At 41.4% G+C, this 45,995-nt stretch carries 37 protein-coding genes and 2 pseudogenes; 25 read left to right on the top strand and 14 right to left on the bottom strand.

The window, feature by feature from the left end:
* Both AC59IL_RS38095 and AC59IL_RS38090 read right to left on the bottom strand, forming a co-directional pair.
* A partial coding sequence (locus tag AC59IL_RS38095) for a transposase family protein (RefSeq protein ID WP_496557504.1) occupies positions 1-575 on the bottom strand: 575 nt, incomplete at its 3' end.
* A gap of 113 nt (positions 576-688) precedes the next feature.
* Entirely contained in the window at positions 689-1,117 is a 429-nt protein-coding gene (locus AC59IL_RS38090; protein ID WP_496557503.1) for a hypothetical protein, read from the bottom strand.
* Between the two features lie 22 nt (positions 1,118-1,139).
* Between AC59IL_RS38090 and AC59IL_RS38085 the strand changes: the two genes are divergently transcribed.
* The 18 genes and pseudogenes from AC59IL_RS38085 to AC59IL_RS38000 all read left to right on the top strand — a co-directional run.
* On the top strand, positions 1,140-2,495 hold the full coding sequence (locus AC59IL_RS38085; RefSeq protein WP_496557502.1) for a hypothetical protein: 1,356 nt from the start codon (positions 1,140-1,142) through the stop codon (positions 2,493-2,495).
* A gap of 3 nt (positions 2,496-2,498) precedes the next feature.
* A complete protein-coding gene (locus tag AC59IL_RS38080) occupies positions 2,499-3,365 on the top strand; it encodes a hypothetical protein (protein ID WP_496557501.1) in 867 nt (288 codons plus the stop codon).
* Positions 3,366-3,367: 2 nt separating this feature from the next.
* Positions 3,368-3,811, top strand: a complete 444-nt coding sequence (locus AC59IL_RS38075) for a hypothetical protein (RefSeq protein WP_496557500.1) — start codon at positions 3,368-3,370, stop codon at positions 3,809-3,811.
* Positions 3,812-5,138: 1,327 nt separating this feature from the next.
* Positions 5,139-5,384 (top strand): hypothetical protein, encoded by a 246-nt coding sequence (locus AC59IL_RS38070; RefSeq protein WP_496557499.1) that lies wholly within the window; start codon positions 5,139-5,141, stop codon positions 5,382-5,384.
* Positions 5,381-5,662, top strand: a complete 282-nt coding sequence (locus AC59IL_RS38065) for a type II toxin-antitoxin system RelE/ParE family toxin (protein ID WP_496557498.1) — start codon at positions 5,381-5,383, stop codon at positions 5,660-5,662. The genes AC59IL_RS38070 and AC59IL_RS38065 overlap by 4 nt, the downstream gene beginning before the upstream one ends.
* 250 nt (positions 5,663-5,912) lie before the next feature.
* Entirely contained in the window at positions 5,913-7,286 is a 1,374-nt protein-coding gene (locus AC59IL_RS38060; protein ID WP_496557497.1) for a hypothetical protein, read from the top strand.
* Positions 7,287-7,293: 7 nt separating this feature from the next.
* Complete coding sequence (locus AC59IL_RS38055; protein ID WP_496557496.1) at positions 7,294-8,529, top strand: OmpA family protein; 1,236 nt, start codon at positions 7,294-7,296, stop codon at positions 8,527-8,529.
* 305 nt (positions 8,530-8,834) lie between these two features.
* A complete protein-coding gene (locus AC59IL_RS38050) occupies positions 8,835-9,404 on the top strand; it encodes a hypothetical protein (protein WP_496557495.1) in 570 nt (189 codons plus the stop codon).
* 459 nt (positions 9,405-9,863) lie between these two features.
* Positions 9,864-10,145: a hypothetical protein gene (locus AC59IL_RS38045; protein WP_496557494.1), complete on the top strand. Its 282-nt coding sequence runs from the start codon at positions 9,864-9,866 to the stop codon at positions 10,143-10,145.
* A gap of 447 nt (positions 10,146-10,592) precedes the next feature.
* Positions 10,593-11,756 (top strand): alpha-hydroxy acid oxidase, encoded by a 1,164-nt coding sequence (locus AC59IL_RS38040; protein ID WP_496557493.1) that lies wholly within the window; start codon positions 10,593-10,595, stop codon positions 11,754-11,756.
* Positions 11,757-11,838: 82 nt separating this feature from the next.
* Positions 11,839-12,687: an NAD(P)-dependent oxidoreductase gene (locus tag AC59IL_RS38035; RefSeq protein ID WP_496557492.1), complete on the top strand. Its 849-nt coding sequence runs from the start codon at positions 11,839-11,841 to the stop codon at positions 12,685-12,687.
* 209 nt (positions 12,688-12,896) lie between these two features.
* On the top strand, positions 12,897-13,823 hold the full coding sequence (locus AC59IL_RS38030) for an alpha/beta fold hydrolase (RefSeq protein WP_496557491.1): 927 nt from the start codon (positions 12,897-12,899) through the stop codon (positions 13,821-13,823).
* Between the two features lie 148 nt (positions 13,824-13,971).
* Positions 13,972-14,880 (top strand): dioxygenase family protein, encoded by a 909-nt coding sequence (locus AC59IL_RS38025; protein WP_496557490.1) that lies wholly within the window; start codon positions 13,972-13,974, stop codon positions 14,878-14,880.
* Between the two features lie 204 nt (positions 14,881-15,084).
* The gene (locus AC59IL_RS38020; protein ID WP_496557489.1) at positions 15,085-16,302 is read left to right on the top strand and encodes a tetratricopeptide repeat protein; all 1,218 of its coding nucleotides are present in this window, start codon (positions 15,085-15,087) and stop codon (positions 16,300-16,302) included.
* A 1,281-nt stretch (positions 16,303-17,583) separates the two neighbouring features.
* A complete protein-coding gene (locus tag AC59IL_RS38015) occupies positions 17,584-17,979 on the top strand; it encodes a hypothetical protein (RefSeq protein WP_496557488.1) in 396 nt (131 codons plus the stop codon).
* 9 nt (positions 17,980-17,988) lie between these two features.
* Positions 17,989-18,999 (top strand): hypothetical protein, encoded by a 1,011-nt coding sequence (locus tag AC59IL_RS38010; RefSeq protein ID WP_496557487.1) that lies wholly within the window; start codon positions 17,989-17,991, stop codon positions 18,997-18,999.
* 40 nt (positions 19,000-19,039) lie between these two features.
* On the top strand, positions 19,040-20,164 hold the full coding sequence (locus AC59IL_RS38005; protein ID WP_496557486.1) for a hypothetical protein: 1,125 nt from the start codon (positions 19,040-19,042) through the stop codon (positions 20,162-20,164).
* A 70-nt stretch (positions 20,165-20,234) separates the two neighbouring features.
* Positions 20,235-20,306 (top strand): annotated as a pseudogene (locus AC59IL_RS38000) (AraC family transcriptional regulator); the annotation flags it as partial.
* A 120-nt stretch (positions 20,307-20,426) separates the two neighbouring features.
* Here AC59IL_RS38000 and AC59IL_RS37995 read toward each other — a convergent pair.
* Complete coding sequence (locus AC59IL_RS37995; RefSeq protein ID WP_496557485.1) at positions 20,427-21,734, bottom strand: FAD-dependent oxidoreductase; 1,308 nt, start codon at positions 21,732-21,734, stop codon at positions 20,427-20,429.
* 4 nt (positions 21,735-21,738) lie between these two features.
* Here AC59IL_RS37995 and AC59IL_RS37990 point away from each other — a divergent pair, with 4 nt between their 5' ends.
* Positions 21,739-22,659: an AraC family transcriptional regulator gene (locus AC59IL_RS37990; RefSeq protein WP_496557484.1), complete on the top strand. Its 921-nt coding sequence runs from the start codon at positions 21,739-21,741 to the stop codon at positions 22,657-22,659.
* 214 nt (positions 22,660-22,873) lie between these two features.
* On the opposite strand, the gene AC59IL_RS37985 is transcribed toward AC59IL_RS37990, so the two are convergent.
* From AC59IL_RS37985 to AC59IL_RS37965, 5 genes are all read right to left on the bottom strand, one after another.
* The gene (locus tag AC59IL_RS37985) at positions 22,874-23,332 is read right to left on the bottom strand and encodes an acyl-CoA thioesterase (RefSeq protein ID WP_496557483.1); all 459 of its coding nucleotides are present in this window, start codon (positions 23,330-23,332) and stop codon (positions 22,874-22,876) included.
* Between the two features lie 19 nt (positions 23,333-23,351).
* Positions 23,352-23,582: a hypothetical protein gene (locus tag AC59IL_RS37980; RefSeq protein WP_496557482.1), complete on the bottom strand. Its 231-nt coding sequence runs from the start codon at positions 23,580-23,582 to the stop codon at positions 23,352-23,354.
* A 78-nt stretch (positions 23,583-23,660) separates the two neighbouring features.
* Positions 23,661-29,939 carry an SDR family NAD(P)-dependent oxidoreductase gene (locus AC59IL_RS37975; protein WP_496557481.1) on the bottom strand — a complete coding sequence of 2,093 codons (6,279 nt, stop codon included), beginning with the start codon at positions 29,937-29,939 and terminating at the stop codon, positions 23,661-23,663.
* A gap of 590 nt (positions 29,940-30,529) precedes the next feature.
* Entirely contained in the window at positions 30,530-30,880 is a 351-nt protein-coding gene (locus tag AC59IL_RS37970) for a DUF2200 domain-containing protein (RefSeq protein ID WP_496557480.1), read from the bottom strand.
* A gap of 328 nt (positions 30,881-31,208) precedes the next feature.
* Complete coding sequence (locus tag AC59IL_RS37965) at positions 31,209-31,607, bottom strand: VOC family protein (RefSeq protein WP_496557479.1); 399 nt, start codon at positions 31,605-31,607, stop codon at positions 31,209-31,211.
* A 508-nt stretch (positions 31,608-32,115) separates the two neighbouring features.
* On the opposite strand from AC59IL_RS37965, the gene AC59IL_RS37960 reads away from it, so the two are divergent.
* Positions 32,116-32,436: a hypothetical protein gene (locus AC59IL_RS37960; protein ID WP_496557478.1), complete on the top strand. Its 321-nt coding sequence runs from the start codon at positions 32,116-32,118 to the stop codon at positions 32,434-32,436.
* Positions 32,437-32,578: 142 nt separating this feature from the next.
* On the opposite strand, the gene AC59IL_RS37955 is transcribed toward AC59IL_RS37960, so the two are convergent.
* Both AC59IL_RS37955 and AC59IL_RS37950 read right to left on the bottom strand, forming a co-directional pair.
* A complete protein-coding gene (locus AC59IL_RS37955) occupies positions 32,579-34,636 on the bottom strand; it encodes a glucosidase family protein (protein WP_496557477.1) in 2,058 nt (685 codons plus the stop codon).
* 51 nt (positions 34,637-34,687) lie between these two features.
* Complete coding sequence (locus AC59IL_RS37950; RefSeq protein ID WP_496557476.1) at positions 34,688-35,578, bottom strand: phytanoyl-CoA dioxygenase family protein; 891 nt, start codon at positions 35,576-35,578, stop codon at positions 34,688-34,690.
* A 194-nt stretch (positions 35,579-35,772) separates the two neighbouring features.
* Here AC59IL_RS37950 and AC59IL_RS37945 point away from each other — a divergent pair, with 194 nt between their 5' ends.
* The gene (locus AC59IL_RS37945; RefSeq protein ID WP_496557475.1) at positions 35,773-36,831 is read left to right on the top strand and encodes a substrate-binding domain-containing protein; all 1,059 of its coding nucleotides are present in this window, start codon (positions 35,773-35,775) and stop codon (positions 36,829-36,831) included.
* A gap of 44 nt (positions 36,832-36,875) precedes the next feature.
* On the opposite strand, the gene AC59IL_RS37940 is transcribed toward AC59IL_RS37945, so the two are convergent.
* Both AC59IL_RS37940 and AC59IL_RS37935 read right to left on the bottom strand, forming a co-directional pair.
* The gene (locus AC59IL_RS37940) at positions 36,876-37,409 is read right to left on the bottom strand and encodes a hypothetical protein (protein ID WP_496557474.1); all 534 of its coding nucleotides are present in this window, start codon (positions 37,407-37,409) and stop codon (positions 36,876-36,878) included.
* A 39-nt stretch (positions 37,410-37,448) separates the two neighbouring features.
* Positions 37,449-39,080 (bottom strand): hypothetical protein, encoded by a 1,632-nt coding sequence (locus tag AC59IL_RS37935; protein ID WP_496557473.1) that lies wholly within the window; start codon positions 39,078-39,080, stop codon positions 37,449-37,451.
* Here AC59IL_RS37935 and AC59IL_RS37930 point away from each other — a divergent pair, their 5' ends adjacent.
* The 3 genes from AC59IL_RS37930 (at position 39,081) to AC59IL_RS37920 (ending at position 42,835) form a co-directional block, all read left to right on the top strand.
* Positions 39,081-39,365 (top strand): hypothetical protein, encoded by a 285-nt coding sequence (locus AC59IL_RS37930; RefSeq protein WP_496557472.1) that lies wholly within the window; start codon positions 39,081-39,083, stop codon positions 39,363-39,365.
* A gap of 93 nt (positions 39,366-39,458) precedes the next feature.
* Positions 39,459-39,833: a hypothetical protein gene (locus AC59IL_RS37925; RefSeq protein WP_496557471.1), complete on the top strand. Its 375-nt coding sequence runs from the start codon at positions 39,459-39,461 to the stop codon at positions 39,831-39,833.
* An 821-nt stretch (positions 39,834-40,654) separates the two neighbouring features.
* On the top strand, positions 40,655-42,835 hold the full coding sequence (locus AC59IL_RS37920) for a glycoside hydrolase family 44 protein (RefSeq protein ID WP_496557470.1): 2,181 nt from the start codon (positions 40,655-40,657) through the stop codon (positions 42,833-42,835).
* A gap of 214 nt (positions 42,836-43,049) precedes the next feature.
* Here AC59IL_RS37920 and AC59IL_RS37915 read toward each other — a convergent pair whose 3' ends face one another.
* A complete protein-coding gene (locus AC59IL_RS37915; protein WP_496557469.1) occupies positions 43,050-43,730 on the bottom strand; it encodes a YiiX family permuted papain-like enzyme in 681 nt (226 codons plus the stop codon).
* A 205-nt stretch (positions 43,731-43,935) separates the two neighbouring features.
* Positions 43,936-44,160 (bottom strand): hypothetical protein, encoded by a 225-nt coding sequence (locus AC59IL_RS37910; protein ID WP_496557468.1) that lies wholly within the window; start codon positions 44,158-44,160, stop codon positions 43,936-43,938.
* 220 nt (positions 44,161-44,380) lie between these two features.
* On the opposite strand from AC59IL_RS37910, the pseudogene AC59IL_RS37905 reads away from it, so the two are divergent.
* Positions 44,381-45,995 (top strand): annotated as a pseudogene (locus tag AC59IL_RS37905) (gliding motility-associated C-terminal domain-containing protein); the annotation flags it as partial.

Here is a 45,995-nt window from a genome sequence, read left to right as displayed (position 1 = left end):
TGCGGGCGGTTATTGTAATCCTCCACCGCCTGCGCAACATATTTAACCAATGCATCGTAATCGGAAATATGGTGATGATATAAGAATCGATACTTTAATTGTTTATTAGCGGCTTCAATCATTGAGTTTGAAAATTCAATATCTCTCTGTGCAATCAGATGTTGAATGATTGGATTTTGACTGCTTCCAATGAATGCTTTCACCGGGCCATAATTTTCTGAACCATCATCACTGAGTAGCTGACAGCTTTGTATTCCTGCCGGAAGCAAATATTCTTCATGCACACTTTCCAGATTCTCAAAAGTAGTTTGTGCTGTACAGATAGTTCGAACGGCAAACCGCAGAATGGTTCTTGAAAAATTATCCTGTATCAGGTGAATAAAGTTTTTGTGATTATCAGCTGTTCTAAATACGGTAACATCGGCATGAATGATTTGTAAAGGAGCCTGAGCCCTAATGCCTGTATCGTGATGCTTTCTTCTGTGAGCAGGCCCGGACCGTTTTAGTTTTAACAGGTTGACATATTTATAAAAGGTGCTGATGCTGAAAAAGCCGGCTCCTTCTTTTTTAATCATTTCATAAACTGATGGCAGAGGCCAGTGAAGAAATCTGGGATCGCTGCAATAATGCTTAATAATTGTTATTTCTTTTTTGAGTAACTGAGCCGGATGTTTAACGATGCACAAATTCAGTGGCGACAAATTGCAGCAGGGAGTTTTTTAAGCTTCAGATAAGCAGAATAGGGTAGTTGTAAAAAGCGAAGTGTTTTGATGAGTCCAAATACGGTGTTGACTTTGTAAATGTTGCCTATAATAGTTTGGGTAGTGTTAAATAATTTATCCTTGATACATACTGCATGATTTGTAATAAACCGTTTGATGGCAATGATACGGATCAACGCTTTATTAATCTGCAACAATTTTTTATTGGAAGAAACCTGCCGGAGGGTTTGAAATAATAGCTGGTTTTGACAGAACCAATCGTAGCCAAAGCAGGCAGCTTTGTCTTTGTGCTGCCAGTCAAAGCGTGTAGAGCGTGGAATATATTGTAATAACTCATTGGGCAGGCAGTTGAGGTAAAACGCTACGGTAATAGCAGGGTGATAGGATGCTTTCATGAAGGGTTAGATAATAGTATTGTTGAATAAAGTTACTGAACGTACAAGAGTGCGACGCAACAGCAGCAAAATAGTACTACAAAAGCCTGGTTCAAAAAAGGATACATTCAGTCATGAGTTAAGCAGCATTACTGGCAATACCAATAACATCAACCGGTACACTGCAAAAGATGCCATAGGATTAACGCTGAATTACTTTGCCAATGATTATGCGGCCATCAATGGACAGCCCTTCCCCGGTTATAGCGGTTATTTAAGTAATTACAGGCCGTTATATAATGGTAACATAAGCAGCAGCAGTGTTTACCAGAAGAAGTTCGATTCGGATGATGTTCCGGGTGGCCCGCTGATCTTTTATAATTACAAATACGACCAGTTGAACCGGCTCACAGCCCAGGACGCCTATAAAGGATTTAATACGGCGACCAATAGCTGGAGCGGCATGACCGGAATGGGCGAAAACCTGAAGGAGCGCATAGCCTACGATGCCAATGGCAATATTTTAAAGTACCTGCGAAAAAGCATAAGCGGTACAACGGGCAATATGGATAGTCTAAACTACTATTACTATGCGGGTACCAATCGGCTGAAACGCATTACCGATAGTATTGAGGCCAATGCATTTGAAGATCCGGAGGGTCGGATAGTTGATATTGATGGCCAGGCCGACAGTAATTATGTATATGATTCAATAGGTAATTTAATAAAAGACAATAAGGAGAATATCACCAGCATCAAATGGAATGTGTATGGCAAAATTCAGGAGATAAACAGAACGGCCACTACGGCAGTACCAGCCACAAAGATTCAATACACGTATGACGCGCTGGGTAATCGCATCAGTCAGATAGTGACCGCCAGCGGCACCAAATATTACACCTGGTATGTACGCGATGCGCAGGGAAATTTACTAAGCACGTATACGTTGGAAGGCAGCAGCACTGATTTGGCCAGTTTGGATTTACTTCAAACTGAGCAATACATATACGGCAGCAGCCGGCTGGGCGTACTCACCGGCAGCGAATCGGTACACGGCGGTCCCGATGGAATGGATTATTATTCCGGCAAATCGTTTGACCGCGGCTGGAAGCAATATGAACTCACCAACCATTTAGGAAATGTACTGGCTACTATCAGCGACAGGAAATTTGGTGTACCTTCGGACACCAGTTCTTTGATAGATCACTATGAGCCGGATATACTCACTGCACAGGACTATTATCCGTTTGGGATGCTGAGTAGGGTAGCAGTTCCGGGTAATGGGCAGACGTATAAGTTTGGGTTTAATGGACAAATGATGAATAATGAGGTGAAAGGATTGGGAAATAGTAATACTGCTATGTACTGGGAGTATGATACAAGGATTGGAAAACGGTAGAATATGGACCCTGTTACAAGAGCAGGGGAAAGTCCTTATGCAGCTTTTCACAACGGTCCCATTATGTTTAATGATCCATTTGGAGATGACCCTCCGAAAAAGCCGGGAATTTGGACAAGATTATGGCGAAGCCTTAATCTTGAATCGTATATGACTCGAGCAGAGAATTACGCCAATGAACATAATATAGATGAGGAAAATATTGTAAAGTTGGAAAATTCCTGGGTATTAATTAATGAGAGTAATACCAATGATGTTCGATTTAGTGTCTTTCGAAAAGCACATCCCGATAGATTCATTTATAATTCTGAATCTAGTCAAAATGATGACCTTAATTTAACTAGAGAGCAGTTGTTAAAAACAAAAGTTTCTGGGAATGATGTACTATTAGTTTCTCTTCCTCAGGCTTCAGTCGCATCTGGCTTGGGTGATGTGATTCAAATGGGGAATAAAAGTAAATCAGTAATAGTTGGAGTACTTGAAAAAACTACAAAGACTTTAGTAGCATACGGCAGACAAATTCGTTTTGGGGTAGTGGGCCATGAAGATGTATTAGTCAAGGGGGTTCACTTGCATTTTGATGATGTTGTTATGAAATTGGAATTGGCTTTGAGGCCGATGCAAAAGGGCGGGATAGGGTTAGTGCAAGTTGGTAAGTTAGTAGGTACTGCAGACGATATTAAGAAAGCTGTTTCTTTATTCAATGAAGCTATGAATAGTGCCAAGTTCAGATCACAGTTATTGATAAGAGTAAAGAAAGCACAAGAGTATGTTCAAGAAGCTTTTAAGTTCACTCAAAACTCACAACTTGCAATTGACAAGGCTCATGAGTTTAATTATCTTATAAAAGCGTTGGAAAAACTACAATAATTATGGAACTGATTGATTTTAAATCTTTTTTTTTGGAAGGTAAGTTTTTGGATTTCGGTTTTGGTACTTCGGAAGCAGAAATTATTAGGAGATTAGGAGTTTCATCTGAGGTTGAAGATTATGGGAAAGGAAGAAAGTTTTTGCATTACAATGATTTAAGACTATTTGTATCAAATGATGGCCTTGAATACATTGATTTCTTTTTTTTGAATACCGAGCTTAGTTTTGCAATGGAAGTAAGCGAAGAAAATTTTGTAATTAATAAGGATTTAAGTATGGCTAAAATGTTGCAGCTTTTAAATTTTAGTGGTCTTAAGTGGACTATACCTTATGAAGGTTCTAAGTTGGACTATATGGTTATTGAAGTAATAAACGGGTTACGTATTTATTACTATTATGAGAGTGGTAAATTAGAAAGAATAACGAAGGTGTTTGGTAATGGGTAATTGGTAATGTGTCAAAGTAGTTGGTGGAAGAAAAAAGTGAGTAAAATCAATACATAGTCTTAGAGCCAGATGTAACAGTCTGGCTTTATTCTCTTTTTAAGCGGTATTATATGGCAATAGCGATCAGCTTTGAAAGTAGGAGATGTGTTGTGTCAAGCAATGAGAATAATTGATTTTTGAACTTTTAAGCGGCGTATTGTAAACATGTAATGTTTGGGCTATGGCCTGAAAGATAATTCCGTGCAACGTCTATGAACTTTACACTATAAGGCGTTCGGATATCCGGACGGTAGTAAAAGCAAGTTGTAAAGATTGAAAGTTGAGAAAGCTGCAAGTCTAAAAGTAGAAAGGGAAGAAAAAATAAAAACGAATCGGATTCTTTTATAGAAGAATGCTTTTGATTAGAAACTATGATAGCAGCACTTTGTTTTCCTGTTTTCCGTGAACCTTGCCGCTTTGGCAAGTTGAATTTGTGAGGCAAACGCCTGCCGATTAGGTAGTTGGCCATCCAATACTTCCCAAGGTGTAACCCGTGTAATATGTGGTGCGGGCGGTTATTGTAATCCTCCACCGCCTGCGCAACATATTTAACCTGCGCATAATAATCTGGAATATGGTGATGATATAAAAAGCGCTACTTTGTTAGCTGCTTCAATCATTGAGTTTGAAAATTCAATATCCCTCTGTGCAATCAGATGTAAATGATTGGTTTTTTACTGCTTCCAATGAATGTTTTAAACGGGCCATTTTCTGAACTATCATCGCTGGAGGCTGACAGCTTTGTAAGCTTGCGGGATGCAAATAATTTTCATATACGATTTTGAGGTTGTCAAAAGTGGTTTGTGCGGAACAATTAGCTTGTACAGCCTGCTGCAGGTAGCTCTTGAAAAATTATCCTGAATGAGATGGATATAATTTTTACGATTATCTGCTGTTCTAAAAACAGTAACATCAATATGGATAATTTGAAACGGGGCGCTGGCTTTGATGCCTGTATGATGTTGTTTTCTTCTGTGAGCGGACCCGGAACGTTTTAGTTTTAATAGGTTGACATATTTATAAAAGGTGCTTTGATAAAACCAATCGTAGCCAAAGCAGGCAGCTTAGTCTTTGTGCTGCCAGTCGAAGCGTGTAGCGTGGAATATATTGTAATAACTCATTGGGCAGGCAGTTGAGGTAAAACGCTACGGTAATAGCAGGGTGGTAGGATGCTTTCCTGAACAGGTTAGATGAATGGCATTAAGCAATGTAAAAAACACAAACAACAGGGATTACCCGTTTGGATAATAGTTAAAAATTAGTAAATTTGTTGAAAATCAATGTGTTTATGACAGCAGCTAATATTCGTCAAAAATTGCATCAGTACATAGATAAAGGCGATGAAAAACTGTTGAAGCTGATGTATGCAGTAGCTAAAGAGTATAATGAAGAAGATGATTTTGAATATGAATTCAGTGAAGAAGAAATAAAACTTTTTGAGGAACGAAGGGCTAAACGTTTAAGTGGGGAAAGTAAAACCTTTAGTTGGCAGGAAGCTAAAGATATGATTACTGGTAAAAAGAAGTTGGAATGAGTTATGAAATAGTATTACAGTCAGAAGCCATCGTCGATATACAAGAAGCATTTGAATGGTACGAAAAACAGGAATCAGGATTAGGGTTTGAATTTATTGAAGAGATTGAGAGCGGTTATCTGAAGATCAGCAAACATCCTTTACATTATACTTCAATTAATGAACGGTTCAGAAGGTTACGAATAAACCGTTTTCCTTACCTGGTTGTATATGAAATCGAAGACAATAATATAATTATTAACTCGGTAAGGCACATAAGCAGAAAATCAAAATACTGAGCTGGAAATTTAAGGCTGTATCAATTCGGTACAGCTTTTTTATTTGAAAGTTTGGGAATTCAGGAAGTGAATCAGTTTGGAAAGTCATTGCAAATTGAAGTGGCTTTTTTATGCTCTAAAACACCCCATATCCTTCAAATTCCACGCTTCCTTTTTTGACTTCACAGAAATATTGTTTATTTATGCATTTCCGGTATCACGGAAGTTTCGTTAACCAAATAATTAACCTTTATCAACCTTCATTAGCATTATGCAAATTCAACTTTTCAGACTCCTTATTGGGATTCTTATTGTCGTTTCTTTTTCAACAAATGTAAAAGCGCAGGATTTTCCCGGAAAAGGGCAAATCAGTGGTATGATCACTATTGATGACAACACCGCGTTTGGACATATTGATATTGGCCCTTTAAATGAAGCATTAATTATTATGAATCAAAAAGGCCAGGTGCTGTGGAATGAACCCATCAGGGGCTATATAAAAGGCGAGGGCAAATGGAACGGCAATGTTATTTTTTTCTATGCTGAAAAATCCAATGGTGGTCCTTTACATGCAGCAATCGTTGACATAAAAGAAAAGAAGATTGTCAAAGACAAGATTATTTATGATATTCCTAAGAAACCTGGCGGTGACATATATGTTGAAAATGACCCCGGTTATAATTTTAGCCACCTCTTGTTTCGAAGTAATGATAATAGTCCGCTGATCACAATGATAACATTGTCTGCAGATCTGGAAATTTACACAAAAGTATTATTACCGGCTGATAGCAGAACATTTATTGGCATTCATACATCAAAACAAGGCGACATCTTTCTTACCAGTATGGTTGATAGTAAGCTGATCGCTGAGCAATTCGACCGGGAAGGCGAGTTAAAGAACAAACTGCAGGTTGAACTTGATATAAGAAATAAAAGCTATTTTACGGCTATAAGCAGGCTCGATACATTTGCTAATAATACACTGGTTGCCATACAATATGTGAATACCAATAAAGACAAAGCAATCAGTTTGTACCGGTTTGATTTCGACGCCGCAAAGACGAAAGCAGCATCTCCCGTAATGCTCGATAAAGCGTATTTTGAGGCATTGGAAGAAAAGGAGCCGGAGGCTAAAAAAAGATTGAAGCCCATTGATGAAATGGTGCCGGTTGATATATTGACTACCCCGGATAAGGTTATACTGGTAAAGGAAATCCGGACTTTATATAGCACCCCCAGATCTGTGGCAGCGCTTAATACCGCAGCCATTGTTTCTGTATTTAATAAAGAGTTGAAGCCTTTACATGAAACCGTTCTGAATAAATATTACGAGGCTTATGCATCCTTTAATTCGCATTTAATCAGCTTTATTCATAATGAAAAGTTATACGTTCTTTCCCCGGAATCGGCAGGTATAGCAACCTTTTACGATTATTGTTATATTATTGATTTATCAGCTGATAAAAAAGTGAAGAAGAAACTTCCCAATGTATCAGGCCTGATTGACGCTGCCTCCACTATTTTGTTTAAAAATAGTTGCATTCTTGGATATGTGTCTAAAGATTTCGCTATGTCGAAAGGGAAAACGAATTTACAGGCAATGAAGTACGAAGAAATTGAAAAACTGGTGAATGCTGACCGGTAAAGTACTTATGAAATCCGCTGTTCTGTTCATTATATTTTTATGTATTGTAAGCGAAAGCATGCACGCCCAGCCGAAAAGTTTTACCAAAACATCGGCTTTTGGCGTGCATGTGTCGTTTACCGATTTTACAGGCGCAGATAGTTTATCTGCATTTGGCAGGTATGCGAAAACCGGCCTGGCGTTAAATTTTCAGAATACAATTACTGAACATTGGAGCTACAGTGTAACATTGACCGGTTCGTTCCCTGATTTCAGAGATAAGAAAAACAGCAGCAGCGCCGGTGTAAAGCAATTGCTGCTTGAAGCAGATGGCTCCCTGCAAAGAAAATTGCTGTCGTCAAACAGCCGCTTTCAGCCCTATATACAGGCTGGTGTTGGCATATCTGCTTATAACAGTTATTATGGAATTTTTATCCCTGCCGGCTTGGGTTGTCAGGTAAATATTACCCGGGATGTTTTTTTGCTTATCAATTCACAATACCGGTTGCCGGTTACCAACACGCAATCGCAGCATTTTTACCATGCCATCGGTATTGCAGGTACTATAAGCCGCAAAAAAGTAACAACAATACAACCGTTAGTGGTACAACCGCTCCCTGTAAAAATACCTCCACCCATCGACTCTGATGGCGATGGCATTGTTGATACCGCCGATGCATGTCCGCAAATCGTTGGCGTAATTCGTTATCATGGCTGTCCGGTGCCCGATCGGGATGCAGATGGAATAAATGACGATAATGATCTGTGTCCTGATATTAAGGGTGTTGCTGAGCATAAGGGTTGCCCCATTCCCGATAAAGACCAGGATGGGGTAGAAGATGCACTGGATAAATGTCCCGACATGGCAGGAAGTGCTGCCAATGAAGGTTGTCCTGAAATAAAAGAAGAAATCAAAACCCGTATAAATCGGGCTGCCACACAAATTTTCTTTCAAACCGGCAGTTACCGGTTGTTGCCAAAGTCGTACCAACCTTTAAATGAAGTTATTCAGATGTTGAAAGAAAATCCTTCCCTACGACTTACTATTGAAGGTCATACCGACAACACAGGCACGCTTTCGGGTAACCAGCTACTCAGCGAATACCGCGCCCGTACTGTAATGCAATATTTGTTAATTGGGGGGATTAATGGAAAGCGATTAAAAGCAATTGGGTACGGACAAACCCAACCAATTACAGAAAATACAACACCTGAGGGCAGAACTAAAAACAGAAGAGTGGAATTTAAGCCCGCATTGCAATAAAAACAGCTAATCAAAAATCCATTCACCCCAACTTCTGCCAAAGCCCACCACATAATTAGGTAGCCACCACCACATTTTCCATCCGCCGATTCATGCGGTTATTATTTTTGTGTTGTTAATCGTTGCTGATGAAGCTTCGCTTAATGCCAAACGGGAGAAGCGACTTGTGTGGCATTTCTTCTGAAGCAATGGTTAACAAACGAAGGCAAGGGTTTCGGGTTGTACTAAAAAAATCAAAAAGCAATCCGCATAACTTAACCCTTCGGGTCCGAAACAATATTCGTTCACTCTCAAAAGCCAAATGTATGGCAAACATCGACTATAACCTGCTCGTGCGTGGAGCAAGGGGTAATATGGGTAAGCAATTCGTTTACCGTAAACGCGGAAACAAAACTTTTATCGGGCGCATGCCTGTAACCAAAGATGATGCGGTTCCTACAGACAAACAGGAAAAAGTACGTGATCTGTTTGCAGCTGCATCGTCGTATGCCCAGGGCGCAGTTGCCAATCCGGAACTGAAAAAGTTATACGGTAAAAAAGCAAAAGCCGGCAAAACAGCCCTTAACATCGCATTCAGAGATTATCTGAAAGCGCCGGTAGTGAAGGAAATCGATACCGAAAAATACAACGGTACACCCGGATCGACGATCGACATCGTTGCGAAAGACGATTTCATGGTGGCCGAAGTAACAGTAAGTATTGTCACTGCCACAGGCACACTGATAGAAGAAGGCAATGCCGTTTTGAATTCCATCGACAGAAATAAATGGACCTACACGGCCAGGCAAAGTAATGCCTCGCCGCCAGGTACTGTAATCAACGCCATCGCCCGCGATTTACCGGGCAATAAAGGGGCGCTTTCGATTACTATTTAGTTGTGTTGATGTTTTTTGTAAAACCAATCCCTCTGCATATTCGCAGGGGGATTTTTTAATGTGATACCGCAACGCTTTTTTGCACCCGAAAATAAATTTTACAATCCGGTAGCCTTCTTTTTTTAGTTGTGTGTCTTAATATATAGTGGGGCGCAAATAATACAATTAGCAATAAACAATTGACAATTGATAAATCGAAAAGCAGCATCACGAAAAGAAAAAAGAAAAATTCTTTTTAAATCCTTAGGAATTTTTGCCAATGATGTGTTTTAATATATCGAAGAGGGGAACATAATCAATAGGCAACAAGCAACAAGCAATAAGCAATAGACAATAAGCGACAGGCTCTTCTGACAACAGACTTTAAATATTTTTTTCAAAACCACATAGTACTTGCGTTTTATTCATTCGTATTCATGAAACATAGTGCAGTGTCTTTAACCTTTTAAAATCAATGTTATGAAAAACTATTCTTTACATCTTCAATGCTTACAGCTATACAAACAAATGTTGCATGAAACCGCCGGTTGTGAAAGTAAACCTTCAGGTGAAGCTAAATGGATAGAGTGGGGGTGTGGCGATGTTGTTCAGTCGTGGTTCAGGGTCGAAAGAATGGCCGATGGATATCAGTTTGTGAGCGACGAAGAAGAAACATGTTTTTTGAAGATCTGGATGTCCAAATATGCAGGCTGGGTTAACTTCTTACATTATTATACCGATCCTTTGGTAGCAGCCGGATGAATCTCAGTCAATAGGCAATGGGCAATAAGCAATAGTCAATAGTCAATAGTCAATAGGCAATAGGCAATAGGCAATACCCAATACCCAACACAATTAGCACCCGTACCCTTTAACCCCGTACCTTTTATCACCCTTGCCCCTTTGTTTTGTTTTAGTGAAAGTCCGCCTTTGTGAACGATTGAATGCCGGGGTTTGTATTTACTTACCCTTTCTTTTTAGCGTAGTTACATTTTTACAGGTTTGGGTCTGATTTCTTTTCCGAAAGTCTCACGCAAAAGCGTCCCGCCATTGCGGGACGCCTTTGCGACCCATAAAAAAATATAAGCAATATATACAGGATAGTAAGTTGAATTATCCTTTTGGGTATAGAGTCCCGGGAAACATATAGAGCAGGATGCATTGCTTCAACAAAAGAACTAATTTTGCGCATTTGAAATCTTATAGTCAATGAGTAAACAAGTTCCCAAATTGAAGTATAACACCAGTTATCCTTCTATCGATGACCTGCGCAACAAAGCCAGAAGAAAAATCCCAAAATTTGCCTTTGAATACCTCGATGGTGGATGCAATGAAGATGTAAACCTGCATAAAAACACGGCAGAGATCAGAGAGGTTGAATTAGCCCCTTACTATCTCAGCAAGCACAAAGGGTCGTACCTGCAAACCGAATTGTTCGGTCATGTTTACGATGCGCCCTTTGGCATTGCACCTGTTGGGCTACAGGGGCTCATATGGCCCAATTCGCCGCAGATCCTTGCCAAAGCTGCCCTGCAGCATAATATCCCTTTTATACTGAGCACGGTTACTACTGCCGACATTGAAACGATCAGCAAAATCACCGAAGGCAAGGCCTGGTACCAGCTGTACCATCCTGCCGAAGATGCGGTTCGCGATGATATATTAAAGCGGCTCGAAGCCGCTCAATACCCCGTGCTGGTACTGCTGAGCGATGTGCCTTCATTTGGGTTCAGGCCAAAAGACATTCGCAATGGACTGGCCATGCCGCCCCGGATGACGCTGAACAATATTCTTCAGATCATGACGCGGCCCGAGTGGGCATTTAAAACTTTGGTTCATGGTACGCCCGGTTTTGCCACGCTGAAGCCTTATATGCCAAAAGGATTAAATATGAAACAGCTGGGGCTGTTTATGAACCGCACCTTTGCCGGCAGACTGAATGCCGATAAAATTGCGCCCATTCGTGATAAATGGAAAGGGAAAATTGTAGTGAAAGGAATCGCCACCGAAGCCGATACGGAGATGTGCATCAAACTGGGGGTTGATGGTATCATTGTTTCGAACCATGGCGGCCGTCAGCTCGATGCTGGTCAGTCGGCCATCAAATCAATGCACCCGATCCTCGATCGCTATAAAGGAAAAATAAAGATAATGATGGATAGCGGCCTGCGTTCGGGGCCCGATGTTGCCAGAGTAATGGCTTCGGGCGCCGACTTTACGTTCATGGGCCGCTCGTTTATGTACAGTGTGGCCGCCCTGGGCGATGAAGGTGGCGATCATATTATATCTATGCTGAAAGTTCAATTGCAACAGGTAATGGAACAGGTTTGTTGCGAGCAGATATATGATTTGACGAAGCATATTATCAAATAAATCATTCCGGTTGATCAAACATTTCCAGGTGCGTTGCACTTTGGAAATGTTTGCTTTTTTTTGAACATCAAATTGAAATAACATGAAGGCATTCTTAGGCATGGGCCTGCTGGGCTCAAACTTTGTAAAGGCAATGTTGAAAAGAGGCGAACAGGTACAGGTATGGAACCGTACTGCATCGAAAGCTTTTGAACTGGAGGCTTTTGGTGCGAAAGCATTTTCGAATGTTAAGGACGCCGTGAAAGGTGCATCGGTCATTCATTGTACGTTGAAAGATGATGCTTCGGTTGACGAAGTGTTGCAGGCCGCCGCTGAGGCTCTTGAGCCGGGTGCCATCATCATTGATCATACTACCACTTCAAAAGAAGGCGCCATAAAAAGAACAAAGGAGTGGAAGGAGAAAGGTTTTATCTACCAGCATGCACCGGTATTTATGGGTCCTGTAAATGCATTGGAGAGCACCGGATTCATTCTGTTGTCGGGCGATCAGGATATGATCAGCAAACTGGAACCCGAATTATCAAAGATGACCGGTAAACTGCTTCATTTTGGTTCAGAGGTGGGCAAGGCTGCTGCCATGAAACTGGCCGGTAATTCTTTTCTGATATGTTTAACGGCCGGTTTAAAAGATACCCTGTTTTTATCAAAAGCACTGGGTGTTTCGGTCGAAGATCTTATTACCCTGTTCAACTCATGGAACCCTGGCACACTGGTAGAAGCCCGGTTAAAAAGAATGACCGGTGATGATCATGCGCAACCATCATGGGAGCTGGCAATGGCGCGTAAAGACACGCAACTGTTTATTGAAGCTGCGCAACAGGGCGGCATACATCTTACCTTATTGCCTGCTATTGCCGCGCTGATGGATGAATGGATAGCGAAAGGATTTGCAAACCACGACTGGACCATTATCGGCAGGGAACCGCTGTAAAATTTTAACCTGTTAAAATAGAAAAATGATACGGCCTCTTGCAAAATAATACAGGAGCCGCTCTGATTAAGGGCAGCTCTTTTTCTTTTTAGAAACTATCACATGCCGCGGGAAAAAAGTGCAATAAATGAAGACATTGATACATTGACCCGGGGGCTGCCCACAAGTAGTTTTGTGCTATCAAATTGAATCACAAAAAATAACACAAAATGAAAAGTTGGGTAAAAAGAAAGAGTTTGCTGGTTGTGCTAACAATGGTAACAGGCATGCTTGCTTCAAATTTAGCTAATGCACAAACAAAAAAACAAAACGCTGCTGCCGGCAGGGAGGAATTTATTGAAGTAGAAAAGAATGTAAAATTGCATGTAACCGATTTGGGCGAAGGAAAATCGGTAGTGTTAATACATGGATGGCCGTTAAGCGATGCTATGTATGAATATCAATACCAGGAGCTGGTTGAAAAAGGTTTCAGAGTGATAGGTATTACGTTAAGAGGTTTTGGCAAATCGGATAAGCCTTACGGTAAATACAATTATGATGTGTATGCCGATGATATTAAAGTGGTGTTGGATAAACTGAACATTCAAAACGCTACACTCGGCGGTTTTTCTATGGGAGGCGCTATTTCAATTCATTATGTAGCCAAATATAATAGCGCCCATGTTGCAAAGCTGGCTTTATTTGGCGCTGCCGCGCCTGTTTGGACAAACCGCCCCGACTACCCGTATGGCTTTTCAAAAGATGCAGTAAATGGTTTGATTGCATTGAGCAAAACCAACCGCCCCGAATTGCTGCAGAACTTCGGAAAAATATTTGCAGCATCTGAAACTGCTGTGCCAGCAGGTATTGGCAATTGGCTGGGCGCGATTAACCTCGAAGCTTCGCCTTATGCTACCACACAAAGTTTGATAGCGCTCAGAGATACTGATCTTCGGCCCGAATTGAGCAGTATTAAAATTCCCACCGTTATTTTTCATGGTGTAAAAGATAAGATCTGTGAATTTGCACTGGCAGAGCAAATGCAAAAGGGAATTAAAAATGCTACCATAGTTCGTTTTGAAAATAGCGGACATGGATTGTTTGTTGAAGAAAGAGAGAAATTTAATAATGAGCTGATGAAGTTTGCAGAACAGTAATTAGTTGCCAGTTACCAGTTACCAGTTACCGGTTACCAGTTACCGGTTACCAGGTACCCGGTAACTGGCAACTTATTTATCGCACTAACCTTTAGGTAACTGCCGTGCAAAAACTTATAAACTATTTTTGCGTTAGTAATAAGCAATTATGGAGCGCAAAGAATTTTTACAATCAATATTAGCAGTTACAACTATGGGGAGCCTGAGTAGTTTTAAAAAATTTACCGATACGCTTTCAGTACAGGGCACGCGGATGCCCGTGCTTTTTACATCGCATGGTAATCCGATGGATATACCATTGTCGAAGGAAGAACGGCCGTTTTGGAATTCGTTGTTTGAACTGGGCAAAGGCCTGCAAAATAAGTTTGAAGTAAAAGCCGCCCTTGTTGTGTCGGCGCATTGGTGCACCCGGGGAACTTATGTAAACATATCTGCCGAACAAAAGCAGATATATGATTACTACGGATTTCCCGAAAACTATTACGATCCGAAGTATCATGCCAAAGGATCGCCCGATATAGCGCATGAAGTGAAAAAAATAGTTCCATCGGTTACCGAAACAACAGATTGGGGGTTAGACCACGGCGCATGGCCCATGCTGATGCATTTATTTCCTGATGCCAACATACCTGTTTTTCAAATGAGCATCGACTATTATGCAAAACCATTGTATCACTATGAGTTGGGTAAGCAGTTGAAATCATTGCGCGAAAAAGGGGTGCTGATTATCGGCAGCGGGTCGCTCATTCACAACCTCGATCTGGCCATGCAAAAGTTCAGGAAAAACGATATGACGCCGTATGGATGGGAAGCAGAGTATGATGCCTGGATTAAAAAGCAGATTGACGAAAGAAATTTCAATAATATTATCAATTACGAAAGTAGTCACAAGCTGGGCAAGCTGGCTGCACCCACGCCCGATCATTATGTACCTGTTTTGTACAGTGCGGGTTTAATGGATGATAAAGATGAGGTGAACTATTTTTATGAAAGCGCCGCCGGAATACCTGCGTTCAGCGAACGGAGTTTTATTGCAGGTGTGCAGGGCAATGTATAATGGCAATAAAGAACCAGATTTGTGAGCCACAATGGCCTGATAAAGTCGATATGCAAGCTTAAGCCATTGGTTATTAATAAGGTATAGGAGGCATTGGGATGGGGATAATGTACTGAGCGCAACTATTCGTTATTTGATGATTTATTTATATTTTGTAGCGATAGTTGTAGTGAAAGATACGAACCCGAACCCTGTCGCTTTCTTATGAAAACACGCATTGCTTTCGCACTCGTTGGGCTGTTGATTGCCCTTGAATCCTTTGCACAACCCCACCGGTTAGAGAACTATCGGCATATTCTAACCGAAAAAGAAAAAATAAAAGGATTCGAAAAAGACACAGGATATATCAACCTCCTGGCTGAATTTTCTACCTGTTTTTACGAAATAAATCCGGATAGTCTGCTGTTCTATTCCCAAAAAGCATATCGCTATGCTGAAGACATCCATTATGAAAAAGGAGAAATGGAAAGTTTTTGCTCAATGGGGTATTTCTATTCTTTGACTGGTAACTACACGCAGATGCTTTCCTTTTACCAGCAGGCCCAGGCCCTGGCCGAAAAAATAAACGATAAAGAGGTTGAGCTCAATATGCTCAGAAATATCGGCAATTTTTATTTGAACACGGGAAAGGAAGCAGAAGCATTGCAGAATTTTAATAAGGCGTATAAGATGGCGGGTGACATAGGAAATATTGTAGCAAAAGCCTACCTGCTTGTTGACATGGCCGCCATCCCTCTTCTGCGGCATGAGTATGACCGTGCACTGGCATTATACCGCGAGGCACTAAGGGTAATAAATGATCCTGACGGATTTGTTGCCGCTTTTGTACGAGTTGATATAGGCAGTGTACTGTGTGAAAAAAAACAGTATCAGGAGGCGGTGCCTTACTTCCAAACTTCGCTGGATTATTATTGGCGCACCCATGATAAATTAGGCAGAATGAACACTATGATTGCCCTGGCAAATGCCTGCCGGGGGCTTGAACAAACAGATACGGCCATTTCATATGCTATGACAAGTCTTTCATTGGCAAAAGAAATTAAAAACAAAGATGGAATAAAGAATGGAGCGGAATGTTTGGCCGGTTTGTATGAAAAAAAAGAAGATTATCGCAACAGCCTTACATATTACAAATTATATAAAGCGATTTCAGATAGTATCTTCAACGAAGATACCCGTAAAAAAACAGTTGAGCTGGAGGCAAAGTTTGTTTATGAGAAAAAGGAAGTACTGTTAAAACAAGCGCAGGCCAACCATGTAAGGGCGCTGAATTTCGAAATTGCGATAGCCCTTATTTCAGCTTTATTGATGGGCGTTCTCATTGTGTTTTTCCTTTTTCCCAGATGGTTACGCCGGTTACCGCATTTCAGGGATCTTCCTCCGGAGGAAGAGTATAAAGAAAAAAAACTTACGTATTTGTAAATAGTTCGTGTGGCCATTGCTGATATATACAGTCTGGGCAATGATTCCAGGGGGCAAAAAAATAGGACAAGAGGAAAAAATCCATCTTGTCCTGTGAAGTGCCTCCGCCGGTACAATTTTCGATATGGGGATTTGAGAAGGTTAGCAAAGATTGTTAGTTGATCGGATTTAGGAGATGAGTTGCCTAACCAAACGCTCTCGTATCACTGTACGCTTCCATTAGTGTTTGTTTTGGCAAAATAGTGGTGGAACATTTTTTTTACGTTAAGTGCTTCTATTTATTTTTTAAAACGAATAACTTTTTAAATAATATATGTATGTATCTTTGAATCGCGATTGAAAGTATAGGTAACATTCCAAAGACAACTTTTCTTCAGGTTACTAACGGATCGTCTTTACTAATTTTTTCCATATATCCATTCCAGACATCCCCCCTATTTTTTGGGTTATGAATGATCAAAGCAGTACCGTAATTCACAAACAGCTCCGTGAAGGCTATCTCTTACCTGGTCGTTAAAGGCAAGGCAGGAAAGCTATATTCGTAATCCTAAGTTTTTCCCTATGGCAGAAGGAATTATAATACTGTGACTGAGCTGCTCGCAAAAAAGCAGTAAAAAAGGAATTAATTCGCGAACTATTCAAACTCATTTAATTTACCCTAACAATTCAAAGGAGGTTATTATGCCTTTCTTTAATAACACCCTGCCTGAGCAATCAAAGAATTTCAGCAACGAAAACTTCATGAAAAACTCAAAGCAATATATCCGTAGTCACGGTGTCGATTTTCTCCAGGATAAAAATATCTTTCGATAGGCATTAGCTATAAGATAGTAAATACAAGTCATTAAAGGTAACTGCAACCATAGGTTTCTGTTGAGGGTTTAATCGAATTGACAGGAGTGATGATATGGAAGCTAAGTCGGCTGTTGTATAAGAAAAGCAACGCATCACATTTTGGGTTATATGAGCCTGAAGATTTAGTAATAAAAACACTGATTTTAAGAGGAATAAACGGCAGCGTTAAAAATAAAAGGCTCTCGGTTGAGGTAGTACAGTTAGGTGAAGTAGCCCCAAACCTAATTACCGCAATTTATTTGGTCAGATAAAGTATTATAAAAATGGATTGCCTGAATATTTAAAAAAAATCCAGGAGTGAGACTTTGATTTATTATAAAGTGAATAGACAAAATGTTTTGGGGTTAAAGCTGAACACCCTTTAAGAAAGTAAGCAACCGGATAGCCGAAAACGGTAACTAGAGTAGGCATAATAATTTCTCCCTTATGGCACGTGATTGTAAAATTGATCCCCAGGGTGGTGCTATTACTATCCAACTATCAGTTGATAATGGATTAATAAGTGGAGGCGATTTTAAAGTTTATGAATTTTTGACAGGGAAAGTAAACGATAATCTTAAAATTAATACCGACAAATCAGGAATAGGAACTAACGAAATCAGCATACTCGCTTCAGATCTAATAGGACAAGTCCTGAGCTGGCAAGTTCTCACCTGTGCTGCAATTATTACTGATACCGGTAAGTTATCAATAAAGATTTTGCAGGATGGTATTTTACGTGATACAATGCCATTAGCAGACTATGATCTTAGTGGCGTTCCTAATTGTTCTATCAACCATGCCTTACCAGTTCAAGGAGGTTTACATTTCAAATCACTTTAAAACTATCTTATGAAAAAGGCTTTATTTTTTATTGGGTGTATTCTTATGTTTTCTCTTATCAATGGCCAGGATACCTCTAGTGCCTATAAGTTTATTTTAGATTATCAGGTACCATCATCGCCAGCCTTTAACGTATTGGATATTTCACCTCAGCAAGTCACAAGAGGTAGTGCAGCAAAACCTCTGGTCGCGAACCTGTTTTCAAACTTCCTCGAAACAAAGAAATTTGATCCGGGCATTGCATTAGATTTTTCTCCTTTTATATTACTGGGTGGTGGATTTAAAAATATACATGACTATCAAAACAACGATATAAAACGTGTTTTAGCCAACACTTTAATTTCAGTAGCATCTATAAAAAATTCGGCCAACGCAGATAACACAGATATCGGCTTAGGGCTACGAATCACTTTACATGACAGCAGAGATTTATTTTATGATAAAAATTCATCGATTACGGATTCCATAGGTCATAAATTAGCACAATCTGCTGTTGCTCCTGTTAAACCCGGTGGCGTGACGCCAGATCAAATTGGGCCTGCCGTCCCCGTCGATCTTGCCGACATTTATGACGAAGCATATCGACGAGTAAAAGATAAATCAGGGTATGCTCTATCACTCGGAGCAGGTTATAGAACTACAGCAAATAGTTCAAGTTTAAAAAGGGACAGTCTCTTTAATAAACAATACGACGTCTGGAGTTCGTATAGCCTATATAATTTGTTTCCCGGGGCTGATCTCTTAGCTCTTTTACATGGAAGATTTGGAGAAACTGCACCTGAGTGGAAGAGTGGTATTGCTCTCACTAGTCAAAACAAATATTCCAATATTGCAGCCGAGCTGGTATATAATACTTTAACAAGAGAATTAGAGTATGGAGCAAACTTTGAAATTAAAATCGTAAGGCAATTTACATACATAGTCTCTCTCGGAAAACGAAGTAATGACTTAAGAGATGGTATCAGACAAGAGAAGTTTAGAATAGTTTCAAGCTTTAGACTGAATTTAATTTCGAATTGATGTAAATACGCTTATTTAAACTTTTGCAAATTTAATTATCATGTTTGATATAGAAATGCTCGATGTAGCAATAGGAGTGATATTCGTCTATCTGCTTATGAGTCTCATATGCACAGCTATTAATGAGTTGATAGAATCAAAATTAAAAAAACGTGCTACTGATCTTGAACAAGGAATTCGAGAATTATTAAATGATCACAAAGGGACAGGATTTGCTAAAGACATTTATAATCATCCTCTCATTTATGGCCTTTTTAGAGGAAACTATGATCCCCGCAAAATTAAAAATGCCAATAACCCTAAAGCTAATATCAAAAACATTCGTTATGAGAGTCGCTCAAATCTGCCATCATACATTCCTGCTACTAATTTTGCATTAGCGCTCATGGATGTATTGCTTCCCGCAAAGGCTACGAGCCCGGGAGGAGCAGCAGGTGCTATTGCTCCTTCAAACAATTCATTACCCACTCCTAATACTTCAGGGCTCCAAATACCTCCTGCCAACCCAACTCCCCTGCAACCTTTACGTGCAGCTGTTAGCAACATTGCCAATACACAACTGCAACAGGCATTACTAACAATGATAGACGCAGCAGGCGATGATGTAACTAAAGCAAGAAAAAATATTGAGGACTGGTATAACAGCAGCATGGATCGGGTATCCGGATGGTATAAGAGGCGGGTACAGCAAATTCTATTTCTAATTGGTTTCGCAGCTGCAATAGCAACGAATGCTGACACATTCGCAATATTTAAAAGCTTAACGAACGACAAACCTCTTCGCAACGCTCTTATTACAGGGGCAACAAAAATAACCGATACTTCAGTTAAAAAAACTACGTCGTTGAACAGTCTGCAAACCGATGTGGAAAGTTTAAAGAAATACGGTTTGCCAATTGGTTGGAATTGGAGAAATTATTTTAACAAAAATGCAGTTCCGAATTATGACGCTATTCCACAATTTGATTCTGAAAGATTAGGATTAGGGAATTCTTTATTGCCGTGGTTAGCTAAAATAGCTGGATGGTTTGTAACTGCTCTCGCCATCTCTTTAGGTGCGCCTTTCTGGTTTGATGTGTTGAATAAGTTCATGGTCATTCGATCTACTGTCAAGCCAACTGAAAAGAGTCCTGATGAAGGATCGGAAGATAGACAGAAAAAATAAACAAAGAGACAGGGCTAATACTCAGCTATTTTTATTTGTCTGCTTTTGAAAGAACAAGAGCCATTTAGGATTCGAAAGCCTCTCTCATTTCTCACATTCTTTTAAAAAAAAGTTCGGCAAGGCACCTTCTGAGTGGTTATAGATCAGATGCAGTTTCTTCACTTAGGCGTTTGTGTTTCTGCACGACAATTTAATCTATATGACTAACAAAAAAAAGACAAAGCGAATTTATCACTTTGTCCTTTTTGCAACGGTTTTGTACCTATCCATTTTGACCATCACCGGCACTCCCAAAAAGATTCATTAAAAACTGCAGGTTGTCGTCTGCGTGAAAGCCCTCTGTAAAACGTAGTGTCATTTCAGTAATCGCTGCTGAACGCTTACGCATTTTTTCTTCAAATGCAGCGATGGCCTGCCCGATCGTTTCAAATGCTTCGCCGCACAGCGCCTCGTATAAATCCAGGGCATCAGCAAGCGCCTGATTGGCGCCTTCTCCTGCATAAGCCGGCATGCGATGGGCTGCGTCGCCTATCATAGTGAGGTTGGGTAACGGTTTCCATTGCTGATCGGTTGGAAAATGATACCAGGGGCGGGGAGCCATAGTCAGTGCATCAGACGCAAATAATTCTTCCCAGGCCGGATTCCAGGAAGCAAACTCCTGCTTAAACCATGATCTTACTGAAGCATTGTTTGTTAAATCAATACCTGAATTAGCCAGCCAGGTTTCCGGAGCTTTCAACCCAATTAAAAAGGCAAGTGTGCCATCTCCTTTAGTAATGAACATAATGGTTTTGCCGTTTTCCAGCGCAAACAGGCTTCCGCCTTTTGCAAGCTGCCAAAGTTTTGGCGCATTGACTTCGGCATTGTAAATATTCCCCTCAATGGCTGTTACACCTGAATAAACCGGAGGAATGTTCGTGATATATTTCCTCAGTTTAGAGTTAGCTCCATCCGCCGCAATGACCAGGTCGGCATAGGCGCTCGTACCGTTTTCAAATTGTATATTCCATCCTGCACCGGATGGGGTCATTTCAGTGAACTTTGCATTCCAAACAATATTTTCCTTTTTGAGGGAGGCTACAAGCATATCACGTAAAGGGCCACGGTCTATCTCAGGCCGAAAATGCTCGTCGCCAAAGGTTTGCCCGTTTTTTTCGGCATGTTCATCCTTTAACACATTCATCTGACTATCGACCACTATATTTTTATCAGCTCCCGGGCGATAATGTTTTTTAAATTCATCCATCAATCCTGCGGCACTCATGGCTTTCAAACCGGTATCATGATGTAAGTCGAGTGTGGACCCCTGCTGGCGAACGAATTGATCAACGTCGCGTTCATAGACTTTTATGTTCACTCCCTTTTGTTGTAAAAGTCTGCCGAGCGTTAATCCTCCGGGACCACCGCCTATGATGGCCACTTGTTTATTTTCTAACAACATATCCATTTGTATTGATTCTTTTTTAATGCTCACAAAATTCCATATACATTTATGATTAAAATAGCCGCATTTGTTAATAAAATAGTCGTAAATGAAAATATCCGTTACCGACAAAAATGGATCAGGCATTATAATGCAATTAGCCCGGGCCATCGGCGCCAACGTTCAGGGGCGTTTTATCAATATACCTAAAAGCAAGGGTGGGGGATACATTACCGGGTTTTCCTGGGGGAAAGAGCTGCGGATGATGGTGCGCAACTATTATCTGAATGAAGAAATTCTGCTGGAACGCACAAATGAATTGACTGAAGGACAGGATAATGTTGTCTTTCTTCTGAGTGGTATTTTCTCCTCATCGATAGAACAGGAAAAACAGGTATCACCGGAGCAAGCCAATGTCTTTATCTGCATGCAGGCCGTTTCCTCGGTAGTTACCATGCCCTCCAACACATTTTTCAGAAGTGTGACTATTTTGGCTTCACGGCAATACCTGCGTCAGCTTTTCGGGGAGATACGACACCCGGTAGTGGAAGACATTCTCAAAGCCGAAAACAATTTTGCATTTGAAACCGGCATTTCACCGGAAATGATTAAAACCGCGGGCGAAATTCTTCATCAGCCTATTCCCGAAAGCATAGAAAGCCATTACTACAAACTTAAGTGTGAAGAACTGCTGTGCTATGTTTTTGCTCTGCTGATGCAACGGGAAGCAGCGCCAACCAGTAAGATGCATATTGACGATATCAAAGCCATTTATGCGATCAGGTTACGTTTGCAGTTGCACCTCGACAAGCCGCCCAAAATCGCTTCACTGGCGAAGGAAGCCGGCATGAGCGAACCTAAAATGCGAAAACTGTTTAATCAGACCTTCGGAAAAAGCGTTTTTGAATATTACCAGTCGATGCGGATGCAGGAAGCAGCAAGACTACTAAAGGAAAAGCGTTTGACCGTCTCTGAGGTAGGTTATCGGCTGGGATTTACCAATCTGAGTCATTTCTCCAGAGTTTTTGAGCAGCACATTGGCATCAAGCCAAAAAAATATTCAGCGATGTAGCACAATTGAGCTACGGGCGATAGGGGCGGTATGAACAAAGACTACTTTTTAGAAAATGCGCGTCTGGCCGCGGGCTCCACCTCAAAAAGAAACAGGACAAGAGGAAGAATTCCGTCTTGTCCTGTGTGGTGAACCACATTGGGTTTTCATCTATGGTACCAGCAACAGTTCACGGTTCAAAGCTCAGCGTTTCTGAGAACTGTGAACTGAGAATTTAAAACTGAGAGCTTAAAACTTTTTCTCCGGATTCTTCAAATGCCCTTACCCGTTCGCAATAATCTTCAGGAAACACAGTGGGCTTTTTAGTGTGATAATCAAATGCAGCCATTAATGTTTGAGACGTAGCAACAATTTCGGCTCTTTCTTTTTCCCTTCGTACAAAAAGCTGATGTACCTCATAACTACTCGCAGTAATATTAAATATACGCGAATACACAACTATATCATCTCCATATTCAATTGGCTTTATAAAATCAATGGAAATTTTCGAGAGCACCATATTAAAATTGAAACTCGTTTTCGATGCACCTAAAACATCCTGAAAGTAGGCAATCCGTACTTCCTCCAGGAATGTTTGATATCTGGCATTATTTACATGACCAACAGCATCCAGATCAGAAAAACGAACATTGATTGGAACAAAATGTTTATAATATTTTAATATTCTGGGCATAACTTAAGTTGTAAATATTTTAAATTAAAGAAATGCCTCCCATTGATGGTTCGCACCCTATTTGATATTCAATGTCCTGCGGAGCAGCAATGACAGGGGGTGGCTCATGCGGTTCATGAGGCTCAATATCCTCAATGAATTCTTTGTCATAAAAACAACCTTTTACATTAAAATCACATTCAGGAAAACTGTTTAAGAAGCGGCTTACAAAATTTAGTTTTCGTAAAACCGTGATCAACGGGTTTCTCATACAATTAGTTTAATGGTATAGATATTGAGTTTAATTAGTCAGGGATCTCAGCATATTATCCCGGTAGTATTTTATTTTTCATAAGGCTACTGCATTTTTTTTGTTAGAAAATACCTCGTTCAATGCCGGGCTTAAAACTATTTCGGCGCCAGTTACCTCCACACATACATTTCCATCTTTATCGCAGCTACGAATATCGGCGCTCATTATTACATCGTCGGCATGGCGTATTTTAAATATCACAAAGTATTCGGTATTGAATCGCATAGGATTAAAAAACTCGCCTTTGGTCAATTTCACAGGTAAGCTGGCCGAGCCATAAAGGTGTTTTGCCCATACCAACAAGCCCTGCAATTTTACATCCATAATAAAGGCATTGACATCCGATACCGGAAACTGTCCCTGAACGGGCGAGCTAACGGGCTTTATGAAGCATTTAATGATAAGCTCGTTATTGTTTATTTTCAGAATTTGTGTAATACCCCTGAACGAAGGTCCATGAAACAAGGTGCCGTCTTCATATAAAACTTCGCCACTGATCATCCCGACGTTTTTATTAAGATTGTCAACAGGAATAACCGGTGATTGCTTTACATTTTCAGAGAGCAACACACGGGCTCTATAGTGCATTAACCTTTTTCCCGTTTTAGGCTCACTAAAGAGTGTTCCTTCAAATAAAACTTTCTCCTGGTCTTTTTTTAATTCCGTTAATTCAAGAACGAAGTTCTCGCTGAATTTCTGGTGAAATATAATTCCTTTTAACACGCGCATGTCTTCAACGGCAGCGACTTTTAATCCAGGATAAAATTGTCTGCAGCTGTCGGCTATCATACTTATGGCAGTAACGGCAGGCAATACGGCATTTCCGGATATTACATGGTCGTAAAGGAAGGGATTGTCTTCTAATTTTAACTTCCTTTCAATTGTATATTTTTTTAATTCGGGCTTAATTTTCACCGGGGGCAATGTGAGCGCACTCCCAACAATAACCTGCGTATTTCCCGAATACGCACTGCTTAACTCCGAAACAAAAAGTTGTGCGCCATGATCAGGCGGAATGGTAAGAACATTTTTTTCTTCAAACATCTTTTTAAGCTCAGGGCTTACCATGCCCGCATCCCATGGCCCCCAATTATAGGCAACTGTTTTGCATTGCGGGTAACATGCAGCAATGTGGCATGCCATTTTGTTTAATATTTCGTTCGACATGGCATAATCGGCCTGGCCGGCATTGCCATAAAATCCCGCAACAGAAGAAAACAACAACAGGTATTTCAAATTTTGCGGAGGCAGTACATCAAGCACCGAAAGCAAACCGCCAACCTTTATAGAAAATACCTGTTCAAAATCCTGCTCCTGCTTTTGTTCAATGAGTTTATCGGCCAGTACACCGGCGCCGTGAATGATACCGGTTATTTCGCCCATTTTCAAACAGGCTTCTTTTACTATGTATTCCAATAGATTTTTATCACGTACGTCTGCCTGATAATAAATTGCTTCTGCACCACTGGCTTTTAAATCAGTAAGGGTTTGTTTTATTTCCCGGCTGGCAATGATCTCCTGACAAGTTTTCTGCACTTCGGCTGGCACCCGCTTTTTACCTTCCTGTTGCAGCTGCGCGGCCATTTTCATTTTCAATTCCTTTTCTTCGGTTACGCCTATTGCCCAGGCTGGTTCGGGGCTGTCTATAGACGACCTGCCCAACAATATAAATTTAGGTTTACAATATTGCGCCAGTTTTTTGATGCAGGTACTCGTTATGCCTCTTCCTCCGCCCGTAACCAAAAACACGTCATGGGAAGTAACCGTCAGCTGATTCAGCGAATCGGCATCAGACACCATCTCTTCTGCAACAATGGTGTTCCTGGTGTTTTCTGTAAGCGCTACTTCCTTTATTTCCATATTGGGATCGTGCAACTCGTCCATAATTAATGAAGCAGCCACCTGTGTATCCATGCCGGGCTGTATGTCAATGCTTCTGCAGAAAACATCCGGCCACTCCAAACCAATAGTTTTTACCAGGCCAGAATTACCGCCCTGTAGCAGCAACGGATTATTCCTATTATTAAGTCCAAGATAACCGTCGATTTTCGATACCGAAATAAAAAACGGCCTTGCCCCAATAGCGTTTTGCCTGTTTAACGAAAGTTTAAAATGTTTGGCAATAAAAAACGCCGCTTTTATATAAGCCCGGTCGTTTATTATTGTATTACGTTCAGCCGGATCATGATTTTCAGCAAGGCAGATAACACCTGTAATAGTACTATGCTTTTGAGCAATTTCATCAAATGCCTGTTTTATGGCTTCATCAGAAATACTCTTTAACGTTACATGGGTGCCATTTTTGATTGTTGTATTATCCGGTGTTATTCCAATGCTTCCCGGCAGATGGATCAATGCAATATTTACCTTCAGCTTTAATAAATTATCAACCACATCTGTCAGGAGAGTTGAGCCGTTATCAGTTATGATGACGGTATCATGTTTACTCCACTCAACGACCAGTTTGTCGGGATGGGGAAGAAATTTCAGGCGTGGCCCGAAACGTTTAATTGTAGAATGCTTTAAAATTATTTCTTTTGATGGAGCAGCAGTAAGGGCTGTCGTTGAGGTAGCAGCCGGAGTTGCAACGGGATCAGTACCTTGTTTTGCCCCGAGGTAATCTATAATTTGTTCCAGCGTATTCAGCATGGCAATTTCATGAGGATTGGCTCCTGTTATGGTTGGAAAGATTGCCCGCATGGCGCCAAAGATCTCCATACGCTTGATGGAATCAATGCCCAGGTCGGCTTCCATCTCCATGCTGAGTTCAAGCATATCCACCGGATAACCTGTTTTATCGCTAATAACCTGTAACAGCGATTGCTGCAGCATATTCATATCAGCTGAGGAAGAAACGGCTGTTGATGGCGTTGATGGTGTTGATGGAATCGTTTTTTCAACAACAGCCGCTGCAACGGAGGTGGCGCCGGTCTTTGCACCCAGGTAATCTACAATTTGTTCCAGCGTTTTCAGCATGGCGATCTCCTGGGGATTGACTTCTGATATAGCTGGAAAGATTGCCCGCATGGCGCCAAAGATCTCTACACGCTTGATGGAGTCAATGCCCAGGTCGGCTTCCATTTCCATGCTGAGCTCAAGCATATCCGTTGGATAACCTGTTTTATCGCTGATAATATGCAGCAGGGCATTTACCAAATCGGTAGTGCCTGCTATTATTGGCGGTTCCGGCGCCCGTTGCATATTCTGTATCGCTTTATTTTCTTCGAGTTGTGGAATCTGCAATGTTGGTTTACTTTCCGGAAGTTTATTGGTTATTTTAGTTCCCGAACGCAACAACTCCAGTAGTTTTACCTGCTCAACCATCAATTGAGAAATGGCTTTAAAATTTTCAAATTGGCCCTCGTAAATATCACTGTAAGGCGCAGGCTGTTGACCATTTACCCTTTCCTGCCTGTATTCCGATTCTGCAACAGTCTTTAATTGTTTTATCTTTTCAAAGCCTTCGGTATAAACTTTAACTGTTTCTGCGCTTTGATAATTAGCGCCGCTTAACACAATATTCAGCTTATCGGCAACAATATTTTTTTGCGCCGGTATTTTAAATACATCCGGCTCCTCAACAGGTAACCCCGCTATTTTCATTTTAATAACCGCCTCTTTAAACTGGTACTCGCTGCCTTTCTCCTCCGATGGGTTTATAGCGATGGCAATGAATTCCTTGCCGTTTAGTATTTTCTTTACGAGATTGGTCAATATCCCTTTGGGGCCAAATTCAACGAATATTCTTGCATTGTCGTTATACATCTGTTCTATTTCATCTTTAAACAAAACAGGTTTAAGGATGTGAGCAGATAATGTTGTTTTAATGGCCTCAACCGTGTTGGGATAGGTAGCAGCGCTCGTGTTGCTGTATACCGGAATTGCGGGCAATTCGAATTTGGTTTTGGCAATTATTGCTGCAAACGGCCCTGCAGCATGTTCAACAAATGAAGTATGAAAAGCTGCTGAAACGGGTAGTATAACTGCCGAAATGCCTAACCGCTGAAATTCGGCCAATGCTGTTTCTATTTCTTTGGTATCTCCGCCAAGTACAACCTGGTTACCCGCATTAATGTTGGCAACAACCAGATTTTTTAAGTTGGTAACAATTTCCTGTACGCGCTCCGGTTCTGCACTTACGGCCAGCATGGCGCCACGTTCTGCACTTGTTCCAGCGCCCATACAACGGCCTCTTGCTGCGGCCAGTGAAAGATAATCTTCTTCGCTTAAAGCTCCCGAGGCCCAAAGGGCTGTGAGCTCACCAAAGCTATGGCCCGCCACCATATCGGGCGAAAAACCCGATTGGGTAAGCATTTTGTAATACGCCATGCTTATGGCCCCTATGGCCGGCTGTGCATATTGAGTTTGGGTAAGCTCCTGTTTCTGTTGCGTTTTTCTTTCTTCATTAAACGCCGGCACCGGATATACGACCCGGGAAAGCGCTTTTTCCCCGTTATTAATAAATAACTCATCCAGCTTTCCCAACACTTCCCTGAAAGGTGGAAAACAACAGGCCATTTCATTAGCCATATTCACATACTGAGCGCCCTGGCCACAGAAAAGTGCGGCGGTCTTTCCTCCCTTCACCAGATCATTCTCTGAATAATAAAAACCTTTGGGGTGTTCAAAAGCAGGCGTGGTTGTAGTACTGATATATTGTATAGCTGCCGTTAGTTTAGCAATTGCTTCCTGCACATCCGCTGCTACAAAACCCAGTTTAGGTTGATCGCTTTTTAGGGTAATCTCTAAAGCGTTGTCAGAAATACCGGCTAATAGTTCGTTGGCATTGGGCGCATTTAGTTGCTGTAGCAGCTGACCGGCTTTATCTATTAATTCATTTTTTGAATCAGCCGTTAATATTACTGCATAAGAAGAAGTATAAGAACGGTATGGCCTGGTATGGTCGGATTGGTATTCCTCCAACGCAATATGAAAATTGGTGCCGCCAAAACCAAATGCGCTTACTGAAGCTCTTCGTGGTGCATGTTGATTTTTTATCCATGGGCGCGTAAAGGCATTGATATAAAACGGCGTATTTTCTATTTCAAACTTACGGTTAGGTGAAGTTACGTTGATGGTGCCGGGTAATATTTTGTTGTATAAAGCGAGGGAAGCTTTTATAAAGCCGGCCGCCCCCGCTGCTGATTTTGTATGTCCTATTTGCGATTTAACACTGCTGAGTGCAATACTTTGATTTTCGGCTGGTTGGTTTGCCATCTCCATTTTCAGCGAACCAAACTCTACCGGATCGCCGGTAGCAGTGCCGGTTCCATGGCATTCAATTAACCCTACGGTATTCATTGAATAGCCGGCCTGTTCGTAAGTACGTTGTAAAGCCAGTGACTGCCCCGATGATTGCGGGGCGTAAATGCTTTTGTTTTTTCCATCGCTGGAACTTCCAATACCTTTTATTACAGAATAGATCTTATCGCCATCACGCACGGCATCGGAAAGGCGCTTTAATACTACTAAACCTATACCTTCACCAATTACTATTCCATCCGATTCATCCTCAAAAGGTCTTGTCTGATTTTGTTGTGAGAAAGCCGGCGTTTTACTGAAAGAAAGGTACATGGCCGGCGAGTTATCGGTATCAACGCCACCTGTAATCATCATATCTACATGTCCCCCCTGCAATTCCATAACGGCCACTTTAATGGCAGAAAGCGAAGTAGCGCAGGCTGCATCAACAACACAGTTGGTACCGCCCAAATCAAAACGGTTGGTAATTCTACCGGCTACAACATTTCCAAGCAAACCAGGAAACGAGTTTTCTTCCCATTTGACAAACGCCGATTTCATATGCTCAATTACAATTGTCAGGTCTTTTTCGGGAATGCCGTAAGCGCTGAGGGTTCTTTCCCAAATGGGGTATTGCAATCTTGAAATAAGCGAACCCAATAGCTTTGTTCCGCCCCCAACACCTAAAATAACCCCGGTGCGTTGGCGTACTTCTCTATTGAATTTTTCGTTCTGCCAGTAACCTGCATCTTCCAACGCCGCTTTAGCTGCCACCAACGATAATAGCTGTGTTGAGTCGGTCAACTCTATAATATTTGGCGGCAGCCCGAATTCCATGGGATTGAAATTTATATCGGGAATAAACCCACCCACTTTACTATAAGTTTTGTCAGCATCGTTAGGGTCGGCAGAATAATAATCGCTGACCTTCCAACGATTTTCCGGAACTGCTGTAATACAGTCAATTTCTTCAATGATGTTTTTCCAGTACTCATCAAGGTTTTTTGCTTTGGCAAACAGGGAAGACATGCCTACTACTGCAATGTCCTTTTCGATCCCGGCTGATTTGTTCATAATTTATTTGATTTTAGATTTAATGGACAACGTTTACTGGTTACAGCTTATCTGCATGCATAGCTTCGCCCATTCGCCCAACGGAGAGCGCCGTCAGCGATCGCTACTGATCGGGGCAACAATTTTTGCCCGACCAATAAACAGGCGTTACCGCATTGTTCTGAAACAATGAGTTTAAGCGCCAATACAATTAATGAAACAGGTAACTGATTTTTTTAACAGTGCAAATGAACCAGGGTAAATACGGATTTTCTACAGAGGGATTATAACGAGAAACAGTTGTTCTTTACGATTATAGGGGAGGGGAAGTGTATTAGGGTATGGATGCAAGTAAGCATTCTTATTTGAAAAATCAAATAGTAATAGTTGGAGAAATCGGTAGAAGAAAAACTAAGCTTATAGAGTTCGGCGTTCAAAGCTAACAGTTTACAGAAGTCGCCGGCTCTTTTCTAACACCCTATCCCAGCGATAAGTATATTTTGATCAATGGCAGAAAAAATAACTTCTGAACAAGCTATACGTCTATCCGTTACAACTTTGCTCATGGGTAATTGGTTGTCGGTAGCTGATTTGCCATTATAAAGTTTAGTTTACTCTCTTAAAATCTTATCCATTTTCTTACCCTTTGCCAATTCATCAATTAGCTTATCTAAATAGCGCATCTTCTGAATAAGTTCGTCTTCGATTTCTTCCACCCGGTAGCCACATATTACTCCTGTAATTTTTGAAGCATTAGGGTTAATTCGTGGTGCTTCCGCAAAAAAGGTTTTGAAATCACTTTTTTTATCGATTTGTTGTTGCAGCGTCTGTTTGTTGTAGCCAGTTAGCCAAAATATTATGGTATCAACATCTTCTTTTGTACGACCTTTTGTCTCTGCCTTTTTAATATACAAAGGATAAACACTGGCAAATAAAATTTTATAGATTCTTTCTTTATTCATTTTGATTATTAATGATTATTCATCATAGTTATTTTGTTATGGCGAAAGGGTTGCTGCCGTATTGGCGTTCTGTTCAGCTCAGGCTGCAGTTAAATTTATAATTAAAAGTTGAATGGTGTTGATGCTTAGAACTATAGTTATAAATATGTTGACATTTATGATTTAATTTCAACCCACGATAAGGATACTTTTGTTGCCTGCTGGCATTAGTCGGTCTTTTGAAAAATGCCATGCAAATATTGAGTCCCTTCATTGTGATTTTCAATTGCACAAAATCCTCGTTTAGCAGCAGAGAATAAAGTACCGATTTATTACTTGAGCTGCTCGCTCAACCCGACGATGATGCCCTCGGGACCGCGAATGTAGGCGAGACGATATATGTCCTCATATTGCACCACTTCGCCGACCAGTGAGCAAGCAGGCGCTCGACCACGTCATCAATGTCATCAACGGCGAACATGATGCGGCGGATCCCGAGTTCGTTCACCGGAGCCTTCCCGGGCCCGGTTCTGATCGCTTCCGGCGTGTGGAACTTGTCCAGCTCGATCCGTCCGTGGCCGTCAGGGGTGCGCATCATCGCGATGGTAGCACGGACGTTCTGAAGGCCAATGAGACGATCTACGGAGGGGCCCCCGACGGTCGTTTCGCCCTCCAACTCGAGTCCGAGATTGACAAAGAAGGCTTTCGCGGCTTCGAGGTCGTCGACGACGATGAGGACGTTGTCCATTCGTAGTAATTTATTTTTTGTCATAGTACTCACAGATTAAAAGTTATAATCTTTATATAAAGCTCTCCTCAATTAAGCTTATGTCTAAGCGTTTTTGTCATAAAATTACGCATAACGAATCGGTATTTGCAATGGCAGGATATTCGAGTTCCGTCACGCTGCCCTTCGGCAGCCTCCTAACTATTGGTTATAACTACATTTTCCGGGTTTAGTTACTTTTTTGTAGCTATTGTTAGTTTTTTCCCGGCTATAGCATTAAATCCCTGCACGATAATTACTTTTCCTCCATCGATAAGCTACATTTTCTTCAGCGTTAGTTGCTTTTTTTGCCGTTTTTAGATTCATGTTCCGGCTTGATAACTCTTTTCTTCCGGTGATAGTTACTTTTTCAGCGGCCGTAGATTTTTTTTATTGAGAATTTACTTAAAATGCTCAGTAATTTTCAAAATCACGGGAAAAAAAATTACAATTCATTGTAATTAATCTAAATCGTGACAAAAAGTAATTAATGATCACAGTTATTAAGCTTATTTCTACGGGAAAAAACCCAGGATTAACTGTTCATAACCTACAATCAGGGAAAAATACCTACAATGCCCCCTTTTTAACTTATAATCAGGAAAAAAGTAGTTATCACTCAACGTTTTTCACCTTATCGCCACGAAAAAAGATCTGTTACGCATCGTTTTTACCTTATCGCCCGGCAAAATGTACTTATCGGCGGGTGAAAAGTGATTATGAAGGGGAAAATTTAATCTATGATAGCTGGATATTAACTTATATAGGAATCTTCATAACTATAACGGAGAATATCCGCCTAATGCCATAACTGTTGCTGCCATTGCCTCAAAAAACTATTGAAAGTTTTTTTTCATGCAGGATGTGGGGCAATCTGAACGAGATAGGGTAGTGGCATAAAGGCCCGGTCGTTTTTGGCAATGACCTCGATACATACCCCGAATCAAATAATGCTATAAAGTTACCGCTTGTGTATCGCCCTCATTTATCTTGTATTTAATTAATTTGCTGCCCTCGGTTATGGTAATATTTAATTTTTCCTTGTTCAGCCTGGATATTTTGAGATCGAACACATGGCCGAACGAGTGGATGTTATTTAATGCCATTTCATTCCAGTCCTTTGGTAGCCGTGGCGTGCAATTAAAACTGTTAAAACCTGTTGGCAGCATACCAAAAAGCCCTTCTATAAATATTCTGCAATAAAGCCCGCCCTCGGCCGACAAATGCCTTTGGTTACCTTCGGGATAAGCTTCTACCGGATATGGCACATGCTCTCCCAACAGTCTCCTGCGCGAATAATAGCGCAGATAGTCCATTGCTCTTTCTGTTTCACCTGCCTGCAGTACACCACGAAGTGCATACAGGGTTGACCGGTCCCAAAAAGTTTCTTTACCTGCCTCGGTAGCCAATCCGTCGACTGTCCATAACCTGGGCGAAAACAAGGCGTTGATCGTTCCCTTGCTCCGGTCTAAAATGCCCATAGTAAGGGGCACGCAGATCCAGGCACGCAATACATCATTGGTTTCGTAATATTTATACGCTTCAAACCCTTCTACGTTACCGCCAAAATATTTTTCGATATTAGTTTTTAGTATAGCTGCTTGTTTTAAATATGCATCTGTTTGTGATTTGGGCTGATGCAGTTGTTTACCGAGATCGGCCGCAGATCTCAATGCGGCATAATAAAGGCTGCTTGTTGGCAGGTTGGCTTTGCCGGATGGAAAGCGTCCTTCCAGTTCATCATGATCTGAAGTAACGACGCCCTGGTCATTTAATTTCCTGCGGCTGTATTCAAGACACCAGGTGATGAGCGGCCACAATACTTTTGCAGAATCAGGATTACCATAAGTCAGTGCGAACCGGGAAGCACCATAAGCGATCATGGCCATGTCGCCCCTGTCGCCGGCGCCTTGCCATACAGCATCCCCTTCGGCAACTATGGAACTGGGTATGGGACGGTATTCGGGGTTCATGTACCTGGCAAACAAACGGTAACAGGCCATCGCTGAGAGGGTGCCAATGCTATCGCCCAGGAATGCAAAGAAAGGGCAGATATATTCGGCCTGGTCATTTGCCCAGACAGCCGCATAATAAGCAAGGCCGCCGGGGCCATGGAGATAACCAACCTTGGTTTTGTAAATACTTTCCGTTCCCCTGATTTTGGCAAATGAGAACTCCGTATTCAATATGGTATCCGGCGTTTGTAATTGCAATGGAGATAAAATAGTTTTAATGCGGTTTTCACGCGCGCTTTCTTCTACATCTGCATCAACGGTAATGGACTGGGCGGGAAAATCTGTGGCCCGGTAACAAACGGCAAAACTGGTGCGCTCACCTGGTTGCACTAGCCGGCTGCCATCGCCTACGGATGCCATTATGATCGTGTGCGGCCTTACTTTACTTTGAATGCTATCCGTTCTTACCTCACGCTTCAGGTATTCCATGGAAATGGTAAGCGGCTTATCGGTTGTATTTGTGAAAACAAATTTTTCAATGACCATAGGTTTGTCCACGGAAGGAAAAATACGCCGTTCAATTTTTACCAGCTCAGGATTGCTCGTTATCGCATCAATCTGCATAATACCTTTGTGGCTGATGCTTTTTATGTTATAGGAAAGATTGCCTGACTTTTTCCCGATGGCCAGATCCATTTTTAACTGCCGGTTATTAATAAAGAACCGGGGTAGCTCGTTGTCCAGGAAAGTATAATCAATGTGGCTTCGGGTAACGTCGGGCAGCATCCTGAATGTGGGGAAGACCACTGTTCGCAAAACAGAAGATCTGCCTGCACTATCTAATCCATACTGAACCCAAACAGATACTTTTTCTCCCGACATTTCAATGTGATCTGTATGCGGCAGCCGGCCATTGATTGTCCATTTTATACTTCCATCAGGCTGAATAGCCCAACGGTCTGTTTGCTGAGGTAAGGCATGCTGTTGGGCAAAAAGCAGGGATGGCAACTGAAAAGCTAAAAAGCTTACAAGTATTTTGTTAATCGTTAGTTTCATTTAATATCAATTATGCTGGTTAAAAGAAGTTGTACCACGGTACCCGGTATTCTAATTCACTGATTGCCCGGGAAAATTATAATCATATTTCCAGGTGTCGCTCATATTCGGATACTGTCGTTTGCATCCCAGGTATTCGTTCATCATCCTGCGCATAGTGGGGTTAAGCGTTTGCAGGTATTCAGGCGTTAACAGGCTGGAGTTGAGCAGGTAAAAATGCCAGGTAGGTGGGTATGCCGCGCTATGGTAGCCCATATGCAGGGTGCGCCTCGGCACTTCCATAGTCCTGGTATATCCTCTGTGGATCAAATTATTATTATAGATCACCGCCTGCCCGGCCTTTAAAGGAACGGGCATACCGCCGGGCATTTCCACACCAACCGGAGCATAGTGCTTCGAGCCCTGGAATGCTTCATTTTCTTCCGGTGTGTTGGGCCGGTTATGACTGCGGGGCACAATCCAAAGGGAATTTTCATCTACCAATGGCAAATTGATCTGTACGCTGTTATGGAACCGTTCTTTGGAAAATAGCCAGTCTTCAATCTCTTCCTGCGGGATCTGGATGATATCCCGGTGCCAGCCGAGGGAATAAGAGGTACCTGCATTTGCTGCCAGGATTGATGCATTGTTGATGATCAGGTTGGGCCCAATAATCTCTTCCATAACTTTTAATATCACCGGGTTATAAAAGGCGTGGTGAATAGGCTCGGTTCCGGGTTTTGTCAATAAATGAAAATAATACTGCCGGGCTTCCTGGCCGAACGAGGCTATTTCATCACCCAGGTGCTGGAAAGAAGAACTGCGAACCCGCTTGTCGGTCGCTTCAATTTTGGGGCTTAGCAAATCGTCCATAATACCCCTGAAGTGATTAATTTCCTGTTGCGTTAAGACATCAACAATCACATACCCCTCTTTTTCGAAGGATTCTTTTAGACTTTTCATATGGCTTTTTTTATTTAGATTATCTCAATTCATTACCAGGTTTTGGTAGATTTGCGCAAAACGATTTATATGATTGATTAAGAACAAATTATAATGTTTTTCGCCGAAATAGTGTACGTTAACTATTTGGCAATACTATATGCTTTATTTTGTACTTCCAAATATTTTTATATTAAAAATGTATATTGCCACCCTTGAAAAAAGGCTCAAATAAAAGCATCGGAATTAAAGAAATTGCAGAACGGGCTAATGTATCCATCGGTCCTGTTGACAAGGTATTGCATAACCGGGGTGGCGTTTCCAAAGCAACCCGTGAACGTATTTTGCAGGCAATTAAAGATTTGGGGTATACCCCAAACATCCTGGCCAGCCGGTTAAAGTCATCAAGAGATTTTACAATCGCAGTTTTAATTCCTGAAGCCACCGATATGATCCCTTTTTGGTTGGCCCATAACACCGGGTTTGAGGAGGCATTGAAAGACGTTTCTCCCTTTGGGATCAACATCAGCATACTGACGTTTGAGCAAAACAACGAAGCTTCTTTTAAATTGCGCGTAGATGAGGTGATCAATGATGGTTATGACGGCATCTTTATGGTACCGGTATTCTATGATGAAACCATAAGGCTATTGCAACATTATAAGGATTTAAATGTACCGGTCATCTTCTTTGACAGTAATATTCCCGGGTTATCTAACCTCAGTTTTATAGGAAGCAACTCGAAGGACAGCGGGTACCTGGCTGCTAACTTATTGGATTATACGATTTCAAAAAAGGCAGACATACTAATTGCTTCCATAGAAAGGGAAGAGGATAACCACATCCAGTTTTCCGCCCGGGAGGAAGGGTTTTTAACTTACTTTAAAAATGCCGGCAGAAGAATACTAAGATTCACCGATAATACCGGAAATGAGCAAGCGATCAGCAAAGGTATTTCAGCCATTTTCAGCGATAACCCGAATTTGGAAGGAATATTTGTCGTTAATGGGATTGATATGATTGCATCCGCGGTTACTCCCACGCAAAAATCGAATTACCGGATGATTGGTTATGATCTTATCGATAAAAATATTCAATTGTTAAAGAATGGAGCCATCGATTTCCTCATCAGCCAGCAACCCCAAAAGCAGGCGTACCAGGGAATCAAATTGTTTTATGACTATTTAATATTGAAAAAAACAATAGCGCCTTCTTATTTCCTACCGCTTGATATAGTCATGAAAACCAATATCGATTATTACCAGTTCCTGTAATTGTTAAAAGTATTAACTGCGACGCAAAAAATTGTGTTGCTTCCTTATGATTTACGGTATCGTTTTACAATGCTGACAACAACACCAAAAATCAACCAGGTCAACAGGGAAAATATAAGGTTGAAACCAAAAAGAATTGTCTTAATGGTTGAAAAAAACGACACTAACCCGGCAAGTTGATCATTGTTGCTGCCAAGGAACGTCCGGAAACTGATGTTTTCGGCATAGTCAAACAATGCTCCTGCTACGATCAATATGACCAAAGGGTTGTATAACCATTTATAGGACCTGACATAATCGGCAGTGCTCATAAACAGCAGGCTGTATACAAAGGGGAATACGGTATCGAGTGGAAAATATACTTCCTTATAAGCGCTGTAATTGTATGTTTGTTTGGCAGTAAGGATATATGTTTTTTTGAAAAAAGCCCAGCATTCATAAACATGCGCATCTATTACATGAGGCGTGCGCACCATGTCTGTAATCACCATAGGTGCAATGAGGATAAAGAGATACCTGAATATTACAAAGATGATAAAGTAAAACGGCAGATATTTTTTATCGAAGTAAGTGCGCATTTGGATTAAGTGTTTTAATGATGTACTTAAATGGAAGTGTTATTTAGGTAAAGCGAATTTCTTAGCCTTCATGATGTTGTACATCCGCTCCACGGCCTGCTTGCTCATTGTCCTGGTCAGTGTGATACTCGTGTCAAGGGAAAAGTTGATCACCGTATCCATGTTGCTGTTGCTGCCGTTGTTATAATTTTTGAGATATTGTATCTGGCGCTCCAGGTTGTGAAAAGCATAGGTTTCACTTCCGTCAAATGGGCTGTTTACGGCCGCAGTGACTGTGTTGAAGATGGATGCTTTCTTATAAGAAACTTTAAAGTCTGATTCAAGATTACCGTTTGTAATGTTGAGACACACAAACTTCACTTTGTGCAGATTGTGGCTATCACAATACTGCCGGAGCTTCTGGTAAACCTCCAGCGTCGTTGCGCAACCGGAATTTTCAGAAATACCGCCGTCGCCCAATCTTCCTATACAATTAAGGTAATTATAGGCGCTTAATATAGGGAAGGCCTGACTTTGATTGACACAGGTGACCATTGGCAGGTTATCACCTGAATTGCAGGAATTGTTTTTAAACTCTCCGTAGAGATCACGCGCAACGCTAAAGTCGTCCATGCTCACCGGCGAGAATACTGCCCTCGTACCAAAATTCACAATTGTGGTATTAATGAGGAACAATGGCCAGTGCCGGCTGGTGTCCCAAAGCATCCGTTGATCTGCGTAAGGGTGAAAGTAGTCTTTCTCAAAATAAGCCGCACCGGAATCTGTATTGAAAGTCTCGTTGAAGGCAGCGAGCTCTTCTTTTTGAAGGTGATAGTTTCTATCCCTTGGAAATGCATCACCGATGTCGAACAGGCTTTCGATAAAATCGCCAAACATTAAGCCGTAAAAGCTACTGCTCATATAATTTCTTCCATATAAGCCGGCTGTCACAGAGTCAATGTGCGTTGAACCCACGCTTTGGTTGAAGTATTGCGTGGCAAGAAACATATTGGCTCCCGTCGTACTTCCTGAAACTGTCGAGATCGAAAAGACCTTATTATAAAAGGAGGGATACCTGTTTTTTAAATCTGTCATATTCATGAAGAACCAGACAGCGGCGCGGGAGCCGCCCCCTTGCCCGGAGATCAGGTAAACAACCGAGTCCTTGCCGGTGATGCCGCCTGACGCCAGCCAGTGTTGAAAATAGTTTGTAATAGACGGTCTTGCCGAAGCAGGGAGATATTCATTTTGTTTCGCCTCAACTGTCCTGATACGATGACTATTGGAGGACGAAAAGAAATAAAGATTGATAACCACCAGAATGACAAAAAGCAATACGAACCGGTAGATTTTGAGTAAAAACTGTTGGAGCTCGTCGGAGTGATTCCGGTACAATGAAAGGCTACATTCCGGATTTTGGCAACTAGTCTGGTTGACAATATAGATCAACAACAACTGGGAAGTAAAGAAAAGCTCAAAAAAGATAATAAGGGCTGTTGCCATGGTTACGATGATCACTACAGGGGAAACGTATTCAATCCTTTGGTATTGATCGAGAAAATAAAATGTGACGATAGCCGCGACCAGATAAATAAGTAATATGCGATAGTTGATATCGGATATGCGGTAAGGCAGGTTCAGTTCTCTTTGTGCTTCAGTTGTTGGTTTGCGCTTGCTTACATATGTTTCCAAATGCGAGTTTTCCAAATACAACAGAAAACTGTAAAAGACGAGCAGGAAAAAAAAGTTCAGCAGTATCAGGTACCATTTCAGCAGATCCGTATGCGTATTTCCTTTCAGAAAAAAGAACAGAAAAAAAATAAAACCCAAATAGAGCAATCCCAGAATTTTATACCGTATCACAAATGTTTCGGCTATGTGTGGCCGCTTATTGCTGCCCAGGAGGATTTCATAGCAACGGACCAGTTTTGGTTTAAAACGATCTATCAGAATTATGGCTGCAATGATGAGCAATAGTCCAACGATCATAATAGCATTGTTTTGAAAAACCTGTATACAGGTCAATACAAATAGTCCCCAGGGGGCAACCGCAAAATAGCGGACAGGCAGTTGGGCTTTGTACGCTTCTTTGTTGGTATTACAACCTTCTTTATTGAGCTTTTTGCCGTTGTATACATTGATGAGTTGCTGATAAAGGCAGTCCCTGATTCTTTGCTTATGGGCATCACTTTTCGTTTTCTCCTTATCGTCGTCTCCGGAAAAGCTGGTCACAAACTGAAAAAAGCGGATTGCCAGAGTCGGGACACACCAGATGCTGAGACAAGAAGCGGAAAAGGTTACCAGGGACAGTGCTATATTCAGGGTAAAGCGCTGTTCGGCCATGGATACGATGATTTCCTTACCGGCATCAAGTTTCCAGATAATATAGGGAAACAGCAATGCAAGGAAAATGTAAAACCCGTTATACCGGAGGGTATTGAATAAGCGCTCAATAAACAGCAGTATGCTTTTCATGTCTACGATTTTTGGTTTTAGTAAAACGGCTTAAACAAGCCTAACAGAAAACTTTCTGTAAGAGAACTGCGGTAGTTGTACAGGTATTGAACTATTACAAATGGCGTGATAGGGCAAGTAACGATAAAGATGCGATTCTGACAAGGGGGAAATCACGGTAAATGAAGGGGGTAATCACCGGAGATCTTTATTGAAATTTGATTATCTTAATACTTTGCATATCTGCCAATAGTCCATCGGAAGATACTGCATCATGTTTTAGATATGCAATATATTGGAGATGCCATTATGCCGAAGCTTTATCCGGCATATAACCAGTACTTTTTACGTTAGATTTTCTGCCCACACCAGGTAGTCCTGCATTGGCTCATATAAAAAGTACATGAAATCATTTCTTTGCAACATTCCGTACCCTGGTTCGCATCATTTTGATCCCTTGTATCAAACTGCATAAAGGTAGTTTTACAGTATTCAGCATAACAAGCTTATTAATAAATATCATAAAGATATTGAACTAACAAACACATGCAAAAACCGGTTGCAATCACATATTCCTTCGCCTCAGGAATAATGAATAATACGGCCTGTTATACTACCCGCATATGTTATGTTCCACATGATATCAGTCCAACAACAATAATTATTAAAATTTAGATCGCCATGGCATAACATTTGACTCAGAGACTGCTTCATTCTTAGCATTATAGTTTGGTTGAGCAAAGACGTTACGGTATTGCCGGTGAAACAATACTTCATTCAATATCATTATCCAAAGAATAAAACCCGTACAAATGAAACAACGTTACCTAAAAAAGAATTTGCTGATTTTGTTGTTATATAGCTTTTCAGCAGGATCCTTTGCACAGAATGTAACTATTTCAGTGAATGCAACGCAGAACAAACGCCTGATCTCCCCATACATATATGGACGAAATGAAGGCTTTGACAAATCTGTGCAATTTTATAAAGATGCGGGGTTGCATTTCGCACGTATGAACGGCGGAAATAACGCAACAGGTTACAACTGGCGAAAGAAAATTACGGTTCATCCAGACTGGTATAATAATGTTTATAATGAGGACTGGGATGCACACGCACAAAACATTGTTACCAATTATCCTGATATCCAGGGCATGTTTGCCTTTCAATTACTGGGCCAGGTTGCATCCAACACCAATAACAACTTCGATGACTGGGCTTACAACCAATCCCAGTATTGGTCTGGTGTTGGCCAGAACTTAGCCGGTGGAGGAACACCCGATCCAAACGGCGGTAGTAAAGCCCTGGTTGACGGAGACATTAATTTGTTTACGCAGACCTGGCCTGCCGATTCTTCTGTAGGAATTCTTGATCATTGGTTTGGAACCAATGGTTTAGGGCTTGACAAAAACCAGTTTGTATACTGGAATATGGACAATGAGGTAGATATATGGAGCGGCACGCATGATTATGCTATGCCAACGCAGATATCGGCGTCTGCCTTTATGGATCGTTATATAGAATTAGCGAAGAAAGCAAAAGCTTTATATCCGGGCATCAAGCTCTGCGGGCCTGTTGCAACCTCTGAATGGCAATGGTACAAATGGTCAAATGAAAGTATATACATAAATGGCCGGTATTATCCCTGGATTGAGTATTTCATAAAACGCCTTGGCGATGAGTATAAGGCAACCGGTATCAAACTGGTAGATGTGGTAGATATTCACAACTATCCCTTCTATAATAATGATGCGGAGGCGCTGCAGGGACACCGGATTTATTATGATACAACGTATGATTATCCGGGTTCAAATGGTGTCAGAACAAGTACCGGCGGATGGGATGCCTCACTTACAAAACAATATATTTTCAAAAGGATCGATGACTGGTTAAACGAACATTTTGGTGCCAACCATGGCATAACATGTGGCGTAAGCGAATGGGGTACTATGTCGAGCAGCAACCCAAGCCTTGAATCTGTTATATATGCTTCGAATTTGGGTACATTTGCAAACAATGGCGTTGAACTCTTTTCTCCCTGGAACTGGTCTATCGGCATGTGGGAAACCCTGCACCTCTTTAGCAGGAATGCAAAAAAATATAGTGTATCCAGCACTTCTTCTCTTGAAAATACGGTATCTGCTTACTCTTCGGTAAACGAAAATGCCGACTCGTTAACGGTAATGCTTGTAAACCGTGACATGAGCGCTTCCCGCACTGTTACAATAAACCTAAGCAATTTCAATGTTGCCAATGGAAATTACAACACATTGCAGTTGTCGTCTTTACCGGCAACAGAGACTTTTGTATCGCACACGCAAAATGCGTTGCAGGCAAATACCGTGGCGGTAAATTCAAATTCATTGACCATAACCGTTCCGGCACTTTCCACAACGGCCATTCTGCTGACCGATCTGTCGGTGTTGCCGGTAGCATTTACCCATGTATCTGTATCACAAAGACCAGTATCACAAAAAGTATATGCAGACGTGAAATGGCAAACAACTGCTGAAGCCGGTATCACCGGTTATGTAGTGGAAAGAAGCCTGGATGCGGTTCATTGGCAGGAAGTGTATCGTACTACTGCAAACGGGCTGAATGATTATACATACAGTGATGATGTGACCGCGTTAAGTGGGGATATATACTATCGCATCAGGGAGATTAATAAAAGCGGTTATGGCAGCTATAGTGCTGTACTTACCCTGCGGTTATCATATATTACCCGTACTACAATTACGGTAAAACCTAATCCGGTTATAAACAATGTTATCAATCTGCATATTAACAGTCAGGCAAAACAACATGTAATGGTGCGACTGACCGACCTGCATGGACAAACTTTTTATATAAGTGCTGTGGTGCCCCTGGAAACGGGAGAGAATGTCATAAACATACCTGCAACCACGATGGCTAAGGGTAATATTGGATTTGCAGAAGTGTTGAATGCGGATAACGGATCAAAGATTGGTATAATAAAAGTGATGTTCTGAGGGATAAATAAAACAAACCCTGCCTAATACCATTACAGGTAACTGTTCAACAACCAGCATGCAGCCATCCATGCTGGTTGTTTTGTTTTGCCAGATTTACTATTTAATGGCTTACTTTCGAAACGAAATCAGTTCTTTGCTTCATGCCTGAATTTGCTGGCAAATTGTTGGCAACATTCCAAAGAAAGTGTTGAAGCAGGTTGTTTCGTTGTCATTAGTTTGACTTTACAGTTATTAAAAGTTCGCTATCAAAAATTGCTCCTGGTGATATCACAATTTCGTCAAGAGGTATTTTGTCGCCATAACGCTCTTTCATTTTTTTCTTAACCGCTTCATTTGTCAAGTCAAAGTCGCTAAGTTTTTGAAGTTTGCCTATTTCAATTCCTGTCGCCCGCTGATAGATTTTCCAAATGAGTTCAGAACAATAAATTTTGTCGTCTGACCATTCAAAAGTCAAGTCGTAGTTTTTACCATTAAATTTATCACCAACCTGCTTCATCTTTACGAGTGTCGCAAAAGTTAAAACCTGGTCTGCGTTGTTAAGCCTCTTGATTACATACTTTCCGTCTTGCCCTCGTGCAATCCATTTGTTAAGTGGTGTTCGCTTTACTGGTTGAACCGCCTCAAAAACGTAAAAGTCATTACCCTCTTTGAAGATAAGTCCGCAATGAGAATATTTTGACTTTGTCGCAAGTTGAATGGTTTTACTTTGTCCAGACAGCGAGGTCTGAAAAATAATGTCGCCATTTTTTATTATCTCTTTGTCGGTAGGTGGCTTTACTTCATATTTTGCACTGTCAAGTCGGTGTTTTGAATCGTAGAATTTTAGTTTGGCATAAAGTACACCCATAACTGTCAGTCCAATAAGTCCAAGTATGATTATTAGTTTTCTCATTCAAATCTATCTATCTATGTTATAAAGCCCCCATGTGTTTACAGTTAACATCAAATATAATTAATTAGCAATAAGAATCTTAAGCTTATAAATTAACCCTAATTCTTCTATCTCCTAGTTCGATAATTCTCTAAGGTGTGGCACGATGATAAAAGGGTCGTAAGCGATTGTGCGGGAAAAGTAAGATAGAGGCGGATTGGCGGTGCTATTGTGACTTGCTATAATTAATAATAGCCGTTAAAGTGTGTGTTGATGATAGTTGTAATTGTAAGCGGTTGATGTCATTCGTCTTCGCTGTAGCCAGTTGCCGGTGAAAATCACTCAGTACGTTGGTACTGTTACCAATTGGGTAGCGTTTTTCCTGTGCATAGGTAACGGTACTTACTGCAAATACACATAGTAGTAGCATGTGAAATTTTAATTTCTTCATAGTTTCCGGATTAAGGGGCGAATGTAACGTCTTCTGAAACTCCACGGCTTTACAACTACTTGGATATAAAATTGAAATAATGTCTATGCAAGGACATACAATTAACAAATTATCTATATCCAAGTAATACTATGAATCAGTTATCCCCGACCTGCTTTATTTACACTCAATGATCTGTTACTTATAACAATAATTCGTTAACTGATCCAATATCCGTAAAATGAAACGTATACCCGTACCCTTAATTATTTTATTAATTATTGCACATTGGTGCAATTATGCCCAGGCGCAAGTCCCTGTTTATTTATCAAGTGCCAATCCAGCGAAATGTGGTAGTTCTGACGGGTCGATTACATTCAGCGGACTATCGGCCAACACAACTTACCAGGTAACCTATAAGAATACAGCTGGTGTAACAATAGGTCCTGTATCTTTTACTTCAACTGCAGCAGGGGAATTAACCATTGCGGGGTTGAACGCCGGCACGTATCGCAATTTTATATTTAATTCCGGCGGTAGCACAAAGAGTGTATTAACAGGCGTGGTTTTAACGGACCCAATAACTGTTCCTCTTTTCAATTCCTTTGATTCTTTCTGTGCAGGCAGTACGCCACCGGCATTACCGGCGATATCCGATAACCCCGATAACCCTATCAAGGGCACCTGGAATGTACCGGTTATAGATAATCAAACTTCAGGCACCTATACTTTTACTCCGGCTGCCGGCACCTGCGGTATACCGGTTACGGTTACCATCACTGTAATACCAAACACAACAGCCACTTTTTCGTTTGGAACATCCCTTTCGATCTGTAAAGACAGTATCCCACCGGTGTTGCCCAATACATCAACCAATGGAGTTACGGGTACCTGGTCGCCGGCTGTGATTGATTCAACTCAATCAGGCAAGTATGTTTTTACTGCCACGGGGCCGGGTTGCGTTTTAGGAACAACCCTTAACGTTACCGTGAACCCTAATGTGGTGCCGACTTTTTCTTTCGGTACAAGCACTACTATTTGTGCAGGTTCTTCCGTTGTTACTTTGCCAGCTACCTCATCAAATAACATAACTGGTACCTGGAGCCCTTCGGTAGTGAGCAAAACAACCAGCGGAATATATACGTTTACGCCCAATAGCGGCCAATGTGCTACAACAACAACATATACGGTTACGGTTAATCCCAACATCCCACCAACGTTCCCGGCCGTGGCACCAATATGTGCCGGCACTACGCTGCCCCCTTTGCCCACAACATCGAATGAGGGTATCACGGGTACGTGGTCACCGGCATTGAATAATACGGCCACTACTACTTATACGTTTACGCCAACAGCAGGGCTTTGCGCGACTACAACCACATTAACTATTACAGTAAACCAGAAGGTAACACCGACGTTCCCGGCTGTTGCACCAATATGTTCAGGCGGCACGCTCGCAGCCCTGCCCACAAACTCCATTGAAGGTATCACGGGCACGTGGTCACCGGCATTGAATAACACAACAACTACTACTTATACGTTTACGCCAACAGCCGGACAGTGTGCTAACTCAACCACATTAACTATTACGATAAACCAGAAGGTAACGCCGACGTTCCCGGCTGTTGCTCCAATATGTTCAGGCGGCACGCCCGCAGCCCTGCCCACAACATCCAATGAAGGTATTACGGGCACCTGGTCACCGGCATTGAACAATACAGCCACTACTACTTATACGTTTACGCCAACAGCCGGACAGTGCGCTACCACCACAACATTAACTATTACGGTAGGTCCGAAGGTTACGCCAACATTCCCGGCTGTTGCACCCATATGTTCGGGCACTACGCTGCCCC

The organism is Niastella sp. sgz303648 (genome assembly GCF_059587045.1).
Note: the sequence above shows the minus strand (reverse complement) of the source record. Positions and strands in the feature narration are given on the sequence as shown.

Bases quoted from the DNA above. Each gene is read 5' to 3' on its own strand.
- AC59IL_RS38090 (WP_496557503.1), bottom strand. From the start codon at position 1,117: ATGAAAGCATCCTATCACCCTGCTATTACCGTAGCGTTTTACCTCAAC.
- AC59IL_RS38080 (WP_496557501.1), top strand. From the start codon at position 2,499: ATGGACCCTGTTACAAGAGCAGGGGAAAGTCCTTATGCAGCTTTTCAC.
- AC59IL_RS38075 (WP_496557500.1), top strand. From the start codon at position 3,368: ATGGAACTGATTGATTTTAAATCTTTTTTTTTGGAAGGTAAGTTTTTG.
- AC59IL_RS38070 (WP_496557499.1), top strand. From the start codon at position 5,139: ATGACAGCAGCTAATATTCGTCAAAAATTGCATCAGTACATAGATAAA.
- AC59IL_RS38065 (WP_496557498.1), top strand. From the start codon at position 5,381: ATGAGTTATGAAATAGTATTACAGTCAGAAGCCATCGTCGATATACAA.
- AC59IL_RS38060 (WP_496557497.1), top strand. From the start codon at position 5,913: ATGCAAATTCAACTTTTCAGACTCCTTATTGGGATTCTTATTGTCGTT.
- AC59IL_RS38055 (WP_496557496.1), top strand. From the start codon at position 7,294: ATGAAATCCGCTGTTCTGTTCATTATATTTTTATGTATTGTAAGCGAA.
- AC59IL_RS38050 (WP_496557495.1), top strand. From the start codon at position 8,835: ATGGCAAACATCGACTATAACCTGCTCGTGCGTGGAGCAAGGGGTAAT.
- AC59IL_RS38045 (WP_496557494.1), top strand. From the start codon at position 9,864: ATGAAAAACTATTCTTTACATCTTCAATGCTTACAGCTATACAAACAA.
- AC59IL_RS38040 (WP_496557493.1), top strand. From the start codon at position 10,593: ATGAGTAAACAAGTTCCCAAATTGAAGTATAACACCAGTTATCCTTCT.
- AC59IL_RS38035 (WP_496557492.1), top strand. From the start codon at position 11,839: ATGAAGGCATTCTTAGGCATGGGCCTGCTGGGCTCAAACTTTGTAAAG.
- AC59IL_RS38030 (WP_496557491.1), top strand. From the start codon at position 12,897: ATGAAAAGTTGGGTAAAAAGAAAGAGTTTGCTGGTTGTGCTAACAATG.
- AC59IL_RS38025 (WP_496557490.1), top strand. From the start codon at position 13,972: ATGGAGCGCAAAGAATTTTTACAATCAATATTAGCAGTTACAACTATG.
- AC59IL_RS38020 (WP_496557489.1), top strand. From the start codon at position 15,085: ATGAAAACACGCATTGCTTTCGCACTCGTTGGGCTGTTGATTGCCCTT.
- AC59IL_RS38015 (WP_496557488.1), top strand. From the start codon at position 17,584: ATGGCACGTGATTGTAAAATTGATCCCCAGGGTGGTGCTATTACTATC.
- AC59IL_RS38010 (WP_496557487.1), top strand. From the start codon at position 17,989: ATGAAAAAGGCTTTATTTTTTATTGGGTGTATTCTTATGTTTTCTCTT.
- AC59IL_RS38005 (WP_496557486.1), top strand. From the start codon at position 19,040: ATGTTTGATATAGAAATGCTCGATGTAGCAATAGGAGTGATATTCGTC.
- AC59IL_RS37995 (WP_496557485.1), bottom strand. From the start codon at position 21,734: ATGCCTGATCCATTTTTGTCGGTAACGGATATTTTCATTTACGACTAT.
- AC59IL_RS37990 (WP_496557484.1), top strand. From the start codon at position 21,739: ATGCAATTAGCCCGGGCCATCGGCGCCAACGTTCAGGGGCGTTTTATC.
- AC59IL_RS37985 (WP_496557483.1), bottom strand. From the start codon at position 23,332: ATGCCCAGAATATTAAAATATTATAAACATTTTGTTCCAATCAATGTT.
- AC59IL_RS37980 (WP_496557482.1), bottom strand. From the start codon at position 23,582: ATGAGAAACCCGTTGATCACGGTTTTACGAAAACTAAATTTTGTAAGC.
- AC59IL_RS37975 (WP_496557481.1), bottom strand. From the start codon at position 29,939: ATGAACAAATCAGCCGGGATCGAAAAGGACATTGCAGTAGTAGGCATG.
- AC59IL_RS37970 (WP_496557480.1), bottom strand. From the start codon at position 30,880: ATGAATAAAGAAAGAATCTATAAAATTTTATTTGCCAGTGTTTATCCT.
- AC59IL_RS37965 (WP_496557479.1), bottom strand. From the start codon at position 31,607: ATGGACAACGTCCTCATCGTCGTCGACGACCTCGAAGCCGCGAAAGCC.
- AC59IL_RS37960 (WP_496557478.1), top strand. From the start codon at position 32,116: ATGATCACAGTTATTAAGCTTATTTCTACGGGAAAAAACCCAGGATTA.
- AC59IL_RS37955 (WP_496557477.1), bottom strand. From the start codon at position 34,636: ATGAAACTAACGATTAACAAAATACTTGTAAGCTTTTTAGCTTTTCAG.
- AC59IL_RS37950 (WP_496557476.1), bottom strand. From the start codon at position 35,578: ATGAAAAGTCTAAAAGAATCCTTCGAAAAAGAGGGGTATGTGATTGTT.
- AC59IL_RS37940 (WP_496557474.1), bottom strand. From the start codon at position 37,409: ATGCGCACTTACTTCGATAAAAAATATCTGCCGTTTTACTTTATCATC.
- AC59IL_RS37930 (WP_496557472.1), top strand. From the start codon at position 39,081: ATGCGAGTTTTCCAAATACAACAGAAAACTGTAAAAGACGAGCAGGAA.
- AC59IL_RS37920 (WP_496557470.1), top strand. From the start codon at position 40,655: ATGAAACAACGTTACCTAAAAAAGAATTTGCTGATTTTGTTGTTATAT.
- AC59IL_RS37915 (WP_496557469.1), bottom strand. From the start codon at position 43,730: ATGAGAAAACTAATAATCATACTTGGACTTATTGGACTGACAGTTATG.
- AC59IL_RS37910 (WP_496557468.1), bottom strand. From the start codon at position 44,160: ATGAAGAAATTAAAATTTCACATGCTACTACTATGTGTATTTGCAGTA.